At 40.3% G+C, this 57,671-nt stretch carries 53 protein-coding genes (1 of these 53 running past the window's edge); 17 read left to right on the top strand and 36 right to left on the bottom strand.

Features of this window, described 5'->3' with window-relative positions; translation table 11 throughout:
• The 5 genes from PVK70_RS11815 to PVK70_RS11795 all read left to right on the top strand — a co-directional run.
• Positions 1 to 746, top strand: the 3' end of a protein-coding gene (locus PVK70_RS11815) for a methyl-accepting chemotaxis protein (protein WP_274441495.1). 1,348 nt of this gene lie to the left of the window's left edge; only the last 746 of its 2,094 coding nucleotides appear in the window; the start codon falls outside the window, past its left edge; the stop codon is at positions 744 to 746.
• Between the two features lie 293 nt (positions 747 to 1,039).
• The gene (locus PVK70_RS11810) at positions 1,040 to 2,017 is read left to right on the top strand and encodes a tripartite tricarboxylate transporter substrate binding protein (protein ID WP_130048738.1); all 978 of its coding nucleotides are present in this window, start codon (positions 1,040 to 1,042) and stop codon (positions 2,015 to 2,017) included.
• 125 nt (positions 2,018 to 2,142) lie between these two features.
• Positions 2,143 to 2,643: a tripartite tricarboxylate transporter TctB family protein gene (locus tag PVK70_RS11805; protein ID WP_130048744.1), complete on the top strand. Its 501-nt coding sequence runs from the start codon at positions 2,143 to 2,145 to the stop codon at positions 2,641 to 2,643.
• A gap of 16 nt (positions 2,644 to 2,659) precedes the next feature.
• Entirely contained in the window at positions 2,660 to 4,186 is a 1,527-nt protein-coding gene (locus PVK70_RS11800) for a tripartite tricarboxylate transporter permease (protein ID WP_130048736.1), read from the top strand.
• Positions 4,187 to 4,309: 123 nt separating this feature from the next.
• Entirely contained in the window at positions 4,310 to 5,506 is a 1,197-nt protein-coding gene (locus PVK70_RS11795; protein WP_130048734.1) for a DEAD/DEAH box helicase, read from the top strand.
• A gap of 90 nt (positions 5,507 to 5,596) precedes the next feature.
• On the opposite strand, the gene PVK70_RS11790 is transcribed toward PVK70_RS11795, so the two are convergent.
• The 4 genes from PVK70_RS11790 to PVK70_RS11775 are packed head-to-tail and all read right to left on the bottom strand — an operon-like array spanning position 5,597 to position 9,318.
• Positions 5,597 to 6,481, bottom strand: a complete 885-nt coding sequence (locus tag PVK70_RS11790; protein WP_130048732.1) for a patatin-like phospholipase family protein — start codon at positions 6,479 to 6,481, stop codon at positions 5,597 to 5,599.
• Between the two features lie 20 nt (positions 6,482 to 6,501).
• Positions 6,502 to 6,972, bottom strand: coding sequence for a Cys-tRNA(Pro) deacylase (gene ybaK / locus PVK70_RS11785; RefSeq protein ID WP_130048730.1), 471 nt, complete (start codon positions 6,970 to 6,972; stop codon positions 6,502 to 6,504).
• 26 nt (positions 6,973 to 6,998) lie between these two features.
• Positions 6,999 to 7,673 (bottom strand): response regulator, encoded by a 675-nt coding sequence (locus PVK70_RS11780; RefSeq protein WP_130048728.1) that lies wholly within the window; start codon positions 7,671 to 7,673, stop codon positions 6,999 to 7,001.
• A 43-nt stretch (positions 7,674 to 7,716) separates the two neighbouring features.
• A complete protein-coding gene (locus PVK70_RS11775; protein WP_130048726.1) occupies positions 7,717 to 9,318 on the bottom strand; it encodes an ATP-binding protein in 1,602 nt (533 codons plus the stop codon).
• A gap of 215 nt (positions 9,319 to 9,533) precedes the next feature.
• Between PVK70_RS11775 and PVK70_RS11770 the strand changes: the two genes are divergently transcribed.
• Both PVK70_RS11770 and PVK70_RS11765 read left to right on the top strand, forming a co-directional pair.
• Positions 9,534 to 11,288 carry a formate--tetrahydrofolate ligase gene (locus PVK70_RS11770; RefSeq protein ID WP_130048724.1) on the top strand — a complete coding sequence of 585 codons (1,755 nt, stop codon included), beginning with the start codon at positions 9,534 to 9,536 and terminating at the stop codon, positions 11,286 to 11,288.
• A gap of 103 nt (positions 11,289 to 11,391) precedes the next feature.
• Positions 11,392 to 11,892: a YfbU family protein gene (locus tag PVK70_RS11765; protein WP_130044192.1), complete on the top strand. Its 501-nt coding sequence runs from the start codon at positions 11,392 to 11,394 to the stop codon at positions 11,890 to 11,892.
• A 216-nt stretch (positions 11,893 to 12,108) separates the two neighbouring features.
• Here PVK70_RS11765 and PVK70_RS11760 read toward each other — a convergent pair whose 3' ends face one another.
• Complete coding sequence (locus tag PVK70_RS11760) at positions 12,109 to 13,167, bottom strand: porin (protein ID WP_130048723.1); 1,059 nt, start codon at positions 13,165 to 13,167, stop codon at positions 12,109 to 12,111.
• Between the two features lie 506 nt (positions 13,168 to 13,673).
• On the opposite strand from PVK70_RS11760, the gene rlmA reads away from it, so the two are divergent.
• Positions 13,674 to 14,486, top strand: a complete 813-nt coding sequence (gene rlmA / locus PVK70_RS11755; protein WP_130048721.1) for a 23S rRNA (guanine(745)-N(1))-methyltransferase — start codon at positions 13,674 to 13,676, stop codon at positions 14,484 to 14,486.
• A 91-nt stretch (positions 14,487 to 14,577) separates the two neighbouring features.
• Here the strand turns inward: rlmA and clcA are convergent, their stop codons facing one another.
• Entirely contained in the window at positions 14,578 to 16,014 is a 1,437-nt protein-coding gene (gene clcA / locus PVK70_RS11750; RefSeq protein WP_130048719.1) for a H(+)/Cl(-) exchange transporter ClcA, read from the bottom strand.
• A 414-nt stretch (positions 16,015 to 16,428) separates the two neighbouring features.
• Positions 16,429 to 17,370, bottom strand: a complete 942-nt coding sequence (gene lpxM / locus PVK70_RS11745) for a lauroyl-Kdo(2)-lipid IV(A) myristoyltransferase (RefSeq protein ID WP_130048718.1) — start codon at positions 17,368 to 17,370, stop codon at positions 16,429 to 16,431.
• Positions 17,371 to 17,448: 78 nt separating this feature from the next.
• Between lpxM and PVK70_RS11740 the strand changes: the two genes are divergently transcribed.
• Positions 17,449 to 17,874, top strand: a complete 426-nt coding sequence (locus PVK70_RS11740) for an HIT domain-containing protein (protein ID WP_130048716.1) — start codon at positions 17,449 to 17,451, stop codon at positions 17,872 to 17,874.
• A 71-nt stretch (positions 17,875 to 17,945) separates the two neighbouring features.
• Here PVK70_RS11740 and PVK70_RS11735 read toward each other — a convergent pair whose 3' ends face one another.
• Together PVK70_RS11735 and PVK70_RS11730 are read right to left on the bottom strand one after the other, a co-directional pair.
• Positions 17,946 to 18,206 (bottom strand): YfcL family protein, encoded by a 261-nt coding sequence (locus PVK70_RS11735; RefSeq protein ID WP_130048715.1) that lies wholly within the window; start codon positions 18,204 to 18,206, stop codon positions 17,946 to 17,948.
• Positions 18,207 to 18,213: 7 nt separating this feature from the next.
• Positions 18,214 to 18,744 carry an elongation factor P hydroxylase gene (locus PVK70_RS11730; RefSeq protein WP_130048714.1) on the bottom strand — a complete coding sequence of 177 codons (531 nt, stop codon included), beginning with the start codon at positions 18,742 to 18,744 and terminating at the stop codon, positions 18,214 to 18,216.
• Between the two features lie 173 nt (positions 18,745 to 18,917).
• Between PVK70_RS11730 and PVK70_RS11725 the strand changes: the two genes are divergently transcribed.
• Positions 18,918 to 19,451, top strand: coding sequence for an MgtC/SapB family protein (locus tag PVK70_RS11725; protein WP_130048712.1), 534 nt, complete (start codon positions 18,918 to 18,920; stop codon positions 19,449 to 19,451).
• A gap of 105 nt (positions 19,452 to 19,556) precedes the next feature.
• Positions 19,557 to 20,195, top strand: a complete 639-nt coding sequence (locus PVK70_RS11720; RefSeq protein ID WP_130048710.1) for a trimeric intracellular cation channel family protein — start codon at positions 19,557 to 19,559, stop codon at positions 20,193 to 20,195.
• A gap of 347 nt (positions 20,196 to 20,542) precedes the next feature.
• Here PVK70_RS11720 and aroC read toward each other — a convergent pair whose 3' ends face one another.
• Both aroC and prmB read right to left on the bottom strand, forming a co-directional pair.
• Positions 20,543 to 21,628 (bottom strand): chorismate synthase, encoded by a 1,086-nt coding sequence (aroC, locus tag PVK70_RS11715; protein ID WP_130048708.1) that lies wholly within the window; start codon positions 21,626 to 21,628, stop codon positions 20,543 to 20,545.
• 600 nt (positions 21,629 to 22,228) lie between these two features.
• Complete coding sequence (gene prmB, locus PVK70_RS11710; RefSeq protein WP_130048707.1) at positions 22,229 to 23,161, bottom strand: 50S ribosomal protein L3 N(5)-glutamine methyltransferase; 933 nt, start codon at positions 23,159 to 23,161, stop codon at positions 22,229 to 22,231.
• Between the two features lie 52 nt (positions 23,162 to 23,213).
• Here prmB and smrB point away from each other — a divergent pair, with 52 nt between their 5' ends.
• Positions 23,214 to 23,747, top strand: a complete 534-nt coding sequence (gene smrB, locus PVK70_RS11705) for an endonuclease SmrB (protein WP_130048706.1) — start codon at positions 23,214 to 23,216, stop codon at positions 23,745 to 23,747.
• A 60-nt stretch (positions 23,748 to 23,807) separates the two neighbouring features.
• On the opposite strand, the gene sixA is transcribed toward smrB, so the two are convergent.
• Positions 23,808 to 24,278, bottom strand: coding sequence for a phosphohistidine phosphatase SixA (gene sixA / locus PVK70_RS11700; protein ID WP_130048705.1), 471 nt, complete (start codon positions 24,276 to 24,278; stop codon positions 23,808 to 23,810).
• 165 nt (positions 24,279 to 24,443) lie between these two features.
• Between sixA and PVK70_RS11695 the strand changes: the two genes are divergently transcribed.
• Entirely contained in the window at positions 24,444 to 27,221 is a 2,778-nt protein-coding gene (locus PVK70_RS11695; protein ID WP_130048703.1) for an insulinase family protein, read from the top strand.
• 123 nt (positions 27,222 to 27,344) lie between these two features.
• On the opposite strand, the gene fadJ is transcribed toward PVK70_RS11695, so the two are convergent.
• Together fadJ and fadI are read right to left on the bottom strand one after the other, a co-directional pair.
• Positions 27,345 to 29,444, bottom strand: a complete 2,100-nt coding sequence (fadJ, locus tag PVK70_RS11690; protein WP_130048702.1) for a fatty acid oxidation complex subunit alpha FadJ — start codon at positions 29,442 to 29,444, stop codon at positions 27,345 to 27,347.
• On the bottom strand, positions 29,444 to 30,772 hold the full coding sequence (fadI, locus tag PVK70_RS11685; RefSeq protein WP_130048700.1) for an acetyl-CoA C-acyltransferase FadI: 1,329 nt from the start codon (positions 30,770 to 30,772) through the stop codon (positions 29,444 to 29,446). Before fadI ends, fadJ begins: the two co-directional genes overlap by 1 nt.
• A 1,081-nt stretch (positions 30,773 to 31,853) precedes the next feature.
• Between fadI and PVK70_RS11680 the strand changes: the two genes are divergently transcribed.
• From PVK70_RS11680 to PVK70_RS11670, 3 genes are all read left to right on the top strand, one after another.
• Complete coding sequence (locus PVK70_RS11680) at positions 31,854 to 33,068, top strand: outer membrane protein transport protein (RefSeq protein WP_130048699.1); 1,215 nt, start codon at positions 31,854 to 31,856, stop codon at positions 33,066 to 33,068.
• Positions 33,069 to 33,754: 686 nt separating this feature from the next.
• Positions 33,755 to 35,074, top strand: coding sequence for an outer membrane protein transport protein (locus PVK70_RS11675; protein ID WP_130048698.1), 1,320 nt, complete (start codon positions 33,755 to 33,757; stop codon positions 35,072 to 35,074).
• A gap of 169 nt (positions 35,075 to 35,243) precedes the next feature.
• Entirely contained in the window at positions 35,244 to 35,849 is a 606-nt protein-coding gene (locus PVK70_RS11670; RefSeq protein ID WP_130048696.1) for a DUF2238 domain-containing protein, read from the top strand.
• A gap of 138 nt (positions 35,850 to 35,987) precedes the next feature.
• Here PVK70_RS11670 and PVK70_RS11665 read toward each other — a convergent pair whose 3' ends face one another.
• The 22 genes from PVK70_RS11665 to flhA all read right to left on the bottom strand — a co-directional run bounded on the left by PVK70_RS11665 (position 35,988) and on the right by flhA (position 56,832).
• Entirely contained in the window at positions 35,988 to 36,773 is a 786-nt protein-coding gene (locus tag PVK70_RS11665) for an MlaA family lipoprotein (RefSeq protein ID WP_165367216.1), read from the bottom strand.
• A 106-nt stretch (positions 36,774 to 36,879) separates the two neighbouring features.
• Complete coding sequence (gene ccmI / locus PVK70_RS11660; RefSeq protein ID WP_130048695.1) at positions 36,880 to 38,094, bottom strand: c-type cytochrome biogenesis protein CcmI; 1,215 nt, start codon at positions 38,092 to 38,094, stop codon at positions 36,880 to 36,882.
• On the bottom strand, positions 38,091 to 38,606 hold the full coding sequence (locus PVK70_RS11655) for a cytochrome c-type biogenesis protein (RefSeq protein WP_130048694.1): 516 nt from the start codon (positions 38,604 to 38,606) through the stop codon (positions 38,091 to 38,093). Before PVK70_RS11655 ends, ccmI begins: the two co-directional genes overlap by 4 nt.
• Positions 38,606 to 39,157: a DsbE family thiol:disulfide interchange protein gene (locus PVK70_RS11650; RefSeq protein WP_130048692.1), complete on the bottom strand. Its 552-nt coding sequence runs from the start codon at positions 39,155 to 39,157 to the stop codon at positions 38,606 to 38,608. Before PVK70_RS11650 ends, PVK70_RS11655 begins: the two co-directional genes overlap by 1 nt.
• Before the next feature lie 3 nt (positions 39,158 to 39,160).
• Positions 39,161 to 41,119 (bottom strand): heme lyase CcmF/NrfE family subunit, encoded by a 1,959-nt coding sequence (locus PVK70_RS11645; RefSeq protein ID WP_130048691.1) that lies wholly within the window; start codon positions 41,117 to 41,119, stop codon positions 39,161 to 39,163.
• Complete coding sequence (ccmE, locus tag PVK70_RS11640; RefSeq protein ID WP_130048690.1) at positions 41,116 to 41,601, bottom strand: cytochrome c maturation protein CcmE; 486 nt, start codon at positions 41,599 to 41,601, stop codon at positions 41,116 to 41,118. The genes PVK70_RS11645 and ccmE overlap by 4 nt, the downstream gene beginning before the upstream one ends.
• Positions 41,598 to 41,804, bottom strand: a complete 207-nt coding sequence (gene ccmD / locus PVK70_RS11635; protein ID WP_130044165.1) for a heme exporter protein CcmD — start codon at positions 41,802 to 41,804, stop codon at positions 41,598 to 41,600. Before ccmD ends, ccmE begins: the two co-directional genes overlap by 4 nt.
• Positions 41,805 to 41,825: 21 nt before the next feature.
• Positions 41,826 to 42,578, bottom strand: a complete 753-nt coding sequence (locus PVK70_RS11630) for a heme ABC transporter permease (RefSeq protein WP_130048688.1) — start codon at positions 42,576 to 42,578, stop codon at positions 41,826 to 41,828.
• Positions 42,579 to 42,620: 42 nt separating this feature from the next.
• A complete protein-coding gene (gene ccmB, locus PVK70_RS11625; RefSeq protein ID WP_130048687.1) occupies positions 42,621 to 43,289 on the bottom strand; it encodes a heme exporter protein CcmB in 669 nt (222 codons plus the stop codon).
• A complete protein-coding gene (gene ccmA, locus PVK70_RS11620; RefSeq protein ID WP_130048686.1) occupies positions 43,290 to 43,904 on the bottom strand; it encodes a cytochrome c biogenesis heme-transporting ATPase CcmA in 615 nt (204 codons plus the stop codon).
• Between the two features lie 287 nt (positions 43,905 to 44,191).
• On the bottom strand, positions 44,192 to 44,653 hold the full coding sequence (locus PVK70_RS11615) for a DUF2802 domain-containing protein (protein WP_130048685.1): 462 nt from the start codon (positions 44,651 to 44,653) through the stop codon (positions 44,192 to 44,194).
• Positions 44,653 to 45,147: a chemotaxis protein CheW gene (locus PVK70_RS11610; RefSeq protein ID WP_130044160.1), complete on the bottom strand. Its 495-nt coding sequence runs from the start codon at positions 45,145 to 45,147 to the stop codon at positions 44,653 to 44,655. The genes PVK70_RS11615 and PVK70_RS11610 overlap by 1 nt, the downstream gene beginning before the upstream one ends.
• A 28-nt stretch (positions 45,148 to 45,175) precedes the next feature.
• A complete protein-coding gene (locus PVK70_RS11605) occupies positions 45,176 to 46,297 on the bottom strand; it encodes a chemotaxis protein CheW (protein WP_130048684.1) in 1,122 nt (373 codons plus the stop codon).
• Complete coding sequence (locus tag PVK70_RS11600) at positions 46,297 to 47,064, bottom strand: ParA family protein (RefSeq protein WP_130048683.1); 768 nt, start codon at positions 47,062 to 47,064, stop codon at positions 46,297 to 46,299. Before PVK70_RS11600 ends, PVK70_RS11605 begins: the two co-directional genes overlap by 1 nt.
• Before the next feature lie 10 nt (positions 47,065 to 47,074).
• Positions 47,075 to 48,208: a protein-glutamate methylesterase/protein-glutamine glutaminase gene (locus PVK70_RS11595; protein WP_130048682.1), complete on the bottom strand. Its 1,134-nt coding sequence runs from the start codon at positions 48,206 to 48,208 to the stop codon at positions 47,075 to 47,077.
• A gap of 15 nt (positions 48,209 to 48,223) precedes the next feature.
• Positions 48,224 to 50,401 carry a chemotaxis protein CheA gene (locus PVK70_RS11590; RefSeq protein ID WP_130048681.1) on the bottom strand — a complete coding sequence of 726 codons (2,178 nt, stop codon included), beginning with the start codon at positions 50,399 to 50,401 and terminating at the stop codon, positions 48,224 to 48,226.
• 9 nt (positions 50,402 to 50,410) lie between these two features.
• Positions 50,411 to 51,127, bottom strand: a complete 717-nt coding sequence (locus PVK70_RS11585) for a protein phosphatase CheZ (RefSeq protein ID WP_130048680.1) — start codon at positions 51,125 to 51,127, stop codon at positions 50,411 to 50,413.
• A 33-nt stretch (positions 51,128 to 51,160) separates the two neighbouring features.
• Complete coding sequence (cheY, locus tag PVK70_RS11580; protein WP_011262352.1) at positions 51,161 to 51,529, bottom strand: chemotaxis response regulator CheY; 369 nt, start codon at positions 51,527 to 51,529, stop codon at positions 51,161 to 51,163.
• A gap of 48 nt (positions 51,530 to 51,577) precedes the next feature.
• Positions 51,578 to 52,309, bottom strand: coding sequence for an RNA polymerase sigma factor FliA (locus PVK70_RS11575; RefSeq protein WP_130044154.1), 732 nt, complete (start codon positions 52,307 to 52,309; stop codon positions 51,578 to 51,580).
• On the bottom strand, positions 52,302 to 53,192 hold the full coding sequence (locus PVK70_RS11570; RefSeq protein ID WP_130048679.1) for a MinD/ParA family protein: 891 nt from the start codon (positions 53,190 to 53,192) through the stop codon (positions 52,302 to 52,304). The genes PVK70_RS11575 and PVK70_RS11570 overlap by 8 nt, the downstream gene beginning before the upstream one ends.
• Complete coding sequence (gene flhF / locus PVK70_RS11565; RefSeq protein WP_130048678.1) at positions 53,189 to 54,706, bottom strand: flagellar biosynthesis protein FlhF; 1,518 nt, start codon at positions 54,704 to 54,706, stop codon at positions 53,189 to 53,191. The genes PVK70_RS11570 and flhF overlap by 4 nt, the downstream gene beginning before the upstream one ends.
• Positions 54,707 to 54,738: 32 nt before the next feature.
• Positions 54,739 to 56,832, bottom strand: a complete 2,094-nt coding sequence (flhA, locus tag PVK70_RS11560; protein WP_130048740.1) for a flagellar biosynthesis protein FlhA — start codon at positions 56,830 to 56,832, stop codon at positions 54,739 to 54,741.
• 264 nt (positions 56,833 to 57,096) lie between these two features.
• Here flhA and PVK70_RS11555 point away from each other — a divergent pair.
• Positions 57,097 to 57,671, top strand: a 575-nt coding sequence (locus PVK70_RS11555) for a flagellar brake protein (RefSeq protein WP_274441470.1), incomplete at its 3' end; no start/stop codon positions are given.

Genomic DNA, 57,671 nt, shown 5'->3' with positions numbered 1-57,671 from the left:
TTAATGAAGTAACACAATTAGCAACGGCAATTAATGAGATGAGCGCAACAGCTCAAGAAGTAGCATCGTCAGCATTACAAGCTGCGACAGCGGCAAGTCAAATACAAGCAAGCAGTGAAGATGGTCAAAAGATCATGAATAATGCAGCAGCTTCCGTAGAAGAATTGGCATCGTTTATTAATGAAGCTCAAGAGCAAGTGGTTAACTTAGCCGCATCAAGTAATGATATCCAAAAAATCCTGCTTGAAATCGGTGGCATTGCTGAACAAACAAATCTACTGGCATTAAATGCTGCAATTGAAGCCGCTCGTGCTGGTGAGCAAGGACGTGGATTCGCAGTTGTTGCTGATGAAGTTCGTAACCTAGCTAGCCGTACTCAAAGCTCAACTCAAGAAATTAATAGTATGCTTGTGATACTACAACAAAATACTCAAAGCATTGTGACGGTAATGGACAGCAGTCAAAAACAAGCATTAGCTACAAGAGAAGAAACGTTAATTGCACAACAGAACTTACAAGAGATCAGCTCTGCTATTCTTGTTGCAAATGATATGAATAATCAAATTGCTTCAGCGGCAGAGGAACAAAGTTCAGTCTCTGAAGAGATCAATCGTAATGTGACAAGCATTAACGAAGCCGCTAACGAAGTGCTTACAGATATGCATAACTCATTAAATGATACTGCTGAGCTAACAAAAGAGAGCCACTCATTAACTCAGAAGTTAAGCGCTTTTAAAACTCAGTAAGTTTAAACAATACTAAGTCTTAACCTACCTAAGCCATGTTTTTTTAACGATTGCATGGCTTTTTCTTTATCAAAAAGTAACGTGAACTTTATGAACAAAATTCATTTTATGTTCTAAATAGCCATTATCTTCTCTATCTAGTCAAAAACAACCCAAGCACTTAACATTTACGCAACAACTAAGAAAAAGCAGTATGTACCTAGAACGACAACAACCCAAAGAGGTTGCTCACTCTACAATCAGATCTCACAAGATAATTACAGAGAGATTTGAACCATAAGGAAATGTTATTCATGCTTACTTCATTTAAAAAACAGTTCACGGCTTCAATAATTGCAGCCTCTTTTGCACTATCAGGCTCAGCAATAGCGGCCGAACTTGAAAAAATTCACTTCATCATTCCTGGTGGTGCTGGAGGTGGTTGGGATATGACTGCTCGTGGTACCGGTGATGTATTGCTTAAATCAGACATAATTGAGCAAGCGTCATACCAGAACCTTTCTGGCGGCGGCGGCGGTAAAGCCATTGCACATTTAATCGAAACAGCAGAACGCCAACCAGACACTTTAATGGTTAACTCTACACCTATCGTTATCCGTTCTCTCAGTGGTATTTTCCCACAATCATTCCGTGATCTAACGCCTATTGCGGCAACCATCGCCGATTACGGAGCGATTGTTGTAAATAAAGACTCTAAATACACAAGCTGGGAACAAGTCGTTGCTGATTTTGAAAAAGATCCTCGCTCAGTGAAAATTGCCGGTGGTTCAGCACGAGGCAGCATGGATCACCTTGTTGCGGCGGCTGCTTTTAAAGGCGAAGGATTTGATGCAAGAAAAGTACGTTACATTGCTTATGATGCCGGTGGTAAAGCCATGGCTGCCTTACTGTCAGGGGAGACACCTCTGCTTTCAACAGGTCTAGGTGAAGTGCTTGAAATGTCAAAAAGTGGCCAAGTTCGCATTCTGGCTATCACAGCACCAAAACGTTTAGAGAGTGCACCTGATATCCCAACACTAACTGAATACGGCAATGACACCGTCTTTGCAAACTGGCGTGGTTTCTTCGCAGCGCCTGGGACGCCACAAGCGAAAATCGACGAGTACAGAGAAGCCTTTGATAAAATGTATGAAACAGAGCAATGGGCAGTCGTTCGTGACCGTAATGGTTGGATTGATAATTACAAAGCAGACAAAGACTTTTATATCTTCCTTGAAGAGCAAGAACTGCTAATGGGTAACCTAATGCGTGAACTTGGCTTCTTGAAGTAAAACCTTTAGCTGTCTTGAATAATTAATGATTCCCCGGATATGACTCATTAATGTTCCTGCTACATCCTCCTTGCACCGTTAGTTCAAGGCAGCTTTCTTTACCCGATTCAATCTACCTTTCTTTAATGGACTTATGGAGAGAACTCATGTCGTACTCTAGATCTTCTCTACTATGCCGAGACCGTGTTGGCGCTATCATTTTTCTACTTGTTTGCCTCTGCTACGGCTACCAAACCAGTTTGATTCCTTTATTTCCCGGCGATGAATACGAACCCTTCACTGCTCGAACCTTACCTTATATGCTCACTTTTGCTGGCATTTTTCTCTCACTCATACTGATTGTTTCAGCTCAACCCGATGAAAAAAGTGGTGCCGTTTTAGGTTTTAATTGGAAACTCTTATTTGGTTTTATCACTTTAATGGTGCTGTATGGCATTGGATTAACTTGGCTTGGTTTTGTACTAGCAACAAGCTTATTTCTGCTCTCAGGCTTCTACTTATTAGGAGAGCGACGAAAACCAGTATTGTTTGGTGCTTCTTTCCCATTTGTTACTGGCTTTTGGTTACTTCTTACTAAAGGTTTAGATATCTATCTAGAACCTGGTTATCTTTTTCTTGCTTGGTAAACCCTAGGACTTAATTATGTTAGATGGAATTTTAGCAGGCTTATCAACAGCGATTATGCCAACCAATTTAATGATGGTTATGATCGGCTGTTTTGTGGGTACATTCATTGGTATGTTGCCAGGCCTTGGCCCTATCTCTGCCATTGCCTTAATGATCCCTATCAGTTACGGACTTGACCCTGCATCAGGCATGATCTTAATGGCAGGCGTTTATTACGGTGCCGTTTTTGGAGGGTCAACCTCGTCAATACTGATTAATGCTCCCGGTTGTTCGTCAACAGTTGTGACCGCTTTTGATGGTTATCCAATGGCACAAAAAGGCCAAGCAGGTAAAGCTCTCGCACTTGCAGCCTACTCCTCTTTTACTGGCGGAACACTCTCTGCAATCATGCTTTTAATCGCTGCACCAGCACTAGCAAAAGTGTCGTTAAGCTTTCAATCCTCCGATTACTTTGCCCTAATGTTAGTAGGCTTATCCGCTGTTGCTGCGTTTGCAGGTAAAGGCCAAGTCGTTAAAGCATGGATGATGACCATACTTGGCTTAATGCTTTCAACCGTTGGTATCGATAAAGGTGTTGGCGTTGAGCGCTTTACCTTTGGATTAACCGATTTAATGGATGGTTTCAGCTTCTTATTACTAGCAATGGCAACTTTCGCATTAGGGGAAACCTTAATGGGAATACTAAAACCAGAGCAAGACACTCGTGATGATGAACAGAGTAAAATGTCAGATCTTGGTAGCATGAAAATAACCAAAGAAGAAGTAAAAGAGGTGGCGCCTGTTGCGATTCGCTCATCCATTTTAGGCTTTTTTACGGGCGTACTACCGGGTGCTGGCGCAACCATTGCTGCATTTTTAAGTTACGGTATGGAGCGAAATCTAGCTCCAAAAGAGAAAAAAGAAGAATTTGGTAAAGGCAGTATTCGTGGGTTGGTAGCCCCTGAATCAGCAAATAACGCCGCATCAAGTGGATCATTTGTTCCACTACTGACTCTTGGTATTCCAGGTTCAGGTACGACAGCAATAATGCTAGGTGCCCTTATTGCTTACGGTATTCAGCCAGGTCCAAGATTGTTTGTTGATCACCCTGATATTTTCTGGTCGGTTATTATCTCAATGTACTTTGGTAATATCGTTCTGGTTATCCTAAATTTACCCTTGATTCCATACATCTCAAAATTGCTTGCGATACCAAGAACCGTATTGATGCCAATGGTTTTATTCTTCTCAATCACAGGGGTGTATTTAGTCTCTTTTAATACAATTGATGTTTTCATCATGATCTTAATTGCGATGGTCGCTATTGCGCTTCGGCTAGCTAACTTCCCCCTCGCCCCCTTATTACTTGGCTTTATCTTGGGTGGAATGATGGAAGAGAACTTACGTCGAGCATTAATGATAAGTGATGGTGAGTTAAGTTTCTTATGGGAGCGTCCAATTACCTTTACCTTTACTGCAATCGCAGCCGTCGTACTAATCCTTCCAATGGTACTGACATTCGTTAATAAAATTATCCGACCTAAGTTCGCGGTAAAATCGTAATCAATTAATTTAATCGTCTACACATAGGCGCCAATGATAAAGGATCATTGATGCCTATTCCCCTGCTGTCATTTCTTTTTTTCATGCTACAATCGCCCTCTATTTATATATCTGAGATTTCACATGCCATTTTCCAAACTTGGGTTAAGCGATCCAATTTTAAAAGCCATCGACGAACTGGGTTATAAAGCCCCAACGCCAATTCAAGAAAAAGCCATTCCCGTTGCGCTTACTGGAAAAAACCTGATTGCTGCTGCACAAACAGGTACAGGTAAAACCGCTAGCTTTGTATTACCTATTTTAGAAATTCTCAGCGAAAATCAAACTAAAGTTCGAGCTAAACGTGTTCGTGCATTAATTTTAACGCCAACGCGTGAGCTAGCAATTCAAGTTGAAGACAACATTCAGAAGTACAGCAAGCACATTGATATTTCATCACTAGCTATGTATGGCGGTGTTGATTATAAAAACCAAAAAGAACGCCTAATTGAAGGGGTTGATGTTTTGGTTGCGACGCCGGGTCGTTTGCTTGATATGTACACACAGCGTGCAATTCATTTTGATGAGATTGAGATCTTAGTTCTTGATGAAGCCGACCGTATGTTAGATATGGGCTTTATTGAAGACATCAACAAAATCATTGAGCGCTTACCATTAGATCGCCAAAACATGCTGTTCTCAGCAACACTGTCTGATCAAGTTCGTTATTTAGCAAAAACAGCGGTAAATAACCCAATTGAAATTACTATTTCGCCAAAAACGACCTCTGCACCACAGATTGACCAATGGCTAACAACGGTAGATAAAGATAAAAAATCAGCACTACTGAGCCACCTAATTAAAGAAAACAATTGGGACCAAGCGCTGATCTTTATTGAGACAAAGCATGGTGCAGCGAAGCTAGTAAGCCAGTTAGAGAAACGTGATATTCGAGCTGAAGCTTTCCACAGTGGCCGAAGCCAAGAAGCACGAGCAAAAGTGCTGAATGACTTTAAAGAAGGTAAATTACAATACTTAGTTGCTACTGGTATTGCGGCTCGTGGTATTGATATTGATGAGCTAACGCGCGTAGTAAACTATGATCTACCTTTCCCTGCAGATGACTATGTACACCGTATTGGTCGTACAGGCCGTGCAGGAGCAAAAGGTGAGGCTATCTCATTTGTTTCTAAAGACGATTTTAAGAATCTATGTATGATTGAAAAACGTCTTGGCCACTTAATTGTACGTAAAGAAATTGAAGGGTTTGCGCCACGTAAAGAAGTGCCTATTTCTATTTTGAACTTTAAGCCAAAAAGAAAACCAGAATCAAAAGCGTAATCGCTTAATCACGTTTTCATCTTTATTAAGATAAATAAAAAACGCCCAAGCTTAATAATAAGTTTGGGCGTTTTTATATCGATTGTTCACTTATAGCAAATGTTTTAAAGCATGTTCCGCTCTCTCATAGCCTAAATCGATCATCTCTGCCGTACGTTCGAACTCAAAAGTACCGCACGCGTCTCGCGCTATTTCAACCGTAATATCAGGCGGGTAAGCGGCCAACTTTTGTCTTGCAATGGTGCTCTGCATTGCATCAAATGCTTGGTTGGCAATATCATACATTCCTAAGTCAATTCTTGAAGTTTTTGCGGTTAACGAACCAAAATAGTCACTGACTTTTCGGTGAAATGGCATCTCTTCTTCAGGCTCTTGTGCTGAAATATCCACCTGATTAATTTCAAAATCATCAAGTTTATGGGTCATCTCACCCGCTAAATTGACCGCTAAAGTGATATCCGAATGATCACCAAACGTTGGTGCAATCGGCACTGGGTTTAATACACCACCATCAATTAACGTTTTTCCATTAAACTCTATAGGCATTAGATACAAAGGCAATGAGATAGACGCTCGAATGGCTTGCAATAACGATCCTTTTTGCAGCCATACTTCTTTTTCGTTACTAATATCAGCCGCTACCGCGGTATAAGGAATGGCTAAATCTTCGATATGCAAATCACCAAGAATGTCACTCAAACGGTTCATTACTTTCTCGCCTTTAATAAGCCCGCCTTTTCCCCAGTTAAAATCCATCAAAGAAACAATATCAAGCTTGGTAATGGTTCGCATCCAATCTTCAAATTCATCCAGTTTTCCTGCTGCGTACACTCCACCAACAACCGTACCAATAGAACAACCAGAGACAGATACAATCTCAAAATCATGTTCTTCTAACCAGCGGATCACGCCGATATGAGCAAGACCTCTCGCGCCACCACTTCCAAGAACAAGCGATACTGTTTTTTTCTTCATAGGGCTTCTCCCTTCCATGATTACTCTGCTTTAATATCCATAAACTGTGCGTTTAACACTTGGTGTAAAGCACTAGGAGCCAAGCCAATATCTAGCCCTCTTTTACCACCACTGACATACATGGTTTCAAACTGTTCAGCACTATTATCGATCACGGTTTTCAATCGTTTCTTCTGACCAAGAGGACTCACGCCTCCCATCACATATCCAGTGGATTTTTGAACTAAGGCGGGATCTGCCATTTTGGCTTTTTTTCCACCAACGGCTTTAGCGATTAACTTCATGCTTAAATGAGCAGCAACAGGAATAATGCCCACAACAAGTTCTTTTTCATCCACTTGAACGACTAAGGTTTTAAATACCTCTTCATGAGGCAAACCCAACTTTTCTGCCGCTTCTAACCCATATGCTTGAGCTTTTGGATCATGATGGTACTCAAGCACTTGGTGATCTATTTTTGCTTTCTTTAATAATTTCGTTGCTGGTGTCATTTGTTGTTAATACCTTAAAAAATAGGCTATGCCTTAAAGTATGTTCGCTCTGGTCGCCCAACGCTGCCATAAGATAGGTCGGCACTTAATTCTCCAGAGCTAATCAAATATTCTAAATAACGGCGAGCAGTTGTTCGACTTGCCCCAATTAACTCTCCAGCCTGATCTGCAGTTAACTGTTTTTCATGGCTAAATAGTTGGCGAACTTTCTCTAACGTTACGCCATCAATGCCTTTAGGCAGCCTTGCTACTGACGGTGCTGTAGTAGAGTGCAACATTGCATCTACCATGCTTTGATCAATATCAACACGATTAATAAATTGCTGCTTTTGGCTTAAATATTTATTAATTGCTTCTTCGAGTCGACTAAATATAACAGGCTTTAGCAGATAATCTACCACACCACCACGCATGGCTTCTTGCAGCGTATTCACATCTCTATCTGCGGTAATTAATATTACATCAGGGGACGACTCTTTCTGGCGTAATTCACGCAATATATCAAGGCCATTACCATCAGGAAGATAAATGTCCAATAACACCAAATCTGGATTTAGCACCTCAAACAAGAGAGTCGCTTCTTCCTTACTGGCAGCAATGCCAATCACCTCGACGGAATCAATTTTTTCGAGATTACGACGGTGTATTTCTGCAATACCAATATCATCTTCGACAATAACAATGCTGATTTTACTGCTCACACAATATCCTTTTGTTCATTTTTATATTTATAAGAGTGATTTTCTATGACTGTAACTCTTTTGGTAAATAAATAGTCATCAATGTGCCTTGTCCTTCATCACTTCTGACCGTAAACTCCCCACGATAATGATCCACTAATTGCTGAATTAAATGCAAACCAACACCACGACCTTTATCTGATTTTGTTGATACTCCTCTTTGAGTCAACTGTTTAAAGGTAAATGCCTGTGGTAGGCCACACCCTTTGTCTTCAACCTCAATAATAACTTCTTGCCCAAAATCAGTAATGCTCACCACGATAGGTGCAAAATCCCCCATGGGTTTACTTAACGTTGCCTCAAATGCATTATCAATTAAATTTCCAATAATGGTCACCATATCCTCCGCTCGAATATGCAGAGGAAGCACACTTAATTGCGTACCTTCTTCAATATCAAGCAATAGTCCAAGCTCTCTAGCGCGCTCACTTTTACCAAGTAAGACACCCGCAATCATCGGCTCTGAGATACTCTCTCGTAAAAATTCAATCAGTTTTTGATAACGCTGACTCTCTTGCCCAATGATCTGCTGCACCTCTTCAATTTTTCCTAACTGAATTAGCCCACTAATTGTATTTAACTTATTTCGATGCTCATGAGTTTGTGAACGCAATAAATCGGCATATTGTTTGACTTGAGAAAGCTGAGTCGTTAATTCACTTATTTCATCTTTACGTCGAAAACTGGATACCGCGCCAATCACGACACCATCCATTTTGATCAACTCTCGATTTGCAATTACAGCCTGACCATTTAATAACAGTTCAATATCGTGTTCTGATTGCTGTGTTACTAAAAGCTTAGTTAAATCACTGTCTGGCAACACTTCAATAAACAACCGATTTAAAGATTGCTTAGGATCGATCCCTAATATGTCACAGGCACTTTTATTGATAGATCTGAGCTTACCATTGGCATCAATACTTAACACGCCTTCACGTAGAGTAGACAAAGTAACTTGCTGCTCTTTGTATAAACGCCCAAAAGCTTCAGGTTCAAAGCCAAAAATAGACTTTTGAAAGCGTCTTGCAATAAAGTTGGCAATAATCGCATTAGCAAAAATCACCAATACCGCCATCCCAAGAAAGAAACTAAGAAAATGAGATACCTTGCTGTCTATAGTAGTTAATAGATAACCAACAGAAACCACCCCGATAATATTGCCTTGCTGGTCGAAAATTGGCGTTTTACCTCGCACCGAATGGCCCAAAGAGCCTTTAGCATAGGAAATATAAGATTCTCCCAACTGTAAGGCTTGTTGGTTATCTCCACCTTGCATCGCTTTTCCAATACGCTCCTTAATTGGGTGAGCAATACGTATTCCTTTTTTATTACCAACCACGATAAACGCAGCACCAATAGAGGTTCGTAATCGCTCTATTTTTTCTTCAATTAATGTCGGTGCGTTTTGTTCTACTGCTGAAATAACGATCGGGGATTGAGCAAGAAACCGAGCAACCCCTAATGCTTTATCCCCACTGTCTTGAGATTCCCAGTGCTTGATATACAAAAAGGCACAAAGAGACAAAATGAGTAATTTACCGATACCCGAAATGGTCATTACTGCTAACAATCGACGTCGAAAACTCAGATCACGCCAAGACATTCACACCTCACTCTTCCCTATAGATAAACAAAGAGTATCACAACCCATTAACCCAATCTTAAACCTTGTTCATACTCTTGATCACATCAAATAAATATTTCCATTTATTCCATAGTAAACCTAGGGAATTAATTCAATATCACCTAAGTTCTGTGGTATAAAAAGCGCGCTTCTTTTCAGCATTTTTAACTCTTCCCTAAAAGGTTCCCGTTACTATGAAAAGCGATATTGAAATTTGCCAAACTGCGACACTTACCAGAATGAAATCGATTGCGTCAAACTTAGGGCTGCATGATGATGACATTACCCCACAAGGTCGCTATAAAGCAAAAGTCAATATTGACGCCTTAAAACACCTTGAAGATAAACCAAATGGTAAGCTTATTCTTGTTAGTGCGATTACTCCAACACCGCTTGGCGAAGGAAAAACCGTAACAACTATTGGATTGGCTCAAGGTCTAGCAAAATTAGGGGAATCCGTTAGTGCCTGTATCCGACAGCCGTCTATGGGACCAGTATTTGGTGTAAAAGGTGGTGCTGCAGGTGGTGGTTATAGCCAAGTAGCTCCGATGGAAGAATTAAATTTACACCTAACTGGTGATATTCATGCGATTACCGCGGCACATAATTTAGCTTCTGCGGCCATTGATGCTCGTATCTATCATGAGCAACGCCTAGGTTACGAACTATTCTCTGAAAAGAACGATCTTCCTGCATTACGAATTGACTCTAACCGAGTAGTTTGGAAGCGAGTAATGGACCATAACGATCGTGCGCTTCGTATGGTGACCATTGGTAAAAATGAAGATGGAAAAGCCATTAATGGTTACGAACGTGAAGATGGTTTTGATATTACCGCCGCTTCTGAATTGATGGCTATTCTGGCACTGGCAACCGATCTTCAAGACTTACGTCAACGCATCGGCCGTATTGTCGTGGCTTATAACCTGGATGGTGAACCTATCACTACAGAAGATCTTCAAGTCGCAGGTGCAATGACCGTTACCATGAAATTTGCTATTAACCCAACCTTGATGCAAACGCTAGAAGGGGTCCCTACTTTTGTTCACTCGGGTCCTTTTGCTAATATCGCCCATGGTAACTCTTCTATCATTGCAGATAATATCGCTTTAAAACTAACGGATTATACCGTTACAGAAGGTGGCTTTGGCTCAGATATGGGTTTAGAGAAAGCCTGCAACATTAAAGCACCATTAGCAGGAAAAGCACCTGATTGTGCTGTGCTTGTTGCAACGCTTCGAGGTATAAAAGCGAACTCAGGCCTATTCCCGTTATCACCAGGTCAAGCTTTGCCTAAAGCTCTATTTACTCCAAACCAAGAAGCCTTAAATGCAGGGCTAGAGAATTTACAATGGCACATTAGTAACTGTGCTAAATACGGTCTTCCTGTTGTTGTAGCCATTAACCGTTTCCCTGAAGATACTCAAGAAGAGTTGGATTTCTTACAACAATGGATTTCAGCACAAGCATCAGAAACGAATGTCGATGTCTCTATCAGTGAAGCATTCGTAAAAGGTGGTGAAGGCGCAAAAGAGCTCGCTTCAAAAGTTATCGCGGCTTGCAAAAAAACCACTCAATTTACCCCACTATACACAAGTGACATGAGCTTATTTGATAAGTTAAATGCCGTTGCAATAAAAGGTTACGGTGCAGAACGAATCGAATTATCAGAAAAAGCACAGCAGCAATTAGAACAGTTTGAGCAATTAGGTTACCAATCTTTGGCTGTTTGTATGGCAAAAACGCCCGCTTCTATTTCTACCGATGGCAACATTAAAGGCGCACCGACCGATTTCATTGTACCTATTCGTGAATTAAAACTGTGTGCCGGTGCTGGATTTATATACGCATTGTGTGGCAATGTGATGACCATGCCTGGCTTACCTGAAAAGCCTGCTTTTATGAATTTAGACATTGATACAGACGGAAACATCATCGGACTCAGCTAAGATCACATAACTTAATATAGATCATATTCTATGTGCTACATTTACTGTTAATCTAGCTTCAACTTTTTATACAATTTTACTTATAATTTTTGAGGTTATCCTGATGGATATGACAAATGCTCAACGCTTAATTCTTTCAAACCAGTATTATTTAATGTCACAGATGGATCCTGCTAATGCAGCAAAATACCAACGCCAACAGTTAATTGTTGAGCGTGGTTATGAACTGCAGATCCGCGAACTGGATAAAGATTTTGGTTGTATTACAGAAGCAGAATGTCGTGAGATCATTGATTTCATGGAGATGTACCATGCAATGCAAGAGTCTTACAACATGCTAGTACCTGAGTGTCAGGCAAAGGTTGATGCTCGTCGCCTTCAGTTCTTAGGGTTTGATGTAGCTACAGAAGCACAACAAGTAAATTACGTTCGCTTCTTAACAAGCTCTGAAGGTTTATACCCTCAGTTTGATAAAGCCGATCACCACTTTAACAGCCAAATGCCGATGATGGATAAATACCGTCGTATGCTAACGACATGGCGTAACTGTCCACGTCAATACCACCTATGCTCTACTGAATTAGCGCAAATTTTTAACGCTTAATTTCTATATAAATAAGTGAAAGCATAAAAATTCTATTTAAAATCCTCGCACTAGCGGGGATTTTTTATGCCTGCAATTTACTATTTTTACCTTTTTATCTAAAAGAAAAAATCCCCACTGACGGATCAGTGAGGATTTTGGCTTTCTAACCTGATTGATAGTTAACTAAGAATCCACCCTTATAGATTTAAAGCAATATCAATATTGTTGGTCAGATTAGAATTCATAGCGAAGACCTAAGTGGTAGTAATCTTCTTCTGCATCGTTCCAGCCAGACCAGATATTTGTGTTACCTGTTCCGTTATCACCATTACGCATCACATAACTTGTGTAAATAGAAGAGCGAGCTGTTAAGTGATATTGAACTTCTAGCGTTGTATCTTTGTATTCTGCTTCATCACCACCGGTGTTTTCTAATGCGCGGTAACCAGCACGAGCAGTCCAATCATCATTAATATTATATACAGCTGTTAATTCGTAGCTCTTATCTTTTGATGTTCCAGCATATGCACCTTTAATCTCATCTTGGTTATACATTGCACCAAGAGTTAATGCATTTAACTTATATTGAACACCTGCACCCCAGAATGTGTAATCTCGATCAGCCATTGAAGTACCATCAGCAGCTTCTGCATTTTCACCAGTACTGTTAGCCTGATAAGCTACGATAGGAATTAACTGTCCTGCATCACCCATATCAAATGTGTAACGACCCACTGCATTATAAGAACCATCTTGATCTGATTCTGAGTTACCCAAAATGTAAGCAACAGACATGTCAAATGCACCAAAGCTGTTTTGGTATTGAAGTGTGCCATCTTGACGGAAGGTTTGAGCTGCTGAATTATCAACAAGTTCAAGCTGACGACCAATTAATACATCAGATGCCGCAAATACATCACCTACATCAGAAAGCATGATGATACCAGATGCTACACGACCAAAGGTTACTTTACCCGCTTCTGAAGCATCAATACCAGCCCAAACATAACGAGGGTCTAAACCACCATCACCACGAGATTCAGCAGCGTTTACTGAATATTCAGCCCAACCAATTACAGATACTTGATCATTAACAACTTGAGAACCACCAAGACCGATACGAGCATCAAAATTACCTACAGCATCTTCTTCGCCACGGTCAGTTATGTTAAAACCTAAACGGCTATACATATCAATTGTTGAACCATCTTCTGCAGTATAAACCGTTGCTGCTGTTGCAGAACCAGCCATTAGAAGTGCCGGTACTGCTAGTGCTAAAAGTGTCTTTTTCATAAAATCGCCCTATATATTTAAATTGGTTTAGTTCTTTAATTGAGACCATCAATCTTATTAAGACCAAACTCTAAAATTTTTGTAATCCGTTTAAATGTTTCTCTAAATCCGTTGAGATGAATCATGCCTTATTAATTCGCCCTGAAAAATAAAGACCAAATAAACTATGATCAACTTCAAAAACGGCCTACATAAAAAAACATAAATCAATTTATAACAATGAGTTAACGGAATTACTTCATTTTATAATTTATAACTATTGCGATTAGCTCCAAGTCAGATCACATTTTTCGCTGCTCTAATTAACAAACAAAGAGATCTAGATCACTCTAGATAGAGAACAAAAAAGGTCTTGTTAGTTTCTATTAGGTACTGTATTTGAAGTGGGTCGCATTATTAATTTTGAGACAAAAAATAAATAGACCGATATTATTTTCACTGCTGGCTCTTTTTATTAGATAAATGAAGAAGTACACTGCTGCCTCAATCTAATTTCAGGTGTGGTTATGTTTTATCAGTGCCCTTTATGCCAACACGAGTTGCGCTTTGCCAACAATCAATACCGTTGTGAAAACAACCATCAGTTTGACAACGCAAAAGAAGGTTATGTAAACCTAATGCCAGCTCATCACAAGCGTTCTAAAAATCCAGGTGATAATAAAGAGATGATGCAAGCTAGGCGTGCTTTTTTAGAAGCTGGACATTATCAGCCTATGCAACAACACGTTGCCGAGTTATGCCAAAAATATGTGACCAATGATGAAGCAAGCCTACTTGATATTGGTTGTGGTGAGGGCTATTACACCTCAAAAATTGCAGAATATTTACATAGTGAAAATGCTAATGTCTATGGATTAGATATTTCAAAAGTCGCGATTAAGTTCGCAGCCAAGCGTTATCTAAATTGCCAATTTAGCGTTGCCTCTAGCCATCGTTTGCCCTTCCCTGATCAAAGCCTAGATGCTGTTGTTCGTATTTATGCACCATGTAAAGCAGAAGAATTACACCGCGCAATTAAAAATGGCGGCTATCTAATTACCGTTACACCAGCCAGCCATCATTTATACGAACTTCGTGAAGGAGTGTATGGTGAAGTTCGCCTGCATGATGAAACAGCAGAAGCTCTTACTGACTTTGAACTTATTGAAGAGAAAAAATTAACTTACGATATGCGCTTGAACGGCTTAGAAGCATTGCATTTATTAGATATGACACCATTTGCTTGGAAAGCAACAGCTGACTTTAAAACTGAGCTGCAAGAAAAGTCAGAATTTGATTGTAAAGCGGATTTTATGATTAGAGTGTATAAAAAAGCATAGTCTGTTTATCATTATTATAACCATCTGAAAGATGAAAATTCAGATGGTTATACCTATGTTACTCATTAGGTGATAATTCTTGGAAGTGAAATTACTTATTTTCTGTATTCGCATTAGCAATACTTTGATCAACCTTCTGTAACCCACTCTCCTCCGCCCTCAACTCTTTATCTTTCAATAAAGACTGTTTTAAAAGTGCAGAATATAACGGTTGCCCGCCCAATGCTTGAGCAATAAACGTCGCACCAAGTGTTGTCACTAATAGCGGTAAGATCAACTGATAATTATTCGTCATTTCAACCACAAGGATAACACCAGTCACAGGAGCTCTTACTGTAGCGGCAAACAATGCTCCCATCCCTGCGATAGCATAAACTCCGGGATTTGATATCCAACCGGGAAACCATGCTGACATTACCACACCATAAGATAAACCAAGTAAGGTACCTAGCGCTAACATTGGGGCAAAAATTCCTCCCGGGGCACCTGATGAAAAACAAGCAACGGTAACAATCACTCGTAGTACAAAGAAACCAACCATGATCATCCATGCCATTGGGCTATAAAACATCTCAGTAATGATTTCCATCCCACTGCCAGATAGTTTAGGAGCCACTAAATGCAACAAAGCAAAAGTACCGCCAAACGCTGCGCCCATAAGCACAATGCGAGACAATTTATTTTGGTGGTAGTCTTTAACCTTACTCGTTCCTTTTAAAATCCATTTATTAAAGTTCACCCCAATAATGCCAAAGATAATCCCCAAAATGGCAAAAAGAATCAGTGAACGTAATGGCGGGACATCAAAACTTGGAATCGTTAAAAATGCTTCTTGTCCATGTAAAGAACGCATCACTATCGTTGCTACCGCTGTGGCTAATGTCACACACTTTATTGAAGTGATGTTATAACGAAACTGAGGACGCATCTCTTCAACCACAAACAAAATGCCAGCAAGAGGCGCGTTAAATGCCGCAGCTAAACCTGCCGCCGCCCCTGCTGCTGTTAATATATGAGAAGAGTGACTGAATCGTTTACCTTTACATGCGATCATTCTACCAACAGCACCACCAATTTGAATTGATGGCCCTTCACGGCCAAGCACCATTCCTGAACCAATCGTTAATGTGCCTGCAATAAATTTAATCGGCAATACACGAGCCCAACGGATCTCTTGAGTGCCATCAAGAGCCCCTTCAATATGAGGGATCCCACTACCCGCAGTCTCTGGTGCAAATCGAAAAGTAAGCCAAAAGCCAGCAGCAGCCATCGCAGCCCCCGCTAATACCGCAGCAACAGGCGCTAAATACTCAGAATAAGGAAATGAATGAATGAAGTTGAGACGTTGTTCACTGATCAATCGAATTGAGGCTTCAAATAAAGCGACGACAGATCCGGCAATACCGCCAACCAATGCCGATAAGAAAAGCAGCGCATAATAATCAGTTTGTGTGGTTAGAAATTTTGGCGTAGTACGATGCTTTAGCATCCCACCTTGAAAAAAACGAAAATTGGGTGATTTTGGCATTTATCGTATCAACTTAGCACGTAAAGAGCATTGGCAGCGTAATTATACCAATCGTAGTAAATAACTGCTCATCCTAGCTGGTTAAAATGCTCGATAACCGCGTTGAAATTTTTGATTGTAGAATAACTACTGATCAAAAAATTTCGCCTTGTTCTCAAGCATTTTACCTGCGCTATTTCTGATCATTTACTTACTGTGATTGGTATTAAAATAAGAACACAAATAATTATACGCTTCGGCAACGGATAGACCCTAACCATTTACAAAAACTTAGATTGATTAAATGACCAAGATCGACTTTTGATATAAATCAAATAAATCACTTCTTCATTTTTCGTTACAAAGTTCATTAAAATAAAAAACCCGTAGAACGGTAAATTCTACGGGCTTAAAAACACATTGAATAACTAATTGTTAATATAAACGACTACCGTCAGGTCTAGAACGCAGTAAGTTTAACACCCACATGTATTGCTCAGGACGCTCAGTAACCAGCTGTTCAATAGCAATATTCATTGCACGAGCATCGGTCTCTTCATCTCCTGATGGAAAATCCGCAATCGCTGGTAATGTAATGATCTCAAACTGCCCAGTTTCTGCATTATACGATGGCAACATTGGAACCACTTTTGCTTTTGATAAACGAGCCAGTTTACCAAACCCTTTTAACGTTGCTTTTTGTGTAGCAAAGAAAGGGACAAATACACTGTTTTGTGGACCATGATCTTCATCAGGTAAGTAATACGCTAAGTAGCCTTCTTTAATCGCTTTGATTAATGGTTTGATCCCCGCGCTACGAGCATAAATCTTACCGCCATATTGCATACGCTGAACATGCATTAACCAATCCGTTATTGGGTTCTTTTGAGGTTTCATCATGGTTGTTACCTGATAGCCACGAGAAGCCAAAAGAATGGCAGGGAAATCAATAGCCCAAGCATGCGGCGCTAAAATAATAATATTTTCTTTTTGCTCAAGCAGAGGGAATAGATTCTCTGCACCAACAAAAATCCCGCGTCCTTCATTATGCTTACGACTACGAACAAGCAACTCAGAAAAACCAAGCATCACCTGAGCACCTGTAATATAGGTATCTTCAAGCAATTTTTTCTGTTCTTCTTCTGATTTTTCAGGAAAACAAGTCGCAATATTCAACTTAGCTCGCTTAATACCACCACTTGGCTTTTTAAGTACTAACTTAACGATACTAGCGGCTAACTTATCGCGTAATCGAAATGGAATAAAAGCCAAAATAATAGCAAATCCGATCCCTAACCATGTTGGCCAATACTTAGGATGAAGAAATGCCCATTGAAAAGTGGGGTTATAAACGTTTTTATCGACTTTTTCACTCATGAATTGCTTCACTTATTCTTTATTATGAACCGATTATGATATAACAAAGCATTGCTGATAGAAACCAAGGAAATACAAATGGCTTTTCAATTACACCCCCGTTTGCAACAAGATTGCATCTTTTTGGGCAATCTTCCGTTATGTTCTGTTTTACTCATTAAAGAAAACATCGGCCCTTGGGTGATTTTAGTTCCTCGAATTGAAGACTTAAAAGAAATTCACCATATGACCCCAGAGCAACAAATTCAATTTATTCAAGAATCAAGTTCGGTTGCTCAACTGCTCGAAGATAACTTCACACCAGATAAAATTAATATTGGAGCACTAGGTAACTTAGTTCCTCAGTTGCACATTCACCATATTGCACGCTTTATCACTGATATCGCATGGCCAGGTCCAGTCTGGGGAAATACTAATGGGGAGATTAGAGCACAGTCAGATCAAACTCAATTGGTGGATCTACTTCGAGATAAATTAAGAGCATTGGCTGGATTTAAGCAATAACGATTTTACTCACCATAAAAAAGGCAGCTCTCTTCAGAACTGCCTTTTTCATTTATTTTTGCTTATTTACATTATGCGTTTTGAAGCTCATTCCATAGATCAGCTACAATAATACGATCAGCAGGAGATAACTCAGATTTAGCGGCTTCAAGACTTTCATTGATATGTGCTTTTAGTATCTCAAGATCAGCAACTTCTTGTTCTTCGCACTTAGCAACTGATAATGAAATGTGTCCACGTAAGTAGCCACCAGCAAACAGCTCATCATCTGATGCAGTTTCAATTCGAGCATCAATCAGTTCAAGCATTTTTTCTTCAAATTCAATGATCATCTTTTTCCTATTGGACAATAAATTGTTCTTTGGTAAGTGGGGCTATTTGATAAAACTCACGTAATGCGTTGGATAATGCCTCTACGCGTGGAGGTAATCCATTATCTAAAATGCTCATCACTTCATTATGTACTTTAGCCATGAATGCTAAACGATCTGGCTCAAAATCGCCATTTAAGTTGTCACAACTCACATTAAATTTTAACCCAGCACTTAATGATAATATCCATTCATAGGCTTGAGGACGGATCTCTACTTTTTCAAACTCTGATTGAACTTGCTCTGTTCGACCATCAGGCTCATACCAGTAACCAAAATCTTCCAATAGACGACGATCAGGGCCAGCAACACACCAATGGGCAATTTCATGCATGCCTGATTGATAAAAACCACGCGCAAAAATAATACGGTGATAATTAAATTCACTATCCGCTGGTAGGTAAATGGGTTCATCACCACCCAGTTCTAGCTTGGTATTAAACGAATCAGAAAAAGTAGCATTAAAAACAGTAATTAAATCTTGATATTGGTGAGGCATACAACAGGCTTAGCAATAATAATAGAAGCGTATTCTACCTCACCACATACTAAAGGCCTATCTAGATAAATTTTTTTTATCCTCCTTCTCAAAATTATTCATTATCTGTCAAAAGAGTGAACTGATACTCTCCAAAATTATCTCTTCCCCTTTAGATTGGAGTTTCACCACCTGTGAATGACATCACTTTACAACTTGCTCAATTACTGGATTTAGGGCCTTTTTCTTGGTCTGCTATTGCCGCTTGTGCTTTCAATGGTTTGTTAATTGGCGTTGAACGGCAAACTCGAGGCAAACCTGTAGGAATAAGAACCTCTATTCTAATTATTTCAGGTACTTACTTTTTCTTAGCGATGGCAATGTCCCTATCTGTAAACTCTCTGGATCACGCTCGAGTACTAGGCCAAATTATTACAGGAATTGGTTTTCTTGGCGCAGGAGTAATGATGACTTTAGATGGTAAAATTCATGGCGTAACCTCTGCGGCCATTATTTGGGTGTTAGCAGCATTAGGGATGATGATTGCATTAGGATACATTCAGCAATCAGTCATTATCACTTTATTAGCTCTTTTTGTTTTACTCGGTATTGATAAGCTTGAAAATTCATTCAAAAGCCTTCGTCGCGGCGTGCATCAAAAAATACTCAATATTAGAACTCATAAACCAAGGGCTCATAGTCTCGATAAAATGCATAAAAAAAACTAATCTGAAAAATGTCGGAATAGTTTTTTTCATTCGTCATTATTCGTTTAATCCCATAAAATTCTCGTCCTATTATTTGACCATTATGATATGACACGGTATTAGAAAATGTTATTAACAATTCTTTATATTATTGGGATCACAGCTGAAGCAATGACAGGTGCATTAGCCGCTGGTAAGAAAAAAATGGATTGGTTTGGCGTAATGTTAGTTGCCAGTGCAACAGCAATTGGCGGTGGTACTGTTCGTGATATTCTTCTTGGTCACTACCCTGTTGGTTGGGTGAAAAACCCACAATTCCTTGTGATTACCTGCATTGCCGGCGTATTAACAACATGGATCGGCCCATGGGTAGCCAAAAACCATCGCTTCTTTGTATTTTTAGATGCTATTGGTTTAATTGTTTTTAGTATTATTGGCTCACAAGTCGCATTAGATATGGGCCTTCACCCACTAATATGCGTTGTTTCTGCCATTGTAACAGGCGTGTTTGGTGGGTTACTGCGTGATCTCTTCTGTCGCCAGATGCCAATGGTATTGCATAAAGAATTATATGCTTCAATTTCATTACTATCCGCTGTGCTATACATCGGATTACTTCACTTTGGTGTTGATGAATTAATCACAACGATTGCGACTATTGTTATTGGTTTTTCTGCTCGTATGGCCGCAGTAAAATTTGGTTGGTGTTTACCCGTGTTTCATTTAGATATTACCGAAGATCAGCCAGAAAGCGTTAAGAAGTGATGAATGTTAAAGAGACTAGGGACGAGATATTAGGGGCTAGGAAGAGCTAAATATCAAATACAAACAGAAAGAGCCAGATCGAATGTAACTTCAATCTGGCTCTTTTTATTTGTGTCTATTAATAGTAGAGGAAGATTCTTCCGCTCTTAATACCATTCTGGATAAGTAGTTGTTCAGATAATTGCGTAGGAAAAATCGATTAGAGCAAGGCATAAATTACAGTAACTAGTGGATCTAATTACAAAATTTATAACGCAGATATAATCAATTTTAACAAGCAAGAATGATCAAATACTTATGTAGATTGGTATAACTCGTCCCTAAAAACTAGTCCCTATCTCCTGCCACTAAATCTTTGGTGTTTCTGTTTGTACACCAAAATTTTGACCACGATGACGAACTAAATGGTCCATAACCACTATCGCTAGCATAGCTTCAGCAATAGGCACTGCTCGAATACCAACACAAGGATCATGACGGCCTTTAGTAATCAATTCTGTTTTTTCACCGCTGCGAGTTATCGTTTCACCTGGAACCGTAATACTAGACGTTGGTTTAAGGGCAATGTGCGCCACAATATCTTGTCCAGATGAAATACCACCCAAAATACCACCAGCATGATTTGAGCTAAAGCCTTCAGGTGTTAATGGATCACGATGCTCTGAACCGCGCTGCTGTACAACGTCAAAACCATCACCAATCTCAACCCCTTTTACGGCATTAATACCCATCAAAGCGTGAGCAACATCCGCATCTAAACGATCAAAAACAGGCTCACCTAACCCTACCGGCACACCTTGTGCGACCACGGTAATTTTAGCGCCAATAGAATCTCCCTCTTTCTTTAGCTTACGAATAAGCTCATCAAAGGCCTCTACCTTGCTTGCATCAGGACAGAAAAACGCATTATTCTCGATTTCATTCCAATCAACTGAATCAATCGCTACTTCACCCATTTGTGATAGGTAAGCACGAATTTCAATACCAAATTCTTGTTTCAAATATTTTTTAGCAACAGCACCTGCTGCAACACGCATTGCCGTTTCACGAGCAGAAGAACGGCCACCACCACGGTAGTCTCGTTGTCCATATTTCTGATGGTAGGTGTAATCTGCGTGTCCCGGACGGAACTTATCTTTAATCTCAGAATAATCTTTAGAACGTTGATCGGTGTTCTCAATCAATAATCCAATTGAGGTTCCTGTAGTTTTTCCTTCAAATACACCTGATAGAATTTTTACTTCATCCGCTTCACGACGTTGAGTCGTGTATTTTGAAGTACCCGGCTTACGACGATCTAAATCGATTTGCAGATCCGCTTCACTCAACTCTAGACCAGGAGGGCAGCCATCCACAATACAGCCCAAAGCCAAGCCATGACTTTCACCAAACGTTGTTACTCGAAAATGTTGTCCAATAGAATTTCCTGCCATTACTTCCTCTGTAAATATTGTTGATTGGCTATAAATAGCATAACTTTAATCAATCCATATTGGCTTGAATCTAAAGCAGAGTAAAGCCCCTAATAATGGTTTCTCTCTAAATTAGTGAGCGCTCTCTTTTTCTTAGATGTGATTTTTTTTGCCGTAAAAACAATTTAAAAAATCAAAAGCGGCAATTTGTGACCTTAATCCAAAAAAAACTTAACGGATAAAACCCTCATTTTACAAAAATACCTCTTTACTGTTATTCATATCACAACGTATAATTAACACTTGGCTCATTAATGAGCCAGAAACTAAAAATAAGACATAAAGTGTTGATAAAAAAAGCAATGCATGGATGAGGATTTTAACGTAAGGATAGCAATAAATAGTTGGCATTATTCCTGCTAATTACTAAATATCATTAACGATTAAGAGAAGAAAATGAAACTACTTCGTCTAGTAAGAAAAGCATTACGTAAAAATAACATCAGCGAAAAACAACAAAACCTTCGTAATCGACTTGATTTTGCAATGTCACAAAGTAAAGAGATATAAAAAAGCCCGATGCAAACATCAGGCTTATTGTAATACGTCGGATTTAGTGACTTAATCGCGGTATAGAGCAAACTCTTCAGCACAATCTAGAAGCTGCTGTTTAGTTAGCATGAACACACCGTGTCCACCTTCTGCAAACTCAATCCAAGTGAATGGAATTTCTGGGTATTGTTCCATCATGTGGACCATAGAGTTACCTACTTCACAAATCAAGAAACCATTATCCATTAAGTAATCTGGTGCATTAGCTAGAATACGACGAACTAATTTCAGTCCATCACTACCAGCAGCCAAACCTAACTCAGGTTCGTGCTCAAATTCTTCAGGTAAACTGTTCATGTCTTCTTCATCCACATACGGTGGGTTAGAAACAATGAAGTTATACTGATCTTTTGGAATATCACGCAACAGATCAGAACGCATTGGGAACACTTGCTGCTCCATGCCATGGTCTTGAACGTTTTGCTCTGCAACCATTAACGCATCAGTAGAAATATCAATTGCATCTACTTCTGCATTTGGGAACGCATGAGCACACGCAATAGCAATACAACCACTGCCCGTACATAGATCCATAATACGTGTTGGATCTTCGGTTAACCATGGTTCAAATTGCGTTTCAATCAATTCAGCAATTGGTGAGCGAGGCACAAGAACGCGCTCATCAACAAAAAACTCAAGACCACAAAACCACGCTTTATTAGTCAAATAAGCAGTAGGGATACGCTCATTAATACGGCGAACGACACGCTCAACAATACGTAGGCGCTCTGTTGATGTTAAACGAGATTCACGTACATGAGCAGGTACATCAATAGGTAAATACAGCGTAGGAAGCACAAGTTGAACCGCTTCATCCCATGCATTATCTGTACCGTGACCATAAAAAAGACCCGCAGCATTAAAGCGGCTTACCGTCCAACGTAACATATCTTGTAACGTATGAAGCTCAGAAACGGCCTCTTCTACAAAAATCTTATCCAAAATTGCCCCCAAAACAAGTTATAATACTGCTGTTAATTATTGGAATTTAAAAATGAGCAAAAACGACCACCTATCAGATGACGAACTTTCGCTGTTCCGTGAAGCAGTACAAGGCTCTAAAAAGTTGCAACAGGATACCATAATCCATCAACCGAGTAAGAACTTTAGCGAACAACAACAGCAAAGAAAGTCATTAAAAGAAGGGAAAAATGAAGAGTTTTTCTTTTCTGACGAATTTGTACCGCTTCTCAATGAAGATGGACCTGTTCGTTATGCCCGTGATGACGTATCAAAATACGAAGTGAAGCGATTACGTCGCGGTGTGTATGTCCCTGATGTCTTTTTAGATATGCATGGAATGAAACAGGATGAAGCAAAACGCGAACTCGGTTCAATGATTGCTTATTGTTTAAAAGAGAATATTTCTTGTGCCAGTGTTATGCACGGAATAGGAAAACATATTCTTAAACAAAAAGTGCCTTTGTGGCTAGCTCAACACCCAGATGTGATGGCATTTCACCAAGCGCCTTTAGAGTTTGGTGGTGCAGGTGCCATATTAGTTTTACTGTCTATTCCTGATAGATAAAAAAAAGATCCCATAAGCCTTTGCTTGGGATCTTTTTTTATACCGAAATAAAGCGTGTCGTTATGCTTGTTGCAACCACAATAGATCGCTTTTTCCTGTTGAATAACTAAACTCAACACAAGAAATGGCTGACGTTGGAAACATTGGAGGCATAATTCCCGGAACAAAATCCGCCGTCAAATAACCCACTAGCGGCAAATGAGAAACAATTAAAATATTCTCTATGTCTTCTACACTGCCTAGTGCTTTCACGTATTCCACCACATCATCAGAATCACCGTATGGTGTGATTTCATCAGACGTTTCTACCTTTGCATCGGCAACGTTAAGAATAGGCTTAATCGCATTCCATGTTTGTTGAGCTCGTACATAAGGGCTCACCAATACATAGTCAAACTGCACTTGATGAGTTTTCATTAACCACTGTGCAATTTTGGCTGATTGACTCTCGCCATGAGGTGTCAAATTACGTTCTTCATCACTTGGCGCATACATCTCAGCTTCGCCATGACGCATTATGAATACTTTCATTTATTCATTCTCAAATCATTACTAACCTCACAATAGTAGCAAGCAATGACAAAAAGGGGAAAGAGAGAGTTTGCTAGTCTGTGGGTTCAGCGCCATAATTAGAAAAATAAATATAAAAATGAGGGTATTAAATTGCCCATCTCTGCCTTAAAACAGGAGCACCCTGTGCATATCAGCCCAAATGATCAAAAGAAATATCGTTTTATCGAACTCGATAATAAACTGCGAGTATTGCTGGTTCAAGACGATACGGCTCCTCGTTCTTCTGCCGCCCTTTCTGTTAATGTCGGTCACTTTGATGATCCTGACCATCGCCCAGGTCTTGCTCACTTTTTAGAGCATATGCTGTTTCTTGGTACAGAAAAATACCCAAAAGTGGGAGAGTTCCACTCATTTATTAACCAGCAAGGTGGCTCAAATAACGCATGGACAGGCACTGAGCACACTACTTTTTTCTTTGAAATTTCTCACCATGCGTTTGAAGAAGGTCTTGATCGCTTTGGCCAGTTCTTCTATGCCTCATTATTTAACGAAGAAGCCGTAGATAAAGAACGTCAAGCCGTTGATTCAGAATATAAATTAAAACTTAAAGACGATGTTCGTCGTATTTATCAGGTACACAAAGAGACCATTAATCAAGCGCATCCATTCGCTAAATTCTCAGTAGGAAGCATCGATACGTTAGCCGATAACGACACTTCTTCTATCCGTGATGAAATGCTGGCTTTTTATCAAGACCATTATTCTGCCGATTTAATGACCGCTGTGGTTTTAGGGAATCGTCCACTTTGTGAATTAGAGCTTTTAGCCACTCAATCTTTCTCTGCCATCCCTAATCAAAATTTAGGACATAAAACGATTGATGTCGCTTACGTAACAGAAGACCAACAAGCATGTTGGATAAATATTGAACCATTAAAAGAAGTTCGAAAGCTAACTCTCGCTTTTTCTTTGCCAAATCAAGACCGTTTTTACAAAACCAAACCGTTAAATTATCTTGGTCACCTGCTTGGTTATGAAGGCGAAGGCAGTTTAATGCTGTATTTAAAAAAACTCGGTTATATCCATTCGCTAACCGCTGGTGGTGGTGTGAGTGGCAGCAACTTCCGCGAGTTTACTCTGGCTTATAACTTAACGGAAAAAGGCATCGAACATACTGATGAGATCATTACACTCACTTATCAGTACATTGAACTTATCAAGCAGCAAGGCTTTGATGAATGGCGATACAGTGAGAAAAAAGCCGTTTTAGAGTCAGCTTTTCAATTCCAAGAAAAAAGCAAGCCACTTGATTTAGTTAGCCATCTTGTCATGAATTTACAACGCTATCATGCTGAAGACGCTATGTATGCCGACTATATGATGGAAGGCTACCATGAGCAGCAAATTAAAGATCTGTTAGAACAACTGACTCCAGAAAAAATGCGAGTAACCTTAGTGGCTCAAGGGTTAGAGTATGACCATAAAGACAAGTGGTATCATACCCCCTACTCAGTTCACCCACTGACAGAGAATCAATTGGCACTTTGGAAAAATGTTGAGCCGCATCCTGAGCTTTTCCTTCCAGAGAAAAATCCTTATATTTGCTACGATCTTGAACCTCAAGCGTTAACAGATACCACCGAATTTCCAATGTTGATTGAAGACTTACCGGGTTTTCGTCTATGGCATAAGCAAGAAGAAGAATTTAGGGTACCAAAAGGCATGGTTTATATTGCCATTGATAGCCCACATTCCATTTCTGACCCACGAAAAATAGTGAAAACTCGCCTATGTGTCGAAATGCTGATGGATGCCTTGAGTGAACAAACCTATCAAGCTGAAATTGCAGGAATGGGCTACAACCTCTATTGTCACCAAGGTGGAGTCACTCTTGCTCTATCTGGCTTTAGCCAAAAGCAGCCTTTATTATTGGAGGTTATTTTAAAGCGCTTTACTACTCGTGAGTTTAGTAGTGAACGTTTTGATTTCATTAAGAATCAACTGATACGTCACTGGAGCAACGCGTCGAAAGAGCGCCCTATTTCACAACTTTTCAATGCATTATCAGGAATTTTACAACCAAATAATCCCCCTTACCCTGTCCTTCTTGAGGCGTTAGAAAGTATAGAGGTCGATGATCTACCTAACTTTGTTCAAGCGATGTTTGCAGAATTACACGTTGAGATGTTTGTCTATGGCGACTGGTCACAGCAACAAGCTCTAGACTTAGGCAGCTCACTAAAAAATGCACTTCGTATGCAAAACCAAACTTATGAAGAGTCATTTCGACCACTGATTATGTTAGGAGAATCCGGAACCTTTCAGCGTGAACTATTTTGTGACCATTCTGATTCTGCTTTATTGGTCTATTATCAATCAGCTCAAGAAGACCCTCGCAGTTTTGCGCTTTATACGTTAGCAAACCATTTAATGTCGGCTTCTTTTTTCCATGAAATTAGAACCAAACAGCAATTAGGCTACATGGTTGGGACGGGAAATTTACCGTTAAACAAACACCCAGGATTGATCTTATATGTTCAATCACCTATGGCTCCTCCTGCCATATTATTAGATGCGATTGATGAGTTTCTTAACGCCTTCTACATGGTGTTATTAGAGCTAAATGAAGAGCAATGGCAAAACAGTAAACAAGGATTGATTGATCAAATCTCTGATCCCGACACTAATCTTCGTGGGCGAGCTCAGCGCTTATGGGCCTGTATTGGCAATAAAGATTTAAATTTTGATCATAAAGAGCGTGTTGCTGACGAACTTAGTTTGCTAACGCGAACTGAAATGCTGCGTTTTGTGGTTAACGTACTAAAACCAAGAACTGCGAATCGCTTAATCATGCATTGCCAAGGCACCGAGCATGAACAATACGATCGCTTAGATGTTGGGTTAGAAATTGATTCTATTGATGAGTTCCAATTGCGAGCGAAAGACGTGAATCTTGGGTAATTCCAATCGTTTAAACATTAAAAAAAGCCATCATAATCTTTGACTATGATGGCTTATAACTCATCTAATAAAGGTTGAACTTATTCTCTCTAATAAGAATAAACACCATTATTTGAATTGGTATTATAAAGAAAACCTATCCCCATATTTATCAGCGTACTTCTTCATTAACTCCGCTAGCTTTTCTTCACCGATACTGTTCATATAAGTAAATGGGCCACCTAAGAAAGGAGGGAAACCGATACCAAAGATAGCGCCAATATCACCGTCTCTTTCTGAGCGAATAATACCTTCATCTAAGCAGCGTTTTGCTTCAGATAACATAGGCAATACACAGCGCATGGCTATTTCATCTTTGCTTAGCTGAGATTGCGGTTTAATGTTAAGTAGTGAATAGACATCTTGATCCGGCGCTTTCTTCTTACCTTTGTAGACATAGAAACCACGCTTAGTTTTCTTACCTAGTCGCTTATCATCAATTAAGGTTTGAAACACATCAGGGCTGCGGAATCTATCACCCAGCTCCGCTTCTAATATCGGCATGATCTTCGCGCCAATATCTACCCCAACCTCATCTAATAATGAAATTGGCCCAACAGGGAAACCAAAATCCAATAAAGCCTCATCGATGGCCTCTATCGGCTCACCCGCCAACAATAACCTTGCCGCTTCATTCATGTAAGGCGCTAAAATTCGGTTTACATAAAACCCAGCACAATCTTTAACGACTATCGGCGTTTTACCTTGTTGCTTCGCTAAAGAGACCACGGTAGCGATGGCTTCATCACTGGTCGTTTGATGCGGAATAACTTCAACCAAAGGCATTTTCTCTACTGGGCTAAAATAGTGTAAACCGACAATATTCTCAGGTTTTTCAGCACCCTCTGCTATTTGGCCTATGGGAAGCGAAGAGGTATTGGTAGCAAAGATAACGTCTTCTTTTCCTTGCTCTTGCACCGCTTTTACCATCTCTTGTTTCAGCGTTAGATCTTCAAATACGGCCTCAACCACCACATCCAATTTTTTGAATCCGTTAAAATCGGTCACTCCCGTTAGTTGCAGCATTTGTTGTTGCAGCTTAGCTTTACTAATAATACGGCGTTTTCTTAACTTATCTAAACGTTGGTAATGGTACTGGTAGGCATTTAGCAAGCCATCATTATTAATGTCTTTGATAGTGACGTTCTTTTTGGCTTTAGCAATAGAGACATGAGCAATACCACCGCCCATTAACCCACCGCCTAGTACGCCAACTCGATGAATGATTTTAGGCTCTGCTTCACTGCCTTTCTCTTTCTTCATCTCTGTCATTGCAAAAAATAAGGAACGCAATGCAGCAGATTCAGGAGTCATGGCAAGCTTACCAAATTGCTCCGCTTCTCGTTGAAGCCCTTTTTTAATCCCTTTTTCTAACCCGTATTTAATGCTATCTAAAATTGCCGCAATCGCAGGGTAATTACCACGTGCTTTTTTCTGCGCTTGTTTTTCTGCTTGAGAGAAAATCACATTACGACCAAGAGCGTTTCTTGATATCGCCCACTCTTTGGTTGCTACTTTATTTTTTGATTTTTTCTTTACTGCAAATTCAGCGGCGGTTCGTGACAAAATAGTTTGTGGTACCGAGGCATTAACAACGCCTAACTTTAGGGCTTTTTTAGGTCTTAATTGCTTACCCGTTAAAATAATATCCAAACTGGCAAGCAACCCAATAAGTCGAGGCAATCGCTGTGTGCCGCCAGACCCCGGAAGCAACCCTAATTGGACTTCTGGCAAGCCTAATTTTGTTTTATTGTCATCACTGCACACACGATAATCACACGCCAGTGCCAACTCTAATCCACCACCGAGACAAGGACCATGAATCGCGGCAACGGTAGCAAATGGTAGATCTTCAATGCGTTGAAATAGCTGCTGACCTTTTTCAGCCAACGCTTGCGCTTCTGCTGCGCTTTCACAGTTAGCTATCATGCTAATGTCTGCGCCCGCAATAAAGTTATCGGGTTTACCTGATTGAATGACCAAGCCTTTAATATCTGAATGTTGTGCTTCTATGTCATTGAGTACTTGAGTCACTTGTTCTGCAAATGCTGACTTTAGTGTGTTCATTTTTTCATTAGGCACATCAATCGTCAGCCAAGCGATACCGGCATCGTCTTTAAACCAAGTAAACGCACTGCTGTTTTCTACTGCTTCAATAGCACTGTTATTTATTTCTAATGTCATTATTCAGCCTCCAAAACCATTGCTGCACCTAGTCCACCTGCGGCACATGCGGTATTTAACCCAAAGCCACCACCGCGGCGTTTTAGTTCTCGCAATGTTTGAATGATCATTCTGGCTCCCGTTGCCGCAAAAGGATGCCCATAAGCAATTGACCCACCAAGCACATTGAATTTATCCATGTCTATTTCACCAATGGCTTTATCTCTGCCTAAACATTCTCTGGCAAACTTATCAGATGCAAACATTTTTACGTTCGACAGCGTTTGTGCTGCAAATGCTTCGTGCATATCAATAAGCGTTAAATCCGATAAAGAAATACCCGCTTTATCGAGTGCCATTGGTGTGGCATAAGATGGTCCCATTAGCATATCGTTATGTACATCTATCGCGCTAAACGCAAAAGAGCGAATATAGCCCAACGGTTCATAACCTAGTTCTTTGGCGCGCTTTTCACTCATTAATAATATTGCTGCACCACCATCGGTTAAGGGGGTGCTGTTGGCTGCAGTTACTGAACCATATTTTCTATCAAACGCGGGACGTAATTTGGCGTAACTTGCAAGATCTGAGTCGTGGCGAATATTGTTATCCTGATCTAGCCAGGTTTTATACGGCTCTGGAAAAGCGGTCATGACTTCATCTTGTATCAACCCCTCTTGCCATGCTTTTGCCGCTAATGAATGCGAACGGTGCGCTAACGCATCTTGCTCTTCACGCGTTATGCCGTGAGTTTTCGCCATTTGCTCTGCGGTTTGTCCCATTGAGATCCCTGTTGAGTATTCAGCAACAGCAGGAGGTACAGGCGCAAGATCTTTCATTGATAAAGTACGAAGAAGAGAAAGTTTCTGACTTATGGTTTTGGTTTTGCTAAGGGCAAGCAACGTCGCGGCCATTTTTTTTGATACCCCAATAGGCAGAACAGAAGAAGAATCTGCACCACCAGCAATACCAATATCAATGGTGCCAGCCATGATGCTTTCCACTACGTTTGCCGTGGTTTGAAAACTGGTCGCGCACGCTCTAGTCACACTGTAGGCATCGGTTGCGATATCCATCCCTGTGCCTAATACAATCTCACGCGCAATGTTTGGTGCTTCTGGCATTTGCACTACTTGGCCAAAGACAACTTGATCAATCAATTTTGGATCTATGTCTGTTTTATCCATCAATGCTTTTACGGCAAGCTTACCGAGATCTACCGCAGGCGTAGAAATAAAAGCCGTGGATTGCTTAGCAAATGGGGTTCTAATACCTGAAACAACCGCTATGCGATCACCTTGTCGTGTCGTTAGTGGCTGATAGGTCTTTGAAAATTTGGCGTTTGACATTGCATCTCCTTGCATAATATCAACCTAATAAGTGGTCAGACCTCAAATTGTAACCAATTTGTTAATTTTGAGAAGTGCGTTATAGTAGAAATGTGAGCGGCGAATTATTAATACCATTCTGGATAAGTAGTTGTTCAGATAATTGCGCAGGAAAAATCGATTAGAGCAAGGCATAAATTACAGTAACTAGTGGATCTAATTACACCTAATTTTTGCAATAGAAAGGTATAACGCAGATATAATCGATTTTAACAAGCAAGAATGATCAAATACTTATGTAGATTGGTATAATCACTCATAAATTCTTGTTTACTGGTTAGAAATGAAGGTAATTAGATAGGAAAGTAGAAAAAATATGAGAGTGATTAAGCTAACGATCTGACCCGTGAAAATGTAGCCTACTGACTATTTTGATAAAAAAAAACCACATCAATCGATGTGGTCAGAATAAAAAACAATTAACGATAATAGCCAATTGTAAAATCAGTTTCACCTGATAAGGAGAAAGTAAAGTCAGCCTTCAAAAGGAAATGTTATCTTGCTCAACGGGTTGATTGCTCAACCAGATAACGAGATCAACTATAACGCGTCTCAGAATTCATTTATTGAAATAGATCAATTTTATGTTCTTTTACTACTTTCCTGCTTAATTAATGAATTCAAAACCAAGCAAACACCTCGTGAATACTTTGTAACCACCCACCAACATTCCTCCCAAAAAAAGTGAAAAAATTAAAAGTTTTCATCAATTTAACATTAGAAAATGACCAGTATAGAGCTTAAACTCTAAATATCACAAAGGGATAGGAATAATTCAAATTAATCAATAAGTTAACCATATTATCATTAATAAAAAATTAGGCTTAAAATAGAGTTTTAGCTCTAGTATTGTTAATTAAAAGTGGCATTTAAGAGCAAATCACGACCAGATCACGAATTTTAATGAATTTTTAGCAGTGGTCGGATTTGTCGTCTATGATCTGATCGTTATTATCTCGGCATCGAGATTTCAGTCTCAACTAAAAAAATCTTTTCAGTCGCAGAATTGAAAGGAAATAACAATACATGGAATATAATAATTATGAATAAGAAGCGTCTGTTTTCAAAAACACTTCTAGCAGCAACCATCACTCTTGCAACACAACAAGCTACTGCTGCCGGTTTCCAACTAAACGCACAATCAGCAACGGGCCTAGGCCGTGCATTTGCTGGTGATGCAGTAATCGCTGATAACGCCTCTGTAATGGCTCGTAACGCTGCTGCAATGGCTCTTTTTGATTCATCACAGTTTTCAGGCGGTGTTAACTACATCAAAACTGATATTGATGTGACGGATGTTAGTTATGATTCTTCGGCTTTAGGCGGCGGTGTTGCTCCTGTAGATAGTGCAAATAATAGCAGTGGCACTCCAGTTCCAAATATCTATTATGTTCATCGTTTAAATGAACAATGGGCTTTTGGTGCCGGAATCTATTCTAACTTTGGTACATCAAATGAATTTGATGACTCATTTGGAACTAGCCCTACAACACCAGGAGCTAATGTTTATGGTGGGACAACTGAAATTAAAAGCATTAATTATGCTTTAACTGCATCTTTCCGTGTAAACGAACAGTTTAGCCTTGGCGGTGGTATTGACATCATTCAAGGTTCAGGAAAGTTAAAACGTGATCTAGGAACTACCCCTATTTTAGATATTGATGCTAGCGGAGTCGGTGTTGGTTTTAACCTTGGTGGTGTTTATGAGTTAAACGAAGGTAATCGCTTTGGTTTGTCTTATCACTACAGTCCCGAAATCGAAGCTGAAGACGGTAATCAAAAAGTTACATTACCATTACCAGATATGATTGAGTTCTCTGGTTACCATGAGATCAAAGATACCAAGTTTGCAGTGCACTATTCCGTTCAATACATTGGCTGGAGTGATTTCGATCAAATTGAATTCACAAATGCAGCAATCACTGAAAAAGAGTATAACTGGCAAAATGGTATGCACTACTCTATCGGTGGTACATATTTCTTAAACGATGCATGGACACTTCGTGCTGGTTACATGTACGACACAGCAGCACAGGATAAAGATACATCAATCTCTGTTCCTGACTCTGATCGCCAATGGTTATCAGCTGGTGTGAGTTACCACTTCCAGAAAAAACACACCGTTGACTTTGGCTTTACATATCTAATGGGTGACGATGTTAAAGTAGAAGAAGATACTGGCGGTATTCTTCCTCTAACAGCAACTACACACGCTGACGCAATTCTTGCAGGTGTTCAGTACAGCTACAGCTTCTAAGATTTACTCTTAAAAGTGTAAAACCAAAAGGTCAGCATACGCTGGCCTTTTTTGATCGCCACGTATCTAAAAACAATGCGATATAAACTAGAAACGATACGCTGCGCTAACTAGAACGCTTCGCTCTATAAGAGCAAACAACCCCCTCTAACTCCCCCTTCTATTTACTTTATCGATCTCAATAACTCATCAATCAAGGGGGAGAACTGTATTGTGAACGCGATAGTTACAACAAATAATACACAGTCCCCTCCCCTTAATAAGGGGAGGGTTAGGGAGGGGTTACTACGATACAGGTAGAATAAAATACCAATTTGACTTGATTTAACACTGTGAGTTCTTGACCCCCTCCCAGCCTCCCCCTTAGTAAGGGGGAGGAGCTAAAAGCCCAAAGCAGTCCCCCTGAAACCTTCAAGCGAAGCGCTCTTCTCTTTCTTTACCTAAATATTTCAGCGTACACGCATACCCTCAAATACCAATTAAGACATACACCTGTACGCCCAAATAACACATCCGACCAGATAAATACAGAAAATTTAGCTAAATCTGAAACTTTTTACAGAAAAAAGCACTTAAAACTCGAATAAATCAATTTTTTGTTTGAAGTTTTTACTCTAGAACGTATTATCCACTTCAACTTATTACCACGAAATTCAGCGTACACTTGTACCAATATGAAAAAATCAATGAACAATAATAAAAACCGCCTATCTCTTGCTATTGCACTTGGTCTATTAGGCTCAGTAACAAGCACAACTTCTATGGCAGCAGGCTTCCAATTGGCAGAGTATTCAGCGACTGGTCTTGGTCGTGCGTACGCAGGTGAAGCAGCAATGGCTGACGGTGCTGATGCACAATGGCGTAACATGGCAATGCTGACTTACCTAGAAGGTACGCAGATTTCAGTGGGTGGTATTTATGTTGATCCAAATGTGGATGTGAGTGGAAAGATCAATGACACCATTCCAACAAGCTCTAAAGATTTTGCTCACAGTGCTGTGATCCCTAACTTTTATCTATCACACCGCGTAAACGAAAAATTAGCACTAGGTGTAGCGCTTGGTACTAACTACGGCATGGAAACCGATCTTGATGACAACTTTGCCGCAAGTCACTTTGGTAATACCGCAAGTATCATCACTAAAGAACTAAACCTAAACATTGCTTATCAAGTGATGCCACAATTAAGCGTTGGTGGTGGTGTACGCTATGTAATGGGCGAAGGTCACTTTGGTGCAACTGCTCCTAAAGGTGCAAAACTACCAGGTACTAATACGCCAATCCCTGAAGGAACAACTCTGAAATACATGGAAGGTACCGATGAAGCCCTTGGTTGGCAAGTAGGTACAGCTTGGCAGATTAATGATACTAATCGCCTTGGTTTCACCTACAAATCAGAAGTAAAATTAGATCTTGAAGGCCACGCTAAAGGCATCGGTTTCATTCCTTTAAGTGCAGTGTTTCCTAATCTAAATTTAACTAAGCAAGGCTCTATGGCTTTGGCTATGCCTGCAACAGCTGAATTAGCAAGTTTCCACCAACTAACCGATTCGGTTGCTATTCATGCAAGCGTTAACTGGACGGATTGGAGCAGCTTTGAAAAACTAGAAGCCGATTTCCATGACGGTAAAGCACCAACAATGGTTAAAGAAGAGCATTGGGAAGATAACTACCGCATCGCGCTAGGTGGTACTTACCAACTGAACCAAAAAATCACCTTACGTTCTGGCATTGCTTACGATACCTCAGCGGTTAGTGATAAAAACCGTACTATCACAATTCCTGAAACGGATCGCACTTGGTTAAGTATTGGCGCAGGCTATGAGTGGTCACAAAATCTATCACTAGATGCTGGTTTTACTTATATTATTGCTAAAGATGCACCTATCACAGAATCTCGTGGCTATGAATCAGATAACGAAGCTCAAGCTATCGGTGGTTCTTTCAACGGCGAAACAACGGGTAGCGTATGGCTACTAGGTGTTCAAGCGAACTACCGTTTCTAATTAATCAGTACTGACTGACTACATAGAAATTGCATTAGGCCTCTTTATTGAGGCCTTTTTTATTTATAGCTGTATCTAACATTCAAAAACTAGGCCTTGCCGATATAAATCAGCACGCTACACTCAATTTATAGCGTTTTTAAGCACCATTATTTGGAGCCATTTATTCATGACTTTCATTACAACACTTAAACAACAACCTATATTATTACTGCTTACGATTATTTATAGTGCTGTATTTTTATTCTCAGCTTTTGACCCAATATCACGCGCCGTTTGGGTTGCAGAGATATTGCCTGCATTATTAATCCTCGCTGGTATTTTTTATATGGCAACACGTTTTGAGTTTAGCAAAACCGCTTATATATTAATGTTTGTCTGGCTTACTCTTCATACTATCGGCTCAAAATACACCTTTGCTGATGTCCCTTTTGACTGGTTTAATAATTTAATTGGGTCTGAGCGTAATAACTTTGATCGCGTTGCTCATTTCTCTATTGGCTTTTATGCTTACCCTATTGCAGAATATTTAATTAAAACCAAGAAATGCTCTGCACCACTTGCGATGGCGTTTGGTTTATTTACCCTAATGAGCGTCGCTGCAGGCTATGAGATCGTCGAGTGGTGGTATGCTGCCATTGCAGGCGGTGAAGAAGGCATTGCTTTTTTAGGATCACAAGGTGACATTTGGGATGCGCAGAAAGATATGTTGTGTGATACAGCGGGGGCATTAAGCGCTTTATTGTTAATGTTAATCCAACGTAAAAATGGCTAGTTTCAGAGTTCAGGTTTCAGGTTTCAGGTTTCAGGTTTCAGGTTTCAGGTTTCAGGTTTCAGGTTTCAGGTTTCAGGTTTCAGGTTTCAGGTTTCAGGAGAGGATAGTTCCTGAAACCTGAGATGCTATTGTTAATTCTTACTCATCTATTTCATCTAAATAATCGTCAATATCACTTTCTGCATCTAAATCAACGTCAGGCTCAATTTCTGCTTTAAAGTCTTGGCGTTGTAAATACACATCACGCGTTAATGCGTATGGATCTGGCGAGGCTTCTAACATTGGCTCTTGTGAGATCAACTGAACACGAGATTCCATTCCTTCTAAACCCCATTTTCCAAGGCCTTGCCAGAAGTTTAAGTAAGAAAGAGGCATATAAAAGCCATCAACAAAATCCCCTGCTTCACGCAATGTCCAAGGGCCATAACCCGGTAGCATAAAGTACGGTCCATTCCCAACACCATAATGACCAAGTGCATCACCAAAGGATTTACTGTCTGGTTTATTTATCTCAGCAGCACTGGCTATATCAATTAAGCCTACCAAGCCTAATGTTGTATTTAACCAAAATCGATTAAAGTGAACCATGGCTACGTTGCCATTACCCATGATTAAATTATTCACCATACTCGATGGCTCATCTAGGTTAGCGAGGAAATTGGCTATCCCCATTCGAATTGGGCTTGGGGTGTATTCAACATAACCAACCGAGACAGGACGCACTAAATACGGGTCTAAAATATCGTAATTTAGCCCCCACATTACACGGTTGAATCCCTCTAGCGGATCACCGCGATGAGAATCATCGTACTCTACCTCTACGACTTCTGTTGTTTCTACTTCATTATTATCTTGTTCTGGCGTTTGAGAGCAACCTACAATCAAAAACAATAACGAAAAAGATATCCCTATTCTCTTCAGCACAATACACCTTCGCCTAGCTTTATTAATATTATTATAGTTTATTCAAAAAAAACGGGCAGAAGCTCAATGCCTCTACCCGTTGTAGTATGCCACTTGTTAAAAGATATTAGTATTGCTTATCTATCTCAAGCGATACATTCTTTCCTAGCGTACTTACTGCACTTTCACCGTACCAGTCGCCGTCTTTTGTTGATACGTTACCATCTTGATCGATACGAGCTCGAACAATAAAGTTTGGCATATCAGACAATTTACGCTGCTCCATCATATTATTGTCATCTGACATCATAATGCTAAGTGGGAAGCGACTTAGTGGGATACGAGCCGCTGCCACAGGCATTGGTGAACCGTCAGCTGGATGAATAGAAACAATCACGACACCTTGTGATGGCAGTGTCACATTACTGCCAAGGTTAATCGTAATAGGCACTTGCTTATCAAGATTCGCTTCAGGGTTCATCTTAGATTTTGCACGTTCGATACTGCGAGTCAGCATTTCATAGCGAGAGTCATCAGGACCAATCAGCATTTGCATTGCTTTCCATGCAGATACTGCTCCTTTATAGTCTTGACGTTCAAACGAACTGAACGCAAGTAGCGATAAAGCGCGTAAATTGGTCGAGTCACCACGAAGTACTTGCTTAAGCATTTGCTTGGCTTGATCTGCTTTTGCGTCATCACCTGAAAGCATTAATGCTTGTGCATAACCTAATTTGATATCAACATCTGTTGGTTTTAATGCATACGCTTTTTTCATTGCGCCCACAGAGGTATCAATATCACGATTTGACATACCAATACGACCTAACAAGAACCAGCCCATTGCATCATTAGGCTCATGGTGCAACTTGGTACGTAGTGCTAAAGTCAGGTTTGCCATTTCAGCGTCACTTAGCGCAACACCTTCTGGGTTCATTAGTTGTTGAGATAGTTCAGGTAAGCGTGCACTTACTTCTTGCCACTTTTCAACTTTATCTGAGCTGCCAAATTTAAAATATAGCCCATACGAGATAACGATAAAGATGATGATTGAAGGCAAGATAAATAATCGTGCATTCAAGCTGTCTTGTTGTGCTTTCTCTGTTGCGGGAATATCATCTAGCAAAGATTGCTTTAGCTCTGTGATTAACTCATCTTGGTTATTCACAAGACCTTCGGCGTCTTCTTCTTTCAGTTCAGCTAAGCGATCTTTATAGAAGGCTTTGTTCAATTCATCTCGGCGTGCTTCATCGTCTTGCGCTTTTGCTTTCCATAACGGAAGCGCGATAAATACAACACCAACAACAATTAGGGCTAAGGTCGAAATCCAAAACAAAATCATTTGTTTACCTTCCCATCTTCATTTTTATTCTCATTTAATAAGGCGTTCAAACGTTCTTCATGTTCGTTATCCCACTCTTCTGAATTATCTTCTGTTACCACTTTTGATTTACGGCTACGAAGCACAATAAAACCAAAGCCAAACACAAGTACACCTAGCGGGCCTAGCCATAAAACCAATGTCCCAGCAGTTAGCGGTGGATCGTAAGTAACAAAGTTACCGTAACGATCAATCATATAGTCGACAATTTCTTGGTCTGATTTACCGGCTTTAGTCATTTCATACACCTTATGGCGCATGTCTTGAGCAAGCTCTGCATTTGAATCAGCAATGTTATTATTCTGACATTTAGGGCAACGTAATGTTTGACCTAGTTCTTTAAATTGCTGCTCTTGCTCTGGCGAATCAAACTTATATAAATCAATGGTTGCGTAACTTGCTTGCACCGTAAAAAAACTGAATGCGATAGCAGCAAAACTACGAAGTCCCCATTTACGTAAGCTAGTTTTCATTATTTAGCCTCCGCAATCAGTTGATCATACATTGGCTTTAATACTTCGTTCCAATTGCGATCATTTACATCACCAACATGACGATAGCGAACGATACCGTTGCTGTCGATTAGGAAGGTTTCAGGTGCGCCGTACACACCTAAATCCATACCCAGCATGCCATCACCATCAAATAGAGTGATTAAATACGGGTTACCTAACTCAGTTAGCCATTGAATTGCACCGGCTCTATCGTCTTTGTAGTTCATACCGATAATCTTAACACCTTGAGTGGCAAGGGTATTAAGATACTGATGCTCGGCATAACACGTTGGACACCACGTTGCCCATACGTTCAGTAATAAAGGTTCTCCTTTAAAAATACTTTGATCGTATAGTTTGCCTTCTTGTGCTAAATCTTCTAAACGAAACTCTGGCACGTGCTTACCAACTAACACTGATTCTAGCTTTGTTGGATCATCGCCATTTGAGTTGCGTGTTAACTGAGTAGCAAACACGGCAACTAAAATTAAAAACAGTGCTAGAGGTGCAAATAAAAACTTCTTATTCATAATTTAAGCTTCCTGTTTTTTATCTGTTTTACGGAAACGGTAACGCTTATCAGATAGCGCTAACATACCGCCAAGAGCCATAAATAATGAGCCCGCCCAAATCCAACGCACAAATGGTTTGTAGTAAATACGAACAGCCCATGAACGGTTATCATCCAAGCGCTCACCCATTGCGATGTATAAATCACGAGTGAAACCACGATCAATCGCCGCCTCGGTCATCATTGAACCTGCTGTTTGGTAAAAACGTTTTTCAGCATGAAGCGTATTAATCGCTTTGCCATCTAACGTAATGTCAAAATCAGCGGTATAACCATCATAGTTAGGACCATCTGTATCACGAACACCAGCAAAGTAGAACTGGTAACCGTTCATTTCAATGTGTTCACCCGGTGCTAAACGAACATCTTTTTCGATGCTGTAGTTTTGTACCATTGCAATACCAATAATAGTTACAGCTAGACCAATGTGCGCGAACATCATTGCCCAGTGGCTGCGACCCAGTTTCGTTATACCTACAGAGAATGAATGACGATGAGTTGCACGCTCGTACAATTCAAAACCGTGTAAAATCACAATCCAAATAGACATCATCCAGCCAAGGTATGGCATGAATTGGAATCTATCGGCAAAGATAACCATGAAGATTGCGGCTAGTGGGATGGTAATCGCACCTGTGATCACCATGCGTTTTGCTAAGTGACTTAAATTGTCACGCTTCCAACGGATAAGAGGACCAATACCCATTAAGAAAGCAAATGGGATCATTAACCATGCAAACAACATATCAAAGAACGGCGCACCGATAGAAACCGAGCCTAAACCAAGCTGTTTATGTACTAGTGGTAATAACGTACCAACAAGTACAACAACTAAGGCTGTCATTAATAAAATGTTGTTAGCTAATAACGCATTTTCACGTGAGAACAGTGAGAAGTTACCACGAACTCGTACTGATGCGCCTTTTAGTGCGAACAGCAGTAATGAACCACCGATCACCATGACTAGGAAGCCAAGAATAAACATACCTCGTGCAGGATCAGAAGCAAAGGCGTGAACCGATACTAAGATGCCTGAACGTACAAGGAATGTGCCTAATAAACTTAATGAGAAGGCTAAAATCGCCAGCAATACCGTCCACGCTTTAAAGGTGCCACGTTTCTCTGTTACCGCTAATGAGTGCATTAGTGCGGTACCAGCAAGCCAAGGCATGAATGATGCGTTTTCTACTGGATCCCAGAACCACCAGCCACCCCAGCCAAGTTCATAATATGCCCACCATGAACCTAGAGAGATACCTACCGTTAGGAATGACCATGCTGCGATTGTCCAAGGACGAGACCAACGAGCCCAAGCCGTATCTAAACGACCCGCCATTAGTGAAGCAATAGCGAAAGAGAACGCAACTGAGAAACCTACATAACCCATGTATAGCATTGGTGGGTGAATGATTAGACCTGGATCTTGAAGAAGCGGGTTCAAATCACGACCATCAATTGGGAAGAATGGCAAAGTACGTAAGAATGGGTTTGACGTTAGAATAATGAAAAGTAGGAAACCAACGTTAATCCACCCCATTACTGCTAATACTCGTGCAATCGACTCTTGTGGCATACCACGACTGAAGGTTGCTACGGCAACGGTCCAACCTGCTTGGATAAGAACCCAAAGCAATAAAGAACCTTCGTGAGCGCCCCAAACGGCGGTTAAACGGTAATACCAAGGAAGTAAGCTGTTTGAGTTACTTGCTACATATTGCAGAGTGAAATCGTTAATGTAGAAGGCCCACATTAAGATCCCAAATGATAAGCCAAGGAGTAAGAACATTCCCCATGACAATGGTCTTGCACTTTGCATTAATGCTTTATTACCACGGCTCACACCATATATTGGTAATATACTCAATAGGATTGAAAGCCCTAGAGAAGCAATTAAGGCAAAATGACCGAGTTCTGCGATCATTGACCTGTTCCTTGTTTTTGTTGTTCTGTGTATTGAAGTGGTTCATGCGTTTTCTTCATTGCTTCTGCAACTTCAGGTGGCATGTACTCTTCATCATGTTTTGCCAATACTTCATGAGCCTTAATCGTTGTTGCATCTACAAGAACACCTTGTGCAACAATACCTTGGCCTTCACGGAATAAATCCGGAAGAATACCATTATAAGTTACGGTCACTTCAGGGCCAATATCAGCAACCTTGAATGACACTTCTAATGAATCACTGTCACGTTTTACTGATCCTGCGACAACCATACCACCGATACGAAGACGCTGGCCAACCTCTGGTTTTGTTCCATCAGGTTTACCATTAACCAGTTCAGTTGGTGTATAGAATAAATCCATATTTTGATTCAATGCGTAAATCATTAAACCAACGGTTGCACTGACCCCAAAGAATAGAGCAAGGATCAATCCTAGGCGCTTTTTACGTCTTGGATTCATAGTGTGTTCTCCATAGTTTTTGCTTTTTTAATTCGTTCTTCTCGTGCCATTTTTTGTTCAATCTCTTTTAGCAATTGACGACGCTTGCCTAAGCTAGAGAATAAAATCCAAAATAAGGAGAGAAAAGTGGCACCAAAGGCACCCCATACATAAACGGCATAACCGCCCATGGCTAAAAAATCACTGAAAGTTTCAAAATGCATAACAATAATTCCCTTCTCTCGTTATTTAGACGCGGTAGATTTTGGTTCTACTAGCGCTCTAACCCAAGGACGATGGCTCTCTTTTGCTAAAATTTCATTCCTAAAACGAATAAGAGTCACAGAACCAAAGAAAGTTGCAAAGCCAATGATATTTAATAATAAAGGCCACAACATATCGGCAGAAATGGAAGGTTTATCAAACTTTGTAATGCTTGCGCCTTGATGAAGGGTATTCCACCACTCTACTGAGAAGTGAATAATTGGTAGGTTTATCACACCAACAATGGCAAGAATACCTGCAGCGCGAGCTGCGGTGCGCTGATCATCAAATGCGTTATATAACGCCATTACACCTAGGTATAAGAAAAGAAGAATCAGTTCAGACGTTAAACGTGCATCCCATACCCACCATGCGCCCCACATTGGTTTACCCCAAACGGCACCAGTAAGCAAAGCAATGAACGTGAATACAGCACCAATCGGTGCCATTGCCGCTGCTGCCATGTCTGACAGTTTCAACTGCCAAACGAGACCAATAAATGCCGCAATTGCCATCGACATATAAGCACCCATTGACAGAATGGCCGAAGGAACATGTATGTAGATAATTCTAAAACTATCACCCTGCTGATAATCAGAAGGAGCAAACGCCAGTCCCCAAATGGTACCTACCGTTAAACTGATAATTGAAATCACCGCAAACCACGGCAATAGCGTGGTACTTAATTGATACGCTTTCTCTGGTTTAGCGTAAGGATGAAGCCATTTCCACATTGGTTTATCTCACTTACTCAAATATAAAATTATAATTATGATTTATTGAACACTCACTCGCAGTGCCGAACTAATGGCAAATGGAGTCAATGTTGCGGAGCCCATAAAAAGAGCACCTAAAATTGCTAGTTGACCATTATAAGCCATACCGAGACCAGCAGCATCAATTGCTGATGTCGCAAAAATTAGAACCGGGATATATAAAGGTAGAATCAATAAACTAAGTAAAACACCACCCTTTTGTAGTCCAACGGTTAACGCCACTCCAACAGCACCAAGAAAACTTAACGTTGGCGTCCCAAGTAATAATGTTAATACGATAGCCAGCCACGAATTAAAATCCAAAGACAACAATATGGCAAGCAATGGACTAATAATGATTAACGGTAGACCTGTTAGTACCCAGTGAGCAAAGACTTTAGCTAAAACTAATACCGACAAAGGGGTTGGCATTAACATCATCTGCTCTAATGAACCATCTGAAAAATCGTCTCGAAACAATCGCTCTAAAGAAAGTAAGGCCGATAATAAAGCGGCTACCCACACAATACCTGCTGCAATACGCGCTAGAAGTACTGGCTCAGGACCAATACTAAGTGGGAATAAGGTAATTACGATAATAAAAAACCACAAAGGGTTAAGAATATCTGCTTTACGACGAAAGGCGATTAATAGCTCACGTCGAATAATTGTTGTCATTGAAGCAAGCATCTATTCACCTAATCTGATTTTTTTGAGTTCATTACTGTCTGTAAATAGATCTTGGTGCGTGGTAAGCAAAACAATGCCCCCTTGTTTTGCGTGATCCATAAATAGCTGTTCAAGCACTTTAACCCCTTGTTTATCAATCGCAGTCAAAGGCTCGTCTAAAATCCATAGCTTTTGTTTACTAAGCCAAAGTCTCGCTAAAGCAACTCGACGCTGTTGACCCGCAGATAATTGCCCTGCTGCAACATCTTCACGCCCAGCTAAACCCACTCTTGCTAACGCATCCCAAATGGCATTTTCATCATATTGGTTATGCATAGATTGATAAAAAGTGAGGTTTTCAAATGCAGTTAACTCACGTTTAACGCCGGTATGATGACCTAAAAAAAGTAAATCGCTATGAAACTCTTCACGACTTTTCTTTATAGATTCACCCTTCCAATAGATCTCGCCTTCATCCGCATAACCTAAACCTGCAATAATGCGAAGCAATGTGGTTTTACCTGCACCATTTTGCCCTTCTATCTGAATTAACTCACCATCTGAGATAGTAAAACTCAATTGTTCAAATAGAACGCGTTCATCTCGAATACAGGTAACGTTACGAATTTCTAGCATAAGTATCTATTGTTGAAAAATATTAGGGGCATTCTAGCACAGCAAAAACGGGGAAACTTAGATATAAAACAAATCTATTTAGATAGATAAGTAAATAAGTATGTCCGATCGTTTCACTTTATCAATTCCTTTATATTTATATGGGTATCAATAAGTTGCTTCACACAAAAGTAATATACTACTTAATGGTTAGTTAATTTAAAATTACAGTTCGGGATACTATAAGATGAATAAAAAAAAGCCCCTCAATGAGGAGCTTCTATGTGTTCTGCAAAATTAGAAAGCCGTTATTCTTCGTCTTCTAATCGTAATGGTGGAATAGAGCCTTTACCTGCTGCTATTTTGGCTTGTAAAGACATCATTAACTCGGCTTCTGCTTTAGGCAACTCACACTCTTCCATCAACTCATTGATTCCTGCGCCTAACTGAACCAATTTGTTGGCTCTTGAATACAAACGGCTATCCGCATCTGTATTTTCTAGTTCATTTAAACGATCATCAAAATGTTGACTTAACTGAGCCATATCCGCTACTTTTTGTCCCAAATTGATTGAGCCAGTACGGAATTCAACAAATTGCTTTTGTAGCTTTTGTTGCTCATCTTGAAGTTGTTTGTTTTGCGCCTGAGCTTGAGTTAATTGTAATTCTAACTGCTTGTTTTTACGATTTAATAAAACATAAACCACAAGCACTAGGATCATTGCTGTTGCTGCAAATAGCTCTGAGAGCTGAGTTAAAATATCAACCATTATAGGCTTGCCATGTCATCCCATTCGTCTTCAGACAAAAGTTTGTTAAGGTCAACCAAGATAAGTAACTTGCCGTCACGGTTGCTAACGCCTTGGATGAACTTAGCGCTTTCTTCCGTACCAACACTTGGCGTAGTGTCAATCTCTGATGAACGTAAGTATACAACTTCTGCCACGCTATCAACAAGGATACCGATAACTTGACGCTCAGATTCGATCACAATAATACGTGTATTGTCTGTGATTTCACCTTGCATTAGACCAAAACGTGAACGTGTATCAATAACAGTGACTACATTACCACGAAGGTTAATGATACCTAGAACGTAATCTGGCGCGCCCGGAACGGGTGCAATTTCGGTATGACGTAATACTTCACGCACTTGCATTACATTGATACCGTAAGTTTCTTCTTCTAGTTGAAACGTTACCCACTGTAATACTTCGTCATTTACTTGATCTTTACGGATCTCTACTTCATTAACCTGAGACATTTTATTTCCTCGTACTCTTAGAGTTATTTTACTCTATTCCCTTAATGTCCAAACCGGCATTAAGCATCGCAATCATCGCCTCAACATGAATCAAGGCACACATCTTTTCTTTTACCATTCCTGATAACCACGGACGTTTTCCTGCCGTTTCTCGCCAACGAATTCGATCACTGGTAAGGGTTTCAGTTCCAGCTAGCGCATTACACGCTAAACCCCATTTGCTCTCACCAAGCATAACAAGGTATTGATAATCTTCTTTATAGCTTTCATCTTTGATACTTTGTGGCATCACCCACTTTGCAGTATCAAGCGCATCAATTTTCATTTCTCTATTTGTTTGCAAACCAAGATACCAATCCGGGCGACCAATTAGGTGACTCAGCTCGGTAATTTGGTGAATACCGCCTAACTCCGCTAATGGTACAGCAAACATAACTCCCATCACTTCAAAAAATAGGACTTGAAATTCTTCTTGATGCTCTGCGTTTTCCCAATCTAGCCCACTTGGTGGTGGCGATTTTCCTGCTTGGGTTTTTAACTGGGTTTCAGTAGCTTCTTCACTCTCATTATCGACAATGGGTTCTACTTCTTCAATCTGAGGTTCAGAAGAAGAGGAAATATTCACTTTATCTGAAATATCCCATGCTGATAAGTCGAGTTCTTCTTCAGCTTCCTCTTTAATAATCGAGTCGCTTTTAATATTTGAAGAAGCAACGAGAACGTCTTGAGTTTCGGTTTCAGCTTTTTCAATCGCTGGTTCGATTCTCATTGGTTCTGTTTCTACATCGTCAATAATCAGGGCGTCAATTTCAACTTGCGCTTCTAATTGTGAGTTTTCTAATTGACTTAATAATCGTTGAACGTCCTCTAATTGAGGTAATTCAAACGGGTAAGTGTCATTATCATCCTCTACTGGCGAGAACTGCGGTTGATATTGAGGCTCTGGTGTATTAATAGTTACTGACTCTGAGTGCCAATAAATAGGCTCTGGCTCTGGCTCTGGCTCTGGCTCTGGCTCTGGCTCTGGCTCTGGCTCTGGCATAATGCTATCTTCAGCGTCATGCTCAAGTTCAATAGCTTCTTCATCTAACAGTGATGAAAAATAATCATCAAGTGCTTCTTCACTGGTAAATGTTTTAAAGTCAGCCATTAAGCTAATCTCTCTAGATAATTCAATAACGTTTTATATGCAAAAACACCACGGCTATTTGGTGAAACAAATGACGGCGGCATTCTTTTTAAACTTGCGTCCCTAAACTTTGTATCAATTGGCACCGCGGATGCCCACACTTGATCTGAATAGGTCGACTTTAGATCCATTAACGTTTGTAGTGACGCGTTAGTACGCTTATCGTACATAGTTGGAATAATAGTAACATCAAAACGAGAAGGCTTATTTCTTTGCATTATCGTTAACGTTCGCATCATTCGCTCTAGCCCTTTCATAGCTAGAAATTCTGTTTGAACTGGGATCAGTATTCGAGTACTTGCTGCTAATGCATTAACCATCATTACCCCTAATATAGGAGGGCAATCAATCAATACATAGTCATATTCATCTTTTAATGCCGCCAATGCTCTTTTAAGTACTAACCCCATCCCACTACGGTTGCCCATTACGCGGTCAAGAGTGGCTAGTGACATATGAGCTGGAATGATATCTAACCCTGGAATGTCACTTTTTAATACAAACGGAGAAACAGTGGCTTTATTAATTGTCGGCAGTTGAAATAATTCAAATAAGCTGCAAGGCAAGTCATCAGAGTCATAGCCAAGATAAGTAGTCAACGACCCATGCGGATCAGTATCCACCATCAGGACACGTTTACCTCGTTGGTTCAATAAACCAGCTAATGTAATCGTTGTTGTTGTTTTACCAACACCACCTTTCTGGTTCGCTATGCTCCAGACAACCATTATACTTTTCCTACTTCAATCCAACTTCCACGAGCATTCTTTCAGCTACGCGTTCTAGAGGTAAACTTTCTGACGATAAGCCTGCTTTATCAATCGCTTGAGGCATGCCATAAACAACACAACTTTGCTCATCTTGAGACCAAATGGTTGCTCCTGCTGCTTTGAGCATTCGGCAGCCTTCACGGCCATCAGCACCCATTCCAGTTAAGATCATTGAAAGTACTTTATCGCCATACACTTTCGCGGCAGACCCAAAAGTAACATCCACGCAAGGCTTGTAGTTCATGCGCTCACCGCCGTCTAAAATCTTCAAACGAGAAGAGCCTGGACGACCATCAACCATCATCTGTAAACCACCCGGAGCAAGATACGCACAGCCTGGCTTTAATACATCACCATCCTCTGCTTCTTTCACCTGGATCTTACACAAATTATTTAAACGAGCCGCAAATGCTGCAGTAAATGTTGCAGGCATATGCTGAACTAAAATAATCGGATGCGGGTAATTAGCAGGGATTGCCGTTAATATCTTTTGTAATGCAACAGGACCTCCCGTTGAAGTCCCAATTGCGGTTAACTGATATTTTTTACCGGTTGCTTTAAAGCGCTGCGCGACTGCTACCGGTGCAACAGGTACACTTTTAGCAGGCGCTACCGTTGATGCTGTAGCACGAACAGTAGGACGAACTGTTGACGTTGTCGTTTGCGTTGTCTGCGTTGTCACAGATGGACGACGCATAAACAATTTTTTACGAGCAATTTCAGCAATGCGCTTTTGCAATAAACTAACGGCTTCATCTCTATTACGAGCGATGTCTTCAAATTTCTTAGGTAAGAAGTCCAAAGCACCTGCGTCTAATGCATCCAATGTTGCTTTTGCGCCGTCATGGGTAAGAGAAGAAAACATCAAGGTTGGTGTTGGGCAAGCCTTCATGATTTCTCTTACTGCTGAGATGCCGTCCATGACAGGCATCTCAATATCCATAGTAATGACATCTGGTTTCAATAATTTTGCTTTTTCTACCGCTTCTTTACCATTAACAGCCACGTCGATAACTTCAAGACGAGGATCGGCATTAATGATTTCACTTACTCTGCGACGAAAAAAACTAGAATCATCTACAACTAATACTTTTATTGCCATGTGTATCCTTGTGCATTAACGCATGCGAACAGCGTAACGCTTAAGCAAATTTGGAACATCAAGGATCAATGCAATATGACCATCAGAAGTAATGGTTGCACCCGCCATTCCTGGCGTGCCTTGCAATAATTCATCAAGCGGCTTAATAACGACTTCTTCTTGACCAATTAAGGTATCTACAACAAAACCAACTCGTTGAGCACCTAATTGAATAATAACAACATGGCCTAATCCTTGACGTTCTGTTTGACGAGAGCCAGGAACTAACCAATCTTGTAAGTAGAATAATGGAATCGACTTTTCACGAACAATTGTCGTTAGTTGGCCATCAACCATGTTTGTTTTCGATAGATCAAGATGGAAAATCTCATTCACACTTGCTAATGGCAAGGCAAATGGTTGATTAGCAACGCCAACCATTAAGGTCGGTAATATTGCTAACGTTAGTGGCACTTTAATGACAATTTTAGTGCCTTCACCCATATTTGAGTCGATATCGATTGAACCATTTAACTGATTAATCGCTGTTTTCACAACGTCCATGCCTACACCACGACCAGAGATATCTGAGATCTCAGTCTTAGTAGAAAAGCCTGGTGCAAAAATTAAGTTATAACACTCTTTATTGGTTAAGCGTGATGCTGCATCGTTATCCATTAGGCCACGATTTACCGCGATACCACGAAGTTTATCTGCATCCATACCGCCACCATCATCGATAATGCTAAGTAGAATGTGATCACCTTCTTGAGAGGCAGACAGAATCACTTTACCTGTACGTTCTTTACCTGATTTCTCACGCACATCAGGCATTTCGATACCATGGTCCACAGAGTTACGCACTAAGTGAATCAGTGGATCGGCAAGCGCTTCAACCAAGTTTTTATCTAAATCTGTTTCTTCACCGCGCATTTCTAACACGATGTCTTTTTTCAGTGTACGCGCTAAATCACGTACCACTCGTGGGAAACGACCAAATACTTTCTTGATCGGTTGCATACGAGTTTTCATTACTGCGCCTTGAATATCAGCAGTAACAACATCAAGGTTTGAAACCGCTTTTGACATTTCTTCGTCATTGCTATTCAAACCTAAACTGACTAAACGGTTACGAACAAGAACTAACTCACCCACCATATTCATGATGTTATCAAGCGTTGATGTATCAACACGAACGGTGCTTTCCGCTTGAGGCTTAGACTGTGGTTTAGCAGGTGCTTTTGCTACAGGTTTTGCTTCTGGAGCTGGAGCTTGAGTTCTTGTTGGTGCAGGAGCAGTCGTTCGCGTTGGTGCTTCTTGAACTACCGCTGCTGGAGTTGCAGGAGCCATTGCTGCCGCTGGTTTTACTGCTTGATCAAGTTCTTCATCTGTTGGTCCTTTACCTGAACCATGCAGTTGATCTAACAGTTTTTCAAACTCGTCATCACTCATAAGATCAGCATCACCAGTCAATACTTCATCAACAGATTGAGTATTAGCAGTTGGTGCTGTTGTTGAATTGGTTGGACTTTTACCCGAACCATGAAGCTCATCAAGTAGACGTTCAAATTCATCATCAGTAATGTCTCCATCAGCAGCTGTATCTATTGCCGGAGCCACTGGTGCCGTTATTGGAGCCGAAAAAGTATTTGATGGTGCTGCACCTTTGCCATGCAATTCATCTAATAATTTTTCAAATTCATCTTCAGTAATATCATCTACTGAATCATGAATATTGCTTTCAACAACAGGCTCTTGAGGAATGACAGCTTCAACAACTGGAGCCGCTACTTCTATCGCTGCCGCAGCTATCTCACCTTCGGTTTCAGGTTTGCTTAAATGATGAAGCAGATCCAACAATCGCTGTTCAGCAGGTTCTACTGTTTCACCATTTTGAACTGCGTTGAACATTACGTTTACACTATCAAGAGTTTCTAAAATGGTGTCCATTAGCTCAGAAGTAACTTTACGCTTACCCGTTCTAAGAATATCGAACACATTTTCAGCACCATGACATGCATCAACAAGTTCTGTTAATGAAAGGAAGCCTGCGCCCCCTTTTACAGTATGGAAACCACGGAAAATAGCATTTAATAAATCAGAATCATCAGGACGTTGTTCTAATTCAACTAATTGTTCAGAAAGTAGCTCAAGAATTTCTCCTGCTTCAATTAAGAAATCTTGCAGGATGTCTTCATCCATTTCAAAGCTCATAATGTTCCTCTAAAATCCTAGACTGGCTAATAGGTCATCAACGTCATCTTGAGATGCAACGGCATCTTCACGTTCATGTGGGTTTAAAATAGGACCTTCAGCTTGAGAAGGTTTATTAAGTTCGTCTTGTTCACCAAGTCGCTCTTCTACTTTAAACAAAGTCAAAATATCAACCAATCGGTCTTCAACTTCTTGAACTAACGTAATTACTCGTTTAATAATTTGACCGGTAAGGTCTTGAAAATCTTGCGCCATCAAAATGTTAGTCAGCTCATTACGCAGTTCTGAGCTATTCCCTTCAACTTGAGTAAGTAGACCATCAATGTTGTGACATAACGTTTTGAATTGAGTAAGCTCAATTCTGCCTTTCATTAAGCTGTTCCATTGAGGACGTACTTGAAGTAGCCCTTCATGCAACTCGTCAGCAATAGGAAATGAACGGTCGATAGCATCCATGGTTTTATTGGCTGCCATTTCAGTCTTATCAATCACATATTGCAAACGATCACGTGCATCTGGGATCTCATCATTAGCGATAGCAACGACTCGGTGATCAAGCTTAAAATTCTTTAATGACTCATGAAGATCACGAGTTAAAGAACCAATCTCTTGAAGCATCTGAGGTTCACTAGAAACCGCTAATGAAGCAACAATTTGATCCGCTTCTTCTTGCTTGCCTGCTTCTAATAAAACAACAAGCTCTTTGGCATCAGTTAATGAAATCATCTTATTGCTAATCCTTTACCGCGCAACATTTACTTATAAACGTTCAAAAATTTTGTCTAATTTTTCTTTTAATGTTGCGGCCGTAAATGGCTTAACAATGTATCCATTTACACCAGCTTGAGCGGCTTCAATAATTTGCTCACGCTTTGCTTCAGCAGTGATCATTAATACTGGTAAATGTTTTAATTCGTCATCGGCACGAATGGTTTTTAGCAAGTCGATCCCTTGCATTCCTGGCATGTTCCAATCGGTTACAACAAAGTCAAAGCCACCTTTTTTAAGTAGTGGTAATGCTGTTAAACCATCATCCGCTTCTTGGGTGTTATTAAACCCTAGGTCACGTAATAAATTTTTTACAATACGGCGCATTGTTGAGAAGTCGTCAACAATAAGGATCTTCATGTTTTTATTCAAAATCGCCTCCAGTGAGGGCAAAGTAACGGGATTTAATTATTCTACTGTCCAAGTTGATAACTTGGCCCGTAGTCGTTGCATTGATTGACTGTGTATTTGGCTGACGCGAGACTCGCTAACACCAATAACTGCACCAATTTCTTTTAGGTTTAACTCTTCATCGTAATAAAGAGATAAAACCAGAGCTTCTCTTTCTGGAAGTGTTTTAATCGCTTCCACCAAAGCAACTCTGAAGTGTTCGTCGGCAACACCTTGAAATGGGATATTATCATCAGCTTGTTCTTCGGTTGTGATTACATCATCCGAAACGCCTAAATCTTCCATGCCGACTAGTTTACCGCAATTTACATCATTAAGTATCTGATAATACTGATCTAAGGGTAATTCTAGATGTTCTGCTATCTCTTTATCGGTCGGATCACGAGAAAGTTTAGCTTCAAGCTCTTTAATTGCTGAATTTATCATCCGACTATTTTTATGAACAGAGCGAGGAACCCAGTCACCACGTCGGATTTCATCCAACATTGAGCCTCGAATTCGAATACCAGCGTAAGTTTCAAAACTTGCGCCTTTGCTACCGTCATAATTTTGCTGTGCCTCTAACAGACCGATCATACCAGCCTGAATAAGGTCATCCACTAACACGCTTGCTGGCAATCTTGCCATTAAGTGGTGAGCAATGCGTTTTACTAAATCAGAATAACGCTCTATAAATGCCTTCTGACTATTCACATTGCCTTTATGATCGTAAGTTAAGCCATCAGACATAGTCGTCCTCTGCTTCACTTCTCTTTTCAGTTCGTAGTAATTTCTCAACAAAAAATTCTAAATGACCACTTGGCGCTTTTGGTACCGGCCAAGTCACCACTTTATTTGCTAACGATTTCATCGCTAGTGCAGCAGGTGAGCGAGGATAAGCATCAACAACAACCTTCTGTTTTCTAACAGATAATCTAACTTTTTCATCAAGCGGTATACAAGCCACTAATTCCATATTTGCAGATAAAAAGCGATCTGTTACTAGCGTTAGTTTCGCAAATAATTCACGACCTTCACGGTAACTTCTTACCATGTTAGCAACTACTTTAAAGCGCTGTACGTTATGTTCACGGCTTAATAGCTTAATAAGAGCATAAGCATCAGTAATAGAAGTCGGCTCATCGCAAACAACCACAAGTACATCTTGTGCTGCGCGTGAAAAGCTAGTTACCATATCCGATATACCAGCAGCTGTATCAATTAAAAGTATATCAATATCGTCTTCTAGGCTACTAAAAGCACGGATAAGCCCTGCATGTTGCGCAGGACTAAGCTCTGCCATCGATTTAGAACCAGAAGTCGCTGGAATAAGTTTCACACCGTATGGGCCTTCAACAATGATATCTGCTAATTCGCACTCACCATCTAAGACATGCCCTAAATTTTTATTTGTGCGAATACCTAGCATAATATCAATATTAGCTAAGCCTAAATCGCCATCCAACACCATCACTTTCTTTCCCTGTTGAGCAAGTGATAATGCTAAATTAAGTGTTACATTTGTTTTACCTACGCCGCCTTTACCTCCCGTTACCGCTACTACTTTTGTTAGTGTCGGTTGAGTAAGTCGTCGTAATCCACTAGCCTGATCGTATATATTATTATCAATCATAAGTTGTCTGCCTCTGGCATGTCGCTATTCCAGAAATGAGGGTCCTTTTCCGTCGATTTTTCTAGTAATTCATTTGCTTTTGCTACTAAGTATTTAGGTTGAGCTAAAACAATATCTTCAGGTACGCGTTGTCCATTTGCAATGTAAGCTATTGGTAAGCCATTTTCTATTGTTACGCTGATTAATTCACCTAAACTTAGTGATTCATCAATCTTGCTTAAAATACAACCCGATAATGGGATGCGTTTAAAGTGATCAATGGTCTCTTGCAGTACTTGGCGCTGTGCCGTCGCTGGCATCACTAAATAGCTGCTGATCTGAGAACCACTGTTTTCCATTAATGTATCAAGTTGTTCTGTTAAACGTACATCTCGCTGTCCCATACCTGCAGTATCAACTAACACTAAACGACGATTACGTAATTGATATAGTACCGATGCCAATTCATCAGCATCTTTTGCGATACGTACAGGGCAACCCATGATACGACCATAAATAGCCAATTGTTCTTGAGCACCAATACGGAAAGTATCCGTTGTAACTAAAGCGACTTGGTCTGGTCCGTATTCCATTGCTGCTCTTGCTGCTAACTTAGCAATAGTGGTTGTTTTACCAACACCTGTAGGACCAAGAAGCGCCACAATTCCACCGCGAGATAAAGTATCTACTTTTGCTGTAGGAATTTGCTCTGCAAGTAACTTTAATAGTGCTGACCATGCGTCTTTTGATGGTGTATTTTCCGGAATGTAACAAGCTAATTGATCTGCAAGCTCTGCCGATAAACCCATTCTTTCTAGACGTTTAATCAACATTGCGCGTAATGGTTCACGTCGTTCGACTTCTTGCCACATCAAACCTGATACTTGATGCTCTAAAAGACGACGAATAGACGACATTTCTGAACGCATATGTTCTAAATCTTCATTTGATTCATTTGATTCATTTGATGAACGACGGCCTTTTTCGTAACGAGAAGGGTCTAATCGAGGTTGCACTCGGTCTTCTTGGCCTTTGATTGGATCATCAGAAATAAGGTGCGCTAAATTTGGATTATTTTGAATCGCACGAGTCATCTCTGATGTATCAAGTTTTGCTGAAGATCTATTCAAAGAACCATATGAATGAGAATTCGTATTTGATAGTTGAGACTGAGGTTGAGCTTGCCCTTGAAACTTCGACTGACGTTTCAATAATGCAGCTAAGCTATCTTCTTCTCTCTCAGCTTTTACTGGCTCAGCCTCAGCTGAGGTACCATTTGAACCGTATTGTTTAATCATGTTTGCAAAACGTCGTGTCATCGATCCTTTGCCTACATTCACTTTATCTTCTGCTATTTGACGAGGTGCAGGAGTTTGTGCTGTATGTGATGATGCACTCGGATCAATCGCGGCTACGATTTCAATACCGCCGGTTACTTTTTTATTTGACATAATGACTGCATCTACGCCTAGTTCTTCTTTTACTTGAACTAGAGCTGAACGCATGTCTTTTGCAAAAAATCGTTTAATTTTCAATATCGTATTCCTGCGCTAATAAGTCGACGCGATTAGTTACCAACAGCTTGAACAATTCTAATTTGCTTCTCATCTGGAATTTCTTGATAAGAAAGCACACGTAAGTTAGGAATCGTATTCTTAACAAACTTAGCCAATGTTGAACGTAATACACCTGAAGTCAATAAGACTGCCGCTTCTCCTTTTAATTCCTGCTCTTGAGTTGCTAAAGTTAAAGAAGCTTGTAAACGTTCAGCTAGGCCTGGTTCAATACCTGTGGTCTCGCCACCTGATGCCTGCATTGTTTGATGCAATATTTGTTCCAATTCAGGAATTAATGTAATTACAGGCATTTCAGCCTCTATCCCATTGATTTCTTGAACAATTAATCGTTTCAGTGAAATTCGAACAGCCGCCGTCAAAATGTCAGGTTCTTGACTTTTTGGCGCATATTCCGACAATGTTTGAACTATAGTACGAATATCACGCACTGGGATCGCTTCATTTAATAAGTTTTGAAGCACTTTAACAACTGCACCTAATGGTAGCTGATCTGGGACTAACCCCTCTACTAGTTTAGGTGAGCTTTGTGAAAGTAGCTCTAACAGATTCTGAACTTCTTCATGGCCAAGTAATTGCGCTGCATTATTTGTCAGTAATTGGCTTAAGTGCGTTGCTAATACTGTTGCGGCATCCACTACAGTATAGCCTAAAGCTTGAGCATGCTCTCTTTGCTCACCGTTAATCCAGACGGCCTCTAGACCAAAAGCAGGATCAAACGTTGGTTCCCCTTCAATCGACCCATAAACTTGTCCTGGGTTAATCGCAAGCTCTTTATCTGGACGAATTTCAGCTTCACCACCAGCGACACCCATTAATGTAATTCGGTATACATTTGGTGGTAATTCTAAGTTATCACGAATATGTACAGCAGGAACCAAGAAGCCAAAATCTTGTGATAGTTTCTTACGTACCCCTTTCACGCGATCAAGTAACTCACCACCTTGTTCTTTATCTACCATTGGAATTAAGCGGTAACCCACTTCAAGTCCGATAACATCAACGGGTTGAACATCATCCCACGACAGCTCTTTTGGTTGCGATGATGATATCTCCATTGGTGGCGCGGCTTTTTTATCATCACCCTCTTTTTCTTTCTGCTTATTCAGGTAATACGCCCAAGCACCCGTCATTAACGCAAGTAGGATAAATGGGAAATGGGGCATCCCAGGCACAATACCCATCACAAACATAATACCAGCGGTCACCATTAGTGCCTTTGGATTATCAACGAGTTGAAATACTAATTGCTCCCCCATATCTTCATCTGTATTTTGACGAGTAACCATTATCGCCGCACCAATAGACAAAAGTAACGATGGGATCTGAGCAACTAGACCATCACCAATGGTTAGCAAAGTATAGATTTGGATTGCTTCACCAAAACCGAGACCAAATTGACTCATACCAATGGCTAGACCACCGATGATGTTAATAAATAGAATAAGAATACCGGCAATGGCATCCCCTTTTACGAATTTAGACGCACCATCCATTGAACCGTAAAAATCGGCTTCTTTGGTTACTTCAAAACGACGTGTTCTTGCTTGCTCTTGATCGATTAATCCAGCATTCAAATCCGCATCTATCGCCATTTGTTTACCTGGCAATGCATCCAAGGTAAAACGAGCACTTACTTCAGCAATACGTCCCGCACCTTTGGTTACAACCATAAAGTTAATGATCATTAAGATAATGAATACAATCAAACCTACGGCGTAGTTACCACCGATAACCACGTTACCAAACGCATCGATTACATGACCTGCTGCACCAGGGCCTTCATGACCATGCAGAAGTACAACTCGCGTTGATGCAACGTTCAGTGCTAAACGAAGTAATGTTGATACCAAAAGAATGGTAGGAAAAGCAGCAAAATCAAGAGGTCTACGTGAATAGATAGTAACCAATAACACCACCATTGCTAATGCGATATTAAAAGTAAACATTAAATCAAGTAAGAACGCCGGAATGGGTAAGATCACCATTGCTAGCGTAGATAGCACTAAAATCGGTGCTCCTACAGCTGGTAATGTTTTACCTTGCAAGGCAGACAGCTTGTTCGGGAGTGGCATTTGAAATTTCATTACTTCGGCTTCTTTACTCGACTTCATTATTGAATCATTATCAATAATAAATAACTGATAACAGGATGACCCTCCCAATAAAGCAAGTTTCGAGCCAAATTAATGTCACTTTTTTGGCTTTACTTATTCTCTTTTCTGACGAGTAAAAAAATGATGGTTACTGTTGAATTAAGCACTTAATTATTAAGGAAAAATATCAATCATTATTGCAACTTACTTCTTCCTTTGTATAATCGTAACCTTCTTTACTTACTTGGTGTTTATATGGCTGATGTATCGCTTAGTACAGACCAAAATGTGCTTAATAAAATGGATATTGGAGGCAGAGTGATCCTTGAGGTTACTTGCCCAAACGGTCAATCTGCTCAAGTTCAATCTACATTAATTGGCTTTAAAAAAGGTCAGTATGTTTTTCTTGAATACCCAATAGCACCACCTTTAGAGTTTAATAAAATTTATCTAGAGGGAGCTGAAGTTACGTTTAGGGCCATCACCAATACTACGCATCGTGATGTTATTGCATTTCGCACACAAATTCATTCTGTGATTTACCGCCCTATGGAGATGATTTGTCTTCATACTCCTAGCAGTATTTCCATGCGACAGATCCGTACTCATCAGCGTCTTGAGACCAAGTTTTCATGTAATTTAGCCGTGGGAAGTCATAACCTAACTGGCATAATGACCGATTTTTCAGCCGGCGGTTGTGCTATTTCATTACCAGCAAAACTGAACCCGAGTAATCTCCTAAATCAAGAGGTCTCTGTCGCAATAGAGCTTGGTGGAGTTAGTTCGATTACAGTTTCAGGCATTATTAAAAATATAGACCCAAAAGAAAA

Source organism: Aliivibrio sp. A6, from assembly GCF_028765505.1.
GTDB classification, from domain to species: domain Bacteria; phylum Pseudomonadota; class Gammaproteobacteria; order Enterobacterales; family Vibrionaceae; genus Aliivibrio; species Aliivibrio finisterrensis_A.
This window is presented reverse-complemented; position numbering and strand designations above follow the sequence as displayed.

Excerpts from the sequence above, each read along its gene's own strand:
- PVK70_RS11810 (WP_130048738.1), top strand. The coding sequence starts at position 1,040 with ATGCTTACTTCATTTAAAAAACAGTTCACGGCTTCAATAATTGCAGCC.
- PVK70_RS11805 (WP_130048744.1), top strand. The coding sequence starts at position 2,143 with ATGGACTTATGGAGAGAACTCATGTCGTACTCTAGATCTTCTCTACTA.
- PVK70_RS11800 (WP_130048736.1), top strand. The coding sequence starts at position 2,660 with ATGTTAGATGGAATTTTAGCAGGCTTATCAACAGCGATTATGCCAACC.
- PVK70_RS11795 (WP_130048734.1), top strand. The coding sequence starts at position 4,310 with ATGCCATTTTCCAAACTTGGGTTAAGCGATCCAATTTTAAAAGCCATC.
- PVK70_RS11790 (WP_130048732.1), bottom strand. The coding sequence starts at position 6,481 with ATGAAGAAAAAAACAGTATCGCTTGTTCTTGGAAGTGGTGGCGCGAGA.
- ybaK (WP_130048730.1), bottom strand. The coding sequence starts at position 6,972 with ATGACACCAGCAACGAAATTATTAAAGAAAGCAAAAATAGATCACCAA.
- PVK70_RS11775 (WP_130048726.1), bottom strand. The coding sequence starts at position 9,318 with ATGTCTTGGCGTGATCTGAGTTTTCGACGTCGATTGTTAGCAGTAATG.
- PVK70_RS11770 (WP_130048724.1), top strand. The coding sequence starts at position 9,534 with ATGAAAAGCGATATTGAAATTTGCCAAACTGCGACACTTACCAGAATG.
- PVK70_RS11765 (WP_130044192.1), top strand. The coding sequence starts at position 11,392 with ATGGATATGACAAATGCTCAACGCTTAATTCTTTCAAACCAGTATTAT.
- PVK70_RS11760 (WP_130048723.1), bottom strand. The coding sequence starts at position 13,167 with ATGAAAAAGACACTTTTAGCACTAGCAGTACCGGCACTTCTAATGGCT.
- rlmA (WP_130048721.1), top strand. The coding sequence starts at position 13,674 with ATGTTTTATCAGTGCCCTTTATGCCAACACGAGTTGCGCTTTGCCAAC.
- clcA (WP_130048719.1), bottom strand. The coding sequence starts at position 16,014 with ATGCCAAAATCACCCAATTTTCGTTTTTTTCAAGGTGGGATGCTAAAG.
- lpxM (WP_130048718.1), bottom strand. The coding sequence starts at position 17,370 with ATGAGTGAAAAAGTCGATAAAAACGTTTATAACCCCACTTTTCAATGG.
- PVK70_RS11740 (WP_130048716.1), top strand. The coding sequence starts at position 17,449 with ATGGCTTTTCAATTACACCCCCGTTTGCAACAAGATTGCATCTTTTTG.
- PVK70_RS11735 (WP_130048715.1), bottom strand. The coding sequence starts at position 18,206 with ATGATCATTGAATTTGAAGAAAAAATGCTTGAACTGATTGATGCTCGA.
- PVK70_RS11730 (WP_130048714.1), bottom strand. The coding sequence starts at position 18,744 with ATGCCTCACCAATATCAAGATTTAATTACTGTTTTTAATGCTACTTTT.
- PVK70_RS11720 (WP_130048710.1), top strand. The coding sequence starts at position 19,557 with ATGTTATTAACAATTCTTTATATTATTGGGATCACAGCTGAAGCAATG.
- aroC (WP_130048708.1), bottom strand. The coding sequence starts at position 21,628 with ATGGCAGGAAATTCTATTGGACAACATTTTCGAGTAACAACGTTTGGT.
- smrB (WP_130048706.1), top strand. The coding sequence starts at position 23,214 with ATGAGCAAAAACGACCACCTATCAGATGACGAACTTTCGCTGTTCCGT.
- sixA (WP_130048705.1), bottom strand. The coding sequence starts at position 24,278 with ATGAAAGTATTCATAATGCGTCATGGCGAAGCTGAGATGTATGCGCCA.
- fadJ (WP_130048702.1), bottom strand. The coding sequence starts at position 29,444 with ATGACATTAGAAATAAATAACAGTGCTATTGAAGCAGTAGAAAACAGC.
- fadI (WP_130048700.1), bottom strand. The coding sequence starts at position 30,772 with ATGTCAAACGCCAAATTTTCAAAGACCTATCAGCCACTAACGACACGA.
- PVK70_RS11680 (WP_130048699.1), top strand. The coding sequence starts at position 31,854 with ATGAATAAGAAGCGTCTGTTTTCAAAAACACTTCTAGCAGCAACCATC.
- PVK70_RS11675 (WP_130048698.1), top strand. The coding sequence starts at position 33,755 with ATGAACAATAATAAAAACCGCCTATCTCTTGCTATTGCACTTGGTCTA.
- PVK70_RS11670 (WP_130048696.1), top strand. The coding sequence starts at position 35,244 with ATGACTTTCATTACAACACTTAAACAACAACCTATATTATTACTGCTT.
- ccmI (WP_130048695.1), bottom strand. The coding sequence starts at position 38,094 with ATGATTTTGTTTTGGATTTCGACCTTAGCCCTAATTGTTGTTGGTGTT.
- PVK70_RS11655 (WP_130048694.1), bottom strand. The coding sequence starts at position 38,606 with ATGAAAACTAGCTTACGTAAATGGGGACTTCGTAGTTTTGCTGCTATC.
- PVK70_RS11650 (WP_130048692.1), bottom strand. The coding sequence starts at position 39,157 with ATGAATAAGAAGTTTTTATTTGCACCTCTAGCACTGTTTTTAATTTTA.
- PVK70_RS11645 (WP_130048691.1), bottom strand. The coding sequence starts at position 41,119 with ATGATCGCAGAACTCGGTCATTTTGCCTTAATTGCTTCTCTAGGGCTT.
- ccmE (WP_130048690.1), bottom strand. The coding sequence starts at position 41,601 with ATGAATCCAAGACGTAAAAAGCGCCTAGGATTGATCCTTGCTCTATTC.
- ccmD (WP_130044165.1), bottom strand. The coding sequence starts at position 41,804 with ATGCATTTTGAAACTTTCAGTGATTTTTTAGCCATGGGCGGTTATGCC.
- PVK70_RS11630 (WP_130048688.1), bottom strand. The coding sequence starts at position 42,578 with ATGTGGAAATGGCTTCATCCTTACGCTAAACCAGAGAAAGCGTATCAA.
- ccmB (WP_130048687.1), bottom strand. The coding sequence starts at position 43,289 with ATGCTTGCTTCAATGACAACAATTATTCGACGTGAGCTATTAATCGCC.
- ccmA (WP_130048686.1), bottom strand. The coding sequence starts at position 43,904 with ATGCTAGAAATTCGTAACGTTACCTGTATTCGAGATGAACGCGTTCTA.
- PVK70_RS11615 (WP_130048685.1), bottom strand. The coding sequence starts at position 44,653 with ATGGTTGATATTTTAACTCAGCTCTCAGAGCTATTTGCAGCAACAGCA.
- PVK70_RS11610 (WP_130044160.1), bottom strand. The coding sequence starts at position 45,147 with ATGTCTCAGGTTAATGAAGTAGAGATCCGTAAAGATCAAGTAAATGAC.
- PVK70_RS11605 (WP_130048684.1), bottom strand. The coding sequence starts at position 46,297 with ATGGCTGACTTTAAAACATTTACCAGTGAAGAAGCACTTGATGATTAT.
- PVK70_RS11600 (WP_130048683.1), bottom strand. The coding sequence starts at position 47,064 with ATGGTTGTCTGGAGCATAGCGAACCAGAAAGGTGGTGTTGGTAAAACA.
- PVK70_RS11595 (WP_130048682.1), bottom strand. The coding sequence starts at position 48,208 with ATGGCAATAAAAGTATTAGTTGTAGATGATTCTAGTTTTTTTCGTCGC.
- PVK70_RS11590 (WP_130048681.1), bottom strand. The coding sequence starts at position 50,401 with ATGAGCTTTGAAATGGATGAAGACATCCTGCAAGATTTCTTAATTGAA.
- PVK70_RS11585 (WP_130048680.1), bottom strand. The coding sequence starts at position 51,127 with ATGATTTCATTAACTGATGCCAAAGAGCTTGTTGTTTTATTAGAAGCA.
- cheY (WP_011262352.1), bottom strand. The coding sequence starts at position 51,529 with ATGAAGATCCTTATTGTTGACGACTTCTCAACAATGCGCCGTATTGTA.
- PVK70_RS11575 (WP_130044154.1), bottom strand. The coding sequence starts at position 52,309 with ATGTCTGATGGCTTAACTTACGATCATAAAGGCAATGTGAATAGTCAG.
- PVK70_RS11570 (WP_130048679.1), bottom strand. The coding sequence starts at position 53,192 with ATGATTGATAATAATATATACGATCAGGCTAGTGGATTACGACGACTT.
- flhA (WP_130048740.1), bottom strand. The coding sequence starts at position 56,832 with ATGAAATTTCAAATGCCACTCCCGAACAAGCTGTCTGCCTTGCAAGGT.